Source organism: Gallaecimonas pentaromativorans, assembly GCF_003751625.1.
In the GTDB taxonomy this organism is placed as follows: Bacteria; Pseudomonadota; Gammaproteobacteria; order Enterobacterales; family Gallaecimonadaceae; genus Gallaecimonas; species Gallaecimonas pentaromativorans.
On record NZ_RJUL01000012.1, the window covers coordinates 115,344 to 156,088 of the forward strand.

The 40,745-nt window shown below is 59.7% G+C and carries 38 protein-coding genes (1 of these 38 only partly in view); 22 read left to right on the plus strand and 16 right to left on the minus strand.

Translation table 11 applies throughout. The features are described from left to right. On the plus strand, positions 1-241 hold the 3' portion of the coding sequence (locus EDC28_RS18510; protein WP_050659801.1) for a c-type cytochrome. It extends 161 nt beyond the left edge of the window; only the last 241 of its 402 coding nucleotides appear in the window; the start codon falls outside the window, past its left edge; it ends in the stop codon at positions 239-241. Positions 242-362: 121 nt separating this feature from the next. After that, positions 363-2,891, plus strand: coding sequence for an EAL domain-containing protein (locus EDC28_RS18515; RefSeq protein ID WP_123422593.1), 2,529 nt, complete (start codon positions 363-365; stop codon positions 2,889-2,891). Positions 2,892-2,909: 18 nt separating this feature from the next. Here EDC28_RS18515 and rep read toward each other — a convergent pair whose 3' ends face one another. Further along, positions 2,910-4,925, minus strand: a complete 2,016-nt coding sequence (gene rep, locus EDC28_RS18520; RefSeq protein ID WP_050659697.1) for a DNA helicase Rep — start codon at positions 4,923-4,925, stop codon at positions 2,910-2,912. A 105-nt stretch (positions 4,926-5,030) separates the two neighbouring features. Here rep and EDC28_RS18525 point away from each other — a divergent pair, with 105 nt between their 5' ends. The 4 genes from EDC28_RS18525 to EDC28_RS18540 all read left to right on the plus strand — a co-directional run bounded on the left by EDC28_RS18525 (position 5,031) and on the right by EDC28_RS18540 (position 7,516). Beyond that, positions 5,031-5,615: a TetR/AcrR family transcriptional regulator gene (locus tag EDC28_RS18525; protein ID WP_050659698.1), complete on the plus strand. Its 585-nt coding sequence runs from the start codon at positions 5,031-5,033 to the stop codon at positions 5,613-5,615. An 83-nt stretch (positions 5,616-5,698) separates the two neighbouring features. Continuing rightward, positions 5,699-5,956, plus strand: coding sequence for a ubiquinone biosynthesis accessory factor UbiK (gene ubiK / locus EDC28_RS18530; protein ID WP_050659699.1), 258 nt, complete (start codon positions 5,699-5,701; stop codon positions 5,954-5,956). 28 nt (positions 5,957-5,984) lie between these two features. Further along, positions 5,985-6,671 carry a hypothetical protein gene (locus EDC28_RS18535; protein WP_123422594.1) on the plus strand — a complete coding sequence of 229 codons (687 nt, stop codon included), beginning with the start codon at positions 5,985-5,987 and terminating at the stop codon, positions 6,669-6,671. After that, a complete protein-coding gene (locus tag EDC28_RS18540) occupies positions 6,668-7,516 on the plus strand; it encodes a 2Fe-2S iron-sulfur cluster-binding protein (protein ID WP_123422595.1) in 849 nt (282 codons plus the stop codon). Before EDC28_RS18535 ends, EDC28_RS18540 begins: the two co-directional genes overlap by 4 nt. Here the strand turns inward: EDC28_RS18540 and EDC28_RS18545 are convergent. Further along, complete coding sequence (locus EDC28_RS18545; RefSeq protein ID WP_123422596.1) at positions 7,513-11,820, minus strand: EAL domain-containing protein; 4,308 nt, start codon at positions 11,818-11,820, stop codon at positions 7,513-7,515. The two genes, EDC28_RS18540 and EDC28_RS18545, sit on opposite strands and share 4 nt — an antisense overlap. A 66-nt stretch (positions 11,821-11,886) precedes the next feature. Between EDC28_RS18545 and EDC28_RS18550 the strand changes: the two genes are divergently transcribed. Beyond that, a complete protein-coding gene (locus EDC28_RS18550; protein ID WP_123422597.1) occupies positions 11,887-13,407 on the plus strand; it encodes a YifB family Mg chelatase-like AAA ATPase in 1,521 nt (506 codons plus the stop codon). Between the two features lie 63 nt (positions 13,408-13,470). On the opposite strand, the gene EDC28_RS18555 is transcribed toward EDC28_RS18550, so the two are convergent. From EDC28_RS18555 to EDC28_RS18565, 3 genes are read right to left on the minus strand one after another with little or no spacing between them, the layout of a single operon-like run. After that, on the minus strand, positions 13,471-14,061 hold the full coding sequence (locus EDC28_RS18555) for a VOC family protein (RefSeq protein WP_123422598.1): 591 nt from the start codon (positions 14,059-14,061) through the stop codon (positions 13,471-13,473). 13 nt (positions 14,062-14,074) lie between these two features. Beyond that, complete coding sequence (locus tag EDC28_RS18560; RefSeq protein WP_244946615.1) at positions 14,075-14,524, minus strand: nuclear transport factor 2 family protein; 450 nt, start codon at positions 14,522-14,524, stop codon at positions 14,075-14,077. A gap of 48 nt (positions 14,525-14,572) precedes the next feature. Next, the gene (locus EDC28_RS18565; protein ID WP_123422599.1) at positions 14,573-15,322 is read right to left on the minus strand and encodes an SDR family oxidoreductase; all 750 of its coding nucleotides are present in this window, start codon (positions 15,320-15,322) and stop codon (positions 14,573-14,575) included. 163 nt (positions 15,323-15,485) lie between these two features. Here EDC28_RS18565 and EDC28_RS18570 point away from each other — a divergent pair, with 163 nt between their 5' ends. After that, entirely contained in the window at positions 15,486-16,388 is a 903-nt protein-coding gene (locus tag EDC28_RS18570) for a LysR family transcriptional regulator (RefSeq protein ID WP_123422600.1), read from the plus strand. Positions 16,389-16,428: 40 nt separating this feature from the next. Here EDC28_RS18570 and EDC28_RS18575 read toward each other — a convergent pair whose 3' ends face one another. Next, positions 16,429-17,931 carry a SulP family inorganic anion transporter gene (locus EDC28_RS18575; protein ID WP_123422601.1) on the minus strand — a complete coding sequence of 501 codons (1,503 nt, stop codon included), beginning with the start codon at positions 17,929-17,931 and terminating at the stop codon, positions 16,429-16,431. Positions 17,932-17,941: 10 nt separating this feature from the next. Further along, on the minus strand, positions 17,942-18,586 hold the full coding sequence (locus EDC28_RS18580; protein ID WP_123422602.1) for a carbonic anhydrase: 645 nt from the start codon (positions 18,584-18,586) through the stop codon (positions 17,942-17,944). Positions 18,587-19,124: 538 nt separating this feature from the next. Between EDC28_RS18580 and EDC28_RS18585 the strand changes: the two genes are divergently transcribed. Both EDC28_RS18585 and EDC28_RS18590 read left to right on the plus strand, forming a co-directional pair. Further along, a complete protein-coding gene (locus EDC28_RS18585) occupies positions 19,125-20,255 on the plus strand; it encodes a sterol desaturase family protein (protein ID WP_123422603.1) in 1,131 nt (376 codons plus the stop codon). Positions 20,256-20,263: 8 nt separating this feature from the next. After that, the gene (locus EDC28_RS18590) at positions 20,264-20,587 is read left to right on the plus strand and encodes a hypothetical protein (RefSeq protein ID WP_050659706.1); all 324 of its coding nucleotides are present in this window, start codon (positions 20,264-20,266) and stop codon (positions 20,585-20,587) included. Positions 20,588-20,611: 24 nt separating this feature from the next. Here EDC28_RS18590 and pncB read toward each other — a convergent pair whose 3' ends face one another. The 3 genes from pncB to speE form a co-directional block, all read right to left on the minus strand. Continuing rightward, entirely contained in the window at positions 20,612-21,844 is a 1,233-nt protein-coding gene (gene pncB, locus EDC28_RS18595) for a nicotinate phosphoribosyltransferase (protein ID WP_050659707.1), read from the minus strand. A 1-nt stretch (position 21,845) separates the two neighbouring features. Further along, on the minus strand, positions 21,846-22,481 hold the full coding sequence (locus EDC28_RS18600; RefSeq protein ID WP_123422604.1) for a nicotinamidase: 636 nt from the start codon (positions 22,479-22,481) through the stop codon (positions 21,846-21,848). A 94-nt stretch (positions 22,482-22,575) separates the two neighbouring features. Beyond that, entirely contained in the window at positions 22,576-23,436 is an 861-nt protein-coding gene (gene speE / locus EDC28_RS18605) for a polyamine aminopropyltransferase (protein WP_123422605.1), read from the minus strand. 161 nt (positions 23,437-23,597) lie between these two features. On the opposite strand from speE, the gene speA reads away from it, so the two are divergent. Genes speA through EDC28_RS18620 form a run of 3 tightly spaced genes read left to right on the plus strand, consistent with a single transcriptional unit; the run spans position 23,598 to position 27,306 of the window. Beyond that, positions 23,598-25,478 (plus strand): biosynthetic arginine decarboxylase, encoded by a 1,881-nt coding sequence (speA, locus tag EDC28_RS18610; RefSeq protein ID WP_050659710.1) that lies wholly within the window; start codon positions 23,598-23,600, stop codon positions 25,476-25,478. Further along, complete coding sequence (locus EDC28_RS18615) at positions 25,478-26,368, plus strand: acyltransferase (RefSeq protein ID WP_050659711.1); 891 nt, start codon at positions 25,478-25,480, stop codon at positions 26,366-26,368. Before speA ends, EDC28_RS18615 begins: the two co-directional genes overlap by 1 nt. An 8-nt stretch (positions 26,369-26,376) precedes the next feature. Then, on the plus strand, positions 26,377-27,306 hold the full coding sequence (locus EDC28_RS18620; RefSeq protein WP_050659712.1) for an acyltransferase: 930 nt from the start codon (positions 26,377-26,379) through the stop codon (positions 27,304-27,306). 38 nt (positions 27,307-27,344) lie between these two features. Here the strand turns inward: EDC28_RS18620 and EDC28_RS18625 are convergent, their stop codons facing one another. After that, positions 27,345-27,914, minus strand: coding sequence for a hypothetical protein (locus tag EDC28_RS18625; protein ID WP_123422606.1), 570 nt, complete (start codon positions 27,912-27,914; stop codon positions 27,345-27,347). A gap of 73 nt (positions 27,915-27,987) precedes the next feature. On the opposite strand from EDC28_RS18625, the gene EDC28_RS18630 reads away from it, so the two are divergent. After that, positions 27,988-29,376 carry a M17 family metallopeptidase gene (locus EDC28_RS18630; RefSeq protein WP_123422607.1) on the plus strand — a complete coding sequence of 463 codons (1,389 nt, stop codon included), beginning with the start codon at positions 27,988-27,990 and terminating at the stop codon, positions 29,374-29,376. A 35-nt stretch (positions 29,377-29,411) separates the two neighbouring features. Here EDC28_RS18630 and EDC28_RS18635 read toward each other — a convergent pair whose 3' ends face one another. The 4 genes from EDC28_RS18635 to EDC28_RS18650 all read right to left on the minus strand — a co-directional run bounded on the left by EDC28_RS18635 (position 29,412) and on the right by EDC28_RS18650 (position 31,524). Then, entirely contained in the window at positions 29,412-29,831 is a 420-nt protein-coding gene (locus EDC28_RS18635; protein WP_123422608.1) for a hypothetical protein, read from the minus strand. An 11-nt stretch (positions 29,832-29,842) separates the two neighbouring features. Then, on the minus strand, positions 29,843-30,205 hold the full coding sequence (locus EDC28_RS18640) for a hypothetical protein (RefSeq protein ID WP_123422609.1): 363 nt from the start codon (positions 30,203-30,205) through the stop codon (positions 29,843-29,845). An 80-nt stretch (positions 30,206-30,285) separates the two neighbouring features. Beyond that, positions 30,286-30,813 (minus strand): DUF2799 domain-containing protein, encoded by a 528-nt coding sequence (locus tag EDC28_RS18645; RefSeq protein WP_123422610.1) that lies wholly within the window; start codon positions 30,811-30,813, stop codon positions 30,286-30,288. A 66-nt stretch (positions 30,814-30,879) separates the two neighbouring features. Then, positions 30,880-31,524: a DUF2959 domain-containing protein gene (locus EDC28_RS18650; RefSeq protein WP_123422611.1), complete on the minus strand. Its 645-nt coding sequence runs from the start codon at positions 31,522-31,524 to the stop codon at positions 30,880-30,882. Between the two features lie 70 nt (positions 31,525-31,594). On the opposite strand from EDC28_RS18650, the gene EDC28_RS18655 reads away from it, so the two are divergent. Genes EDC28_RS18655 through dtd form a run of 3 tightly spaced genes read left to right on the plus strand, consistent with a single transcriptional unit; the run spans position 31,595 to position 33,820 of the window. Further along, complete coding sequence (locus tag EDC28_RS18655; RefSeq protein ID WP_123422612.1) at positions 31,595-32,452, plus strand: virulence factor BrkB family protein; 858 nt, start codon at positions 31,595-31,597, stop codon at positions 32,450-32,452. Next, the gene (pip, locus tag EDC28_RS18660) at positions 32,433-33,386 is read left to right on the plus strand and encodes a prolyl aminopeptidase (RefSeq protein WP_123422613.1); all 954 of its coding nucleotides are present in this window, start codon (positions 32,433-32,435) and stop codon (positions 33,384-33,386) included. The genes EDC28_RS18655 and pip overlap by 20 nt, the downstream gene beginning before the upstream one ends. Next, positions 33,383-33,820 (plus strand): D-aminoacyl-tRNA deacylase, encoded by a 438-nt coding sequence (dtd, locus tag EDC28_RS18665; protein WP_050659722.1) that lies wholly within the window; start codon positions 33,383-33,385, stop codon positions 33,818-33,820. The genes pip and dtd overlap by 4 nt, the downstream gene beginning before the upstream one ends. A 57-nt stretch (positions 33,821-33,877) precedes the next feature. Here the strand turns inward: dtd and EDC28_RS18670 are convergent, their stop codons facing one another. Beyond that, complete coding sequence (locus EDC28_RS18670) at positions 33,878-34,354, minus strand: Dps family protein (protein WP_050659723.1); 477 nt, start codon at positions 34,352-34,354, stop codon at positions 33,878-33,880. Between the two features lie 160 nt (positions 34,355-34,514). Between EDC28_RS18670 and EDC28_RS18675 the strand changes: the two genes are divergently transcribed. From EDC28_RS18675 to argS, 5 genes are all read left to right on the plus strand, one after another. Beyond that, the gene (locus EDC28_RS18675) at positions 34,515-35,393 is read left to right on the plus strand and encodes a bifunctional GNAT family N-acetyltransferase/hotdog fold thioesterase (protein WP_050659724.1); all 879 of its coding nucleotides are present in this window, start codon (positions 34,515-34,517) and stop codon (positions 35,391-35,393) included. A 63-nt stretch (positions 35,394-35,456) separates the two neighbouring features. Beyond that, the gene (locus EDC28_RS18680; protein WP_123422614.1) at positions 35,457-37,172 is read left to right on the plus strand and encodes a permease; all 1,716 of its coding nucleotides are present in this window, start codon (positions 35,457-35,459) and stop codon (positions 37,170-37,172) included. 53 nt (positions 37,173-37,225) lie between these two features. Further along, a complete protein-coding gene (locus EDC28_RS18685; RefSeq protein WP_050659726.1) occupies positions 37,226-37,783 on the plus strand; it encodes an SRPBCC family protein in 558 nt (185 codons plus the stop codon). Between the two features lie 325 nt (positions 37,784-38,108). Continuing rightward, on the plus strand, positions 38,109-38,843 hold the full coding sequence (locus EDC28_RS18690) for a Rossmann-fold NAD(P)-binding domain-containing protein (RefSeq protein ID WP_123422615.1): 735 nt from the start codon (positions 38,109-38,111) through the stop codon (positions 38,841-38,843). Between the two features lie 36 nt (positions 38,844-38,879). Further along, positions 38,880-40,616, plus strand: a complete 1,737-nt coding sequence (argS, locus tag EDC28_RS18695) for an arginine--tRNA ligase (RefSeq protein ID WP_123422616.1) — start codon at positions 38,880-38,882, stop codon at positions 40,614-40,616. The last annotated feature ends 129 nt before the right edge of the window (positions 40,617-40,745 follow it).

Consider the following 40,745-nt stretch of genomic DNA (forward strand, 5'->3'; position numbering starts at 1 on the left):
TGGCGGTGAACGCAGCGGCGAGGTTGTCTATCAGAAGGCCTGCTTTGCCTGCCATGCTACCGGCATGCTCAATGCGCCCAAACCCCACACTGACGACTGGCAGCCCCGTCTGGCCAAAGGCATGGATACCCTGGTGCAGCATGCCCTCAATGGCTTTAATGCCATGCCACCCAAGGGCGCCTGCCCCGATTGCAGCGAGGCGGAGCTGCGCGCCGCCATCGAATTCATGTCGGCAAAATAAAGGTTATCAATTCCTGTATAAGATTTAGCTTTTTCGTTAATTAATTATTGTGGTCTGCCTAATTTCCATGCTAAAAAGTCTGACCGCCTAATTTTCGGCCACCCAGCAGAATTTGAGCCTCATGGACGACCAAAAGCCGCTCATGGGCGCCAAAGATGTTTTATTGGACGCCCTGTTCGACATTGCTGAGCTGTCTAGCGAAGCGAACGATCTCGCCTCTTTCTTCCCCATGGTGCACCGCATCATTGGCAATCTGCTGCCTGCTGAAAACTTCTACGTTGCCCTCTACCACGAATTCGATGACACCATAGAGCTGGTTTATATGGTGGATTTGGCCGATCCCGACATGACCCCAGGCTCGGTCAGCTCCCAGGACCTGCACCGTGGTTTGACCGGCTATCTGCTGCGAAGTGGCGATGCCCTGCTGCTGTCGGGGGACGGCTTCAAGCAACTGGCGGAGAAAGGCGAAATTGCCCATATCGGCCCCGATTCCCTCGATTGGCTGGGTATCCCCCTCAAACTCGACCATAAAATCATCGGCGCCATGGTGGTGCAAAGCTACGACGCCAGCACCCGCTACAACGAAGACGACAAACAGCTGCTGACCTTCGTGGCCCGTCAGGTGGTCAACACCCTTGAGCGGATCCGCCACCGTGAGCTTTTAGAACAGCAAATTATGGAGCGCACCCAGGCCCTGCATGAAAGCAACCAGCTGCTGCGCCGGGAAGTGCAGGAGCGTAAAAGGGCCGAGACCTTCCAGTCGGTGATGCTGCATCTGTCTGAGCTTGCCCACAGCGACGGTGACCCCCAGGATTTTTATGTGCAGGTGCACGACCAGGTGTCCCGGCTTATCGACGCCCGCAACTTCTACATCGCCCTGCTGGATCGCAAGCAGCTGCTGACCTTCCCCTATTTTGTCGACCAGCACCAGCTACAGGCCAAGGCCCGCAAACCGGGCAAGGGCTTGACCGAGTACCTGATGCGTAACGGCCAGGCGGTGCTAGTGACCCGCAAGGTCCGCGACGAGCTTATCCAAAAGGGCATTCTCGATTCCGAAGGCACCGAGGCCTTCCATTGGCTGGGCGGGCCGCTGGTGGTGGATGGCCAGGTGGTGGGCGCCCTGGTGGTGCAAAGCTACGACGAGTCCAACCGTTACCGGCGCGAAGACTTGGAGCTGATTTCTTTTGTCTCGCGCTCGGTTTCCGAGGCCCTATCCCGGCGCCAGCACCGGGAAATGCTGGAAGCGGCTAAACGTGAGTTGGAAGCCAAGGTCACCGAGCGGACCCGCGAGCTGGAAGTGGCCAACGGCGCCCTGCGCCGGCAAATGCAGGAAAAGGCGGCCCTGGCCGAGCGCCACCGCTTCGATGCCATGCACGACGCCCTCACCGGCCTTGCCAACCGCGCTTTCTTTACCACCCAGCTCAACCGGGTGCTCAAGTCCTTAAGTCGCTACCCCAACCGCCGTTACGTGGTGGCCTTTATCGATTTGGACCGCTTTAAGATCATCAACGATTCCATGGGGCACCTGGCCGGCGATCAGCTACTTAAGCAAGTAGCCCAGCGCCTGCAGGCCTGCATCCGCGAGACCGACATGGTGGCACGCCTCGGCGGCGACGAGTTCGTGATTTTGTTCGATTGCGTGCAGCACGATGAAGACGTGGCCTTGGTAGGCCAGCGCATCATCAATGCCTTGCACCAGCCCTTTGAGATCCAAGAGCAGCAGGTATTCTCGGGGTGCTCTTTGGGGGTGGCGCACCTGTCGCGCCGCTACAAGGACGCCTCTGACGTACTGCGCGACGCTGATACTGCCATGTACCAGGCCAAATCCCGTGGCCGCGGGCAGATGGTGTTCTTTGACGACACCATGCGTGAGAATCTGATCAGCCGCTTCAGCCTGCAAAATGCGCTGCGCCTGGCGGTGGAGTCCGGGCAGATCTTCCCGGCCTTTCAACCCATTTTCAGCCTGCCGGGGCGCAAACTGCACGGCTTTGAACTGCTGGCCCGCTGGCCCCGCGCTGGTGGCGGTGAGTTGACGCCCGAGCTGTTTTTGGAAGCGGCAGAAGAGACCGGCATCATCGTCGATATCGACACCCTGATGGTGAGACAGGCCTGCCGGCAGCTCAGCCTCTGGGGCCATCAGCTGACCGATCAGCCGTTATTTGTGTCGGTCAACCTGTCGGCCCGCAGCCTGCAAAACAGCGCCTTTATGAAGCATCTGGTAGAGCAGGTCAGAGAGCATGAATTGACCCCTGGCCAGCTGATGGTGGAGATCCGCGAGAACGTGCTTATCCAGCCGTCGCCGGGCTTGGATGAGGCCCTCAACGCCCTCAAGGAAGTAGGGGTGGGTTTGATTCTGGACCACTTCGGCGCCGGTTCGGCCACCTTGTCGGTGCTGATGCAGCACCACTTCCAGGCGCTGAAGATGAGCCCGCATTTCCTGCGCCAAGTCACCGAGCATGAGCGGGGCCAGAGCCTTTTGCAGTCGGTGATTGCCGTGTCCCGTTACCTTAAAGTGCCGCTGATTGCCCACGGCATCGAAGAAGAAAACCAGCTGCAAGCCGTGCAAAGCATGGGCTGCGCTTACGGTCAGGGCGAGTACCTCTGCCAGCCTTTGGCCACCGCCCAGGCCGAGCTGATGCTCTGCGCCTGAGCCTTTTCATTATTCCGCTTATTCCTTGTTAAACATGGCCCGCAGGTTGGCGATATTGGCCTTGCCCTTGGCTTGGCGTTCTTCCGGTGTCGGCGGTGGCTGGCGGTGCTCCCACACCAAGTCGTCCTGAGGCAACTCGTCGAGAAAGCGTGACGGCTGGGGGCGAATGCTTTCGCCAAACTGGCGGCGCTCGCGGCACAGCATAAAGGTTAGCTCGCGCTGGGCGCGGGTGATGCCCACGTAAGCCAGGCGACGCTCTTCTTCAATGTTGTCCTCGTCGATGCTGCTCTGGTGCGGCAGCAGCCCTTCTTCCATGCCAATCAGATAGACGTAGGGGAATTCCAGGCCTTTGGATGCGTGCAGGGTCATTAGCTGCACCTGGTCGGCTTCTCCCTCTTCGCTCTGGCGCTCCATCATGTCGCGAAGGGTCAGGCGGGTGACTACGTCTTGCAGGCTCATGGGTTCGTCCAGATCGTCGCCCTTGAGCATGCCGCTAATCCAGCCAAAAAGGGTGGAGACGTTTTTCATGCGCATCTCGGCGGCCTTGGCCGAGGGCGAGCTTTCATAGAGCCAGTCTTCGTAGTGGCTGCCACGAATGAGCTCCCTGACTGCCTCGACCGGCTCGCCTCTTTTGGCTTCTTCTTGCAGATCGGTCAGCCAGCGGGTAAAGCCCTGCACCGCTTCCAGGGCGCGGCCGGTCAGATGCTGTTCAACACCCAGGTCAAAGCTGGCGGCAAAGAGGCTGGTTTTTCGCAAGCTGGCGTAATGGCCGAGCTTTTCCAGGGTTACCGGGCCGATTTCCCGGCGCGGCACGTTGATGATGCGCAGCAGCGAGGTGTCGTCGTCCGGGTTCACCAACAGGCGCAGGTAAGCCATGATGTCCTTGACCTCGGCCCGGGAGAAGAAGCTGGTGCCACCGGAGATGCGATAGGGGATGCGGTTTTGCATCAGCGCCTTTTCAAGGAGCCTGGACTGGTGGTTGCCGCGATACAGCACGGCATAGTCCTTGTAGTGGGTCTTGTTCAAAAACTTGTGGGAGAGGATCTCCGCCACCACCCGCTCCGCTTCGTGATCTTCGTTGTTGGCCATCATCACCTTGAGCCGCTCGCCCTGGCCCAGCTCCGAGAACAGCTCCTTCTCGTAGACGTGGGGATTGTTGGCGATAAGGATGTTGGCGCTGCGCAAGATGGTGGCGCTGGAGCGGTAGTTTTGCTCCAGCTTGACCAGTTTCAGGCCGGGAAAATCGTCCTTAAGCCGCACCAGGTTTTCCGGCCGGGCGCCGCGCCAGGAGTAGATGGACTGGTCGTCATCCCCCACCACGGTAAAGCGGGCCCGCTCGCCCACCAGCAATTTGACCAGTTCGTACTGGCTGGTGTTGGTGTCTTGGTATTCGTCTACCAGCAGGTAGCGGAGGCGGTCTTGCCAGCGTTCGCGCACCGTTTCGTTGCCGGCCAGCAGCAGGGTGGGCAGCAGGATGAGATCGTCAAAATCCAGGGCGTTTACGGCCCGCATGTACTGGGTGTAGCGGTCGTAAATTTCGGCAAAGGCCGCTTCCTTGCCGTCCACCGCCTGCACCTTGGCCCGGTCCGGCAGTATCAGGTCGTTCTTCCATTGGCCGATGCGCCACATCAGTTGGTTAAGCAGATCTTTGTCGTCCTGCAGCGCCTTGGCGCCGATTTCCTTGAGGGCCTGGCTCATGTCCGCTTCGTCAAAGAGGGTAAAGCCGGCACGCAGGCCCAGGTGGTGGCCGTCCTTTTTCAGGATGGTCAGCCCCAGGGTGTGGAAGGTAGACACGGTCAGGCCACGGGCCTCGGCCTTGCCCAGGGTCTGGGCGACCCGCTCTTTCATTTCCCTGGCGGCTTTGTTGGTAAAGGTAACGGCGGCAATGTGCTTGGCCTGCCAGCCGCATTGCTGCACCAGATAGGCAATCTTGTTGGTGATCACCCGGGTCTTGCCCGAACCGGCACCGGCCAGCACCAGCAGGGGGCCGGAGATATATTTGACGGCTTCGTCTTGGCTAGGGTTGAGTTTCATTGGCGGGCCCGGGATCACACAGAGCCTGACATTGTACCTTATGCAGCACTGGCCTTGTGTATCACCTCTGGTAGAATGCATGAACGTTCATTCACTCATCCGACCATGATCGATCACAGCAAACCGGCCGACAAACGGCAATTAATCCTCGATGCCACCGGGCGCTTGTTGGCCTTGTATGGCTTTCACGGATTATCCATGCAGTTGGTGGCCAAGGAAGCTGGGGTGGCGGCCGGGACCATCTATCGCTATTTCGATTCCAAAACCAGCATGATCAAAGCCCTGCATGGGCAGATCATCCACGATGTGGCCGCCGAGCTGTTCCGGGGCTACGACACCGCCGCCAGCCTGCGTGAGCGTTTTGACTACCTGTGGCAGTGTTCCTGGCAGCTTTTTTTGGATATGCCGGATGTGCTGGTCAGCAAATATCAGTTTGAGCGCCTGCCGCTGGAAGCCGACCGCCAGCAGATGCAAGACCTTGAAGACCGGGTTTTTGCCCCCATTACGGCTTTCTGGCAGGAAGGCCGGGAACAAGGGGTGTTCAAAGAGATGCACGACGAGATTTTTGCCACCCTTACCTTCGAAGTCTGTGCCGACTTGGCCTTCAAACAGCTGGCAGGAAAGCTGACCCTGACACAAGCTGAAATTGAGGTGGTCCGCGATGCCAGTTGGGCGGCCATCACCTTGTAAAACGCCGGGCCGTGATTTCAAGAAGCGGTAAGGAAACTTGAGGTAAACTGCCCCATGCCGTTGCTGGCGAAAAGGAGAGCATCATGATCAACACCCAGAAACTCGAAGAGCTGGCTAAGCAGATCACCGAGGCGCTGCCGCCTGGGGTCAAGGCCTTCAGTGGTGAAGTGGAAAGCCGTGTGAAGCAGGTACTGCAAGCCCAGTTGATGAAGCTGGACTTGGTCAGCCGCGACGAATTTGACGTACAAAGCCGGGTGCTGCTGAAAACCCGGGAAAAACTCGATGCTCTGGAAGCCCGTGTCGATGCGCTGGAAAAAGGTGCAGAGCTGGGCGACAGCTGATCGAAAATCGACTTTTTAAGGTGGAAAAATGGGTGTCATGAGGTGGCGGCGCTGGCACCTGTGGTTGGGGTGGGTAACCGGCATCCAGATGTTTATCTGGGGGGCTACCGGCCTTTACATGGTGTGGGTCAGCCTGGATTTTATTCACGGTAAGCCACTGGTTGACGCCCATCCCGATCCTCTGGCCTGGCAGCCCGGTTATGTTGCCCCTGTCGCGCTGAAATTGCCGCCGGACACCCGCCAGCTGACCCTCACTACCCGCATGGGTCACCCGGTATACGAAGTGCTCACCGAAACCACCGCCTTCTTGCTGGACGCCGTCAACGGCTTGCCGTTCCTGTTGGGGCCAGAAGATGTGGGCCAGTTGGCCAAAGGCTATTACCGGGGCAAGGGCGACGTGGCCCAAGTTACTCATATCGAACAAGACGCACCGCGTGAACTGGGCAACCGCCCGCTGCCGGTGTGGCAAGTACGTTTTGACGACGCCTTCGACACCACCCTGTACCTCTCCGACAAAACCGGTACCCTGCTGACCCAGCGCCATCGTTACTGGCGCTGGTTCGACGCTGCCTGGGCGCTGCATATCATGGATTACAGCCAGCGTAGCCGCATCAACCTGCCTTGGTTCCAGGCCATGTGCGGCTTGTCGCTGCTGCTGATGCTAAGCGGCAGCTTGCTGTGGCTGCGCACCCGTTTTACAAGGCCCGCCCCATGAGCCGCTGGCATCGCTGGTTGGCGCTGCTGGTGGGGACGCAGCTGCTGATTTGGGTGGTCACCGGGCTGGCTTTGGGCATGCTGCCCACACCGCCGCTGCCGGTGCCTCGGGTACCAGAACCCCTGGATGCCAAGGCGCTGGTACTGCCGCAACCGCCGGCTGGTGCTGGCTCGGTGGGCGCCATTACCCTGCTGGGTAAAACCCGCATCAAGGTTGACGGCCAGGTACTGACCCCTATGTCCCAGGGCGATGCCCAGGTGCTGTTTGCCCAATACTTCCCCGGTTTGGATATCGGCCCCATGGAGCGCCTCGACCATGGCTGGCAAAGCTCCCTGCCTGGTGGCTTTAAGGTAGAGCTGGGGGATGATGGCAACATTCAATCCAACCAATACTGGCTGGCGCCCTGGCTGCTGCGGCTGCATTTCATGGACTGGTGGGGTAACGGCAAGAACTTCAACCAATGGCTGGTGAAACTGACCAGCCTGGTGACCATGGCCTTGATCTTAAGCGGCTTGTGGATGGGGGTGCAGCGCTTGCTGCAGCGCCGTCGCCATCAGCCGGTGATGCTCGATGGCTTCCCGCTGCCGGCCCTTGCCGCCGGCCCCGGCACCCTGGCCCAGCGCCTTGAGCAAGTGGGGCTGCCGGTGACCGGGCCCTGCAACGGCGGCGGCCGCTGTGGCGGGTGTTTGGTGCGTACCAGCGGCGAACTGCCGTTGCCTATCTCCAGCAACGAAAAGCGCCTGCTCAGCAGCGAACAGCTGGCCCAGGGTATTCGCCTTGCCTGCCAGCAGGCGCCGCGCCACGGCTGTACCCTGACCGCCATGGCGCCCGCGCCAGAGCTTTAACCCAGCCAATGCCCTAACCAATGCTCCAGCTCCCCGGCCGTGAGTGGCCGGGCGAAGTGGTAGCCTTGGCCTTCGTCACAATCGAGGGCGCGCAGGCAGTTGAGCTGGGCATCGGTCTCTATCCCTTCTGCCACCACCTGCATGTTAAGGCTATGAGCCAGCTCCACCACCGCTTTGATGATGGCCACCGGCTCTTTTTCCTGTGGCAGTTTGGCTACAAAGCTGCGGTCGAGTTTGAGGATGTCAAAGCGCAGCTCGGTCAGGTACGAGAGCGCTGAATAGCCGGTACCGAAGTCGTCAAGGGCTACCCTGATGCCGCTGTGGCGCAGCCGGGCGATCTGCTTGGCGGCGTTGTCTTTGTTTGAGAGCAGCATGGATTCGGTCAGCTCCAGCTCCAGCGCATCCGGCGGCAGGTCCAAATCGCGCAGCAGCTGGGTGACCTGGCCTGGCAAGTCGTGGTCTTGAAACTGCCGGGCCGAGAGATTCACGGCCATCTGCAAGATGATACCTTGCTGGCGCCAGACCTTTTGCTGGGTTAAGGCCTCGCGTAGCACCCATTGCCCCAGGGCACTGATAAGGCCGGTTTCTTCAGCCAGGGGGATAAAGTCGCTGGGGGGGATCTCCCCAAGCTCGGGGTGATGCCAGCGGCACAGCGCCTCAACCCCGGCCACCAGATTATTGCCAAGGCGGATACGCGGCTGGTAGCGCAGGCTAAGGCCCCCTTCTTCCAGAGCCTGACGCAGGCCGTGTTCCAACGCCAAGCGGCGCTGGGCGGCGGCGTTCATGGTGTTGGTGTAGTACTGGAAGTTGCCCCGGCCCCGGGCTTTGGCGTGATACATGGCGGTATCGGCGTAGCGCAGCAGGGTGTTGGGGTCGGTACTGTCTTGAGGGTAAAGGGCAATGCCGATGCTCGGGGTGACCGACACCCGGTGCCCGGCCAGCACCACCGGCGGCTCCAGCGCCTGCATGACCTTTTCGGCCACCAGAGTGGTGGTGAGGGTTTCTTTGACGTCTTCCATGATGATGATGAACTCATCGCCCCCCAGGCGAGCCACGGTGTCGTAGCTACGCACGGCATGGAGCAGGCGCTGGGCCACTTCCTTGAGCAGCCGGTCGCCCAGCTCGTGGCCCAGGGAGTCGTTAACGTGCTTGAAGTGGTCGAGATCCAAAAACAGCAGCGCCACTTGCTGGGCGGTGCGGTTGGCACGGGTCATGGCATGGCCCAGGCGATCACGGAACAGGGTGCGGTTGGGCAGGCCGGTTAAGGGGTCAAAGTTGGCGAGATAACGCAGCTCCTCTTCGGCGGCTTTACGCTGGGTGATGTCACTGAACAAAACCACTAGGTTGGCGCCCTGGGCCTGGTCTTGTGCCCAGTGGATCTCGGTTTCCAACAGCTTGAGTTGGCCATGACCATCCTGAATGCGCAGCTCCCCGGCCCAACTGCCTTGGTCTTTGAGGGCGCCGCGAATTTTGCGCAGCAGGCCGAGGCGGGTGGTCTTTGGTAAAAACCGCCAAGGTTTGAGCGCCAGTAGCGTCTCGGTGGGGGTGGCCAAGTGCGTCTCCACGGCCGGGTTGGTGTTGATAATATCCAGCCGCTCATTGGTCACCACTACCCCTTCTGACATGGCGCGGGTGACCAGGTCTGACAGTTGCAACTGCCGCTCCTGAGCTCGCTCGGCACTGATGTCCCGGTGGGTACCGGCCATGCGCAGCACTTTGCCGTTGTCGTCTCTGGCCACCACCCGGCCCCGGTCCTGCACCCACAGCCAATGGCCTTTGGCATGGCGCAGCCGGTAAATGCAGTGGTAGTGGTCGTCCTGGCCCTTAAGGTGGCGCTTAATGGCGGCAATGATTTTGGGCTGGTCTTCGGGATTTACCAGCTGTGACAAGCCGCGCCGATTAGGGGCAATTTCACCGTCTTGATAGCCAAGAAAATCGAGGCCGGTGCGCACCACCGCCTGGGTTTGCCAGTCCCAATCCCATACCCCGTAGCCAGAGGCCACCATGGCCAGGCGCAGCCGCTGTTCGCTGTCGGCCAGTGCCCGGCGCAGGGCAATGCCTCGCTCACGGCGCAGCCACCAGCGGTACCAAAGCCAGGCGACCAGCAGTGCCAGCAGTAAGATCTCCCACAGCAGGTTGACCGGTTGCAGATACCACGGCTCCAGCACTTCCAGGTTCAGTAGCAGCGGCGGCTGAGGATCCCCAAGGCGGCGCAGTTTGAGCTGGTAATGGCCTGGGGTGAGGTGGGTAAACACCACTTCCTTGCCCATGCCCAGAGGCTGCCAGGGGCCATCTAACTGGTAGAGGTATTGGTTGTTGCCATGGCCAAAATCCAGGTCGGCAAAGGACAGGCTGAGCCGGCTGATATCGGGGGGCAGTACCAGCACTTCATCGCTGTTGAGGTTGTGGGGTTGGCCGTTGACCGAGGCGCCTACCCATTGCAACGCATAGTGGGCGCCGAGGTTGTTATTGGCGCCGAATTGGATCTCTGCCAGCCCATTAACGCCGCCAAAATACAGCAGGCCGTTGCCGTCCTTAAAAACGGCATTGCCGTTGTACTCAAGAATGAACTGGTCGATGGGCGGCGCCGAAAAGCGGCCCTGGCTTGGGTTGAACAACACCAGGCCACGGTTGGTACTGAGCCAAAGCTGGTTTTCACTGTCTTGTGCTACGGCGTAGATGGTGTCGTCTTCCAGGCCCGGCTGCTTTTGATACAGGGTGAGCTGATCCTGGGCTCCCAGATGCACCAGGCCTTTCTGAGTGCCAACCCACCAGCCATTATTGCCATCACTGAGCAGGCCGCGGCCGCGGCCGGTGATTTGCGGCTTGCCCCAGCAACGGGCTCTTGGCTCCAGCCGGCAAAAACCCTTGCCGGTGGCGGCCATCACTACCCCTTGATGCTCGGCCAGGGCATAGAACTGTGCCTGGCTATCACGGTGGGAGAAGGTCTCGCCGTTGAAGGCATCAAGACCTTTCTCCGTGCCCACCAGCAATTGCCCGTTATGCCACAGCAGTGACCAGATTAAGGGATCGCTCAGGCCTTGTTCGGTGCTAAACCACTGCCATTGCTGCTGGTTGTCGTAGCGTATCAGGCCTTGGTTGGTGCCAATCCACAGGTCTCCTTGCGAGTCTTTCGCCAGGGCCGTGACCACCAGTAAAAAACGCGTCGGCGACTGGCCGGTCAGGCGGGCCAGCTCGGCGTTGTAGTTGTGGTACTGGCCTTGGTTGTCGATGCGCCACAGGCCATTGCCCATGGTGCCAATCCAAAGGCCTTGGGCGTCTTTAAGCAGGCTGCGCACATTGTTCTGGTTGGCCTGTGGCTCACCGTGGCTAAAGTAGCGGATGGCGCCGTCATGGCCCGGCAGATGGATAACGCCTCGGGAAAAGGTCCCCACCCAGAGCTGGTTGTCGGCGTCGACATAAAGGGTCCGTGGCCAATCCACCAGGTTGTGCTGCGTGCCTTGCAGCAATTGCTCGGCTTTTTGGTGATAAGGGTCCAACCACATCAGGCCCCGGCGTTTGAGGGCCAGATAAAAATGGCCCTTGCCGTCGGCCATGAGTTTCAATGCCGGGTGCTCGGCAAAGGAGGCCCACTGCAATACCTGGATCAGGCCGCTATCGGTGTAGTGCCACAGCTGGCCGTCTCCTGCCAGCCACAGCATGCCCTTGGGGTCGAGGGTCAGGGCCTGCAAGTCGGGGCGGGTCAGTTTCAGGGTTAGTTGGCTGTCTTCAAGTTCGAACAAGCGGCCATCTGCGGTCAGCACCCACAGGGCGTTACCGGACGCGGCAAGATCTTTGACCTTACCGTCCAGCACCTTTTGCCATTGCTGACTACCCAGATCCAACAGCCACAATCCCAGGTCGTTGGCCACGGCTAACTGATGGCCAACGCTCGCCAGGTGGCTGATGTACTGGTGTTGCCAAGGGGTCTGGTAGCTGCGGAAGAGCTTGCCATCAAAGCGTTGCAAGTCGCCGTTGGCGGTACCTAGCCAGAGCTGGTTTTCGTTGTCGCCGGTAAGGGCCGTGAGGTGATTGCTGGCCAGGCCGTAGGGGTTGGCGCTGCTGTCGGCTTCGGCGTAAAAGCGCTTGATCTGAGTGCCGTCATAGCGGTTCAGGCCATCTTGGGTCGCAAACCACAAGAAGCCATTGTGGTCGCGATAGATGGCCTCAACGGTGTTCTGGCTCAGGCCGCTACGCACATCCAGTACCTGCGGTGGCAGGTAGGGCGGAGCCAGCAGTGGTGTTGCCCAGCTTGGCAAGGACAGTAGCCAGAGGAGAAAGAGGCGCAGCAGCAGTGTGATCACCCTTTTAAGCCCGTGTTGAGGCTATTATCAATTTGTTACAAGGACGAACGCAAGGTACGGATAACTATGGCACTTGCAACGCTTTATTGCCGTGCGCAGCTGGGTATGGATGCGCCGCTGGTCACCGTCGAGGTAGACATCGGCAACGGCCTGCCCGCCTTTGCCCTGGTGGGGCTGCCGGAGGCTTCGGTGCGCGAGGCCAGGGAGCGGGTCCGCGCCGCCATCCTCAACGCCGGCTTTGAGTTCCCCGCCCGGCGCATCACCGTCAACTTGGCCCCGGCCGAGCTGCCCAAAGAGGGTGGCCGTTTCGACTTGGCCATCGCCATCGGCATTTTGCAGGCCTCAAGCCAACTGCCCATGGAGAACAACGGCCGGCTGGAGCTGTACGGCGAACTGGCGCTGTCTGGTGAGCTTCGCCCCTGCACCGGTTTGTTGCCGGCGCTGTTGGCCTGCCAAAAGGCGGGCCGGGCGGCGCTCTTTCCCGAGGCGTGCCGTGAAGAGGCCAGCTTGCTGCCCAGTCTGAAAGCCTATGGCGCGCCCACCTTGCTGGCGGTGTGTGCCCATCTGGCCGGGCAGCAGGCGCTGGCATTGTTGGCGCCGCTGGCCGCTGCCCAGTCTGCGGCGCCAGACCCGCTTTCCCTGAACGATGTGGTCGGCCAGGCCCAGGCAAAAAGAGCGCTGATGGTGGCGGCGGCTGGCGGCCATCACCTGCTCTTTATCGGCCCGCCCGGCACCGGTAAGTCCATGCTGGCCCGGCGCCTGCCAGGTATTTTGCCGCCCCTTGGCGAAGACTGCGCCCAGCAGAGCGCCGCCATTTATTCCCTGGCCGGCAAGCCCCGCGATACCGGTAGCTGGCGCCAGCCCCCCTGGCGCACACCCCATCACACTGCCTCGGCGGTGGCGCTGGTGGGCGGCGGCTCGATGCCAAGGCCAGGGGAGATTTCCTTGGCCCATAACGGGGTTCTTTTTTTGGACGAAATCGCCGAGTACGACCGCAAAGTGCTCGATTGCCTGCGCGAACCCATGGAAACCGGTGAAGTGAGTATCAGCCGCGCTGCCCACCAGGCCCGGTTCCCAGCCCGGTTTCGCTTGGTGGCGGCTGCCAACCCTTGCCCCTGTGGCCATTTTGGCAATCCGCGCCGGGCCTGCCGCTGTAGCCCTGACCAAATACGCCGTTATCTGGCTAAGCTCTCCGGCCCCTTTTTGGACCGTATCGACCTGCAAGTGGAGGTGGCCATGCTGCCGCCGGGGAGCCTTGCTGGCCAGGCGCCCAGCGGCCCCGACAACGACGAGCTCAGGGCCAAAGTGGCGGCCTGCCAGCAGCGCCAGTTCTCGCGCCAGGGCTGCTTGAATGCCGACCTTGAAGGGGAGCCGATGCGTCATGCCTGCCAACTGCCACCAGAGCTGGCCCAGTGGTACGACGCCACCTTGCAGGCCCTGGGGCTTTCAGCGAGGGTGCATCACAAACTGCTGAAAGTGGCCCGCACCCTGGCCGATTGGCAAAAGGCCGAGGCCATCACCCAGGCGCACCTGAGTGAAGCCATGCAGTACCGAGCCATGGACCGGCTACTGGGCACCTTGCCTTAGGGCTTCGCCCTCTTTCCAAATAGAAAAACCGGGCATCAGCCCGGCTTTTTATGGTTGGTCGTTTTACTTGGCAGGATGCTTGGGGTTCCACAGTTTGATGTTGCTGTGCTTCTCATATCCCTTACCGTTGGGGTAGCCCACCAGCTCCATCTCCGAGCCCCAGGGGGACAGAAAATGCACCCAGGTTTCCCCTTGGGTATCGCCGCTGGGCATGGTGATGGGCTCACCAATGATGGTCAGGCCCTGCGCTTTGAGTTTGGCCACGCTGGCCTGGACATCGTCGGTGTAAAAGGCGATGTGGGACGCCCCCAGCGATTCGGCGTCAGGTATCACTTTGCTGGCGGTATCATCTTGATAAGCAAATAGTTCAACATTAGAGCCATGGCCACAGCGCATCATGGTGATAGAGATGCTTTGGGCGCGTGGTGCCACCTGTTTGCTGCGGTCAGGGGACAGGGAGTGGCTCATCTCAAAGGGGCCGATGTGGGTGACCGGTACACAGCCAAAGGTGTCTGTTAAGAAGGTCTCGGCCTGCTTGAGGTCAGGCACGGTAATGCCGACGTGGTCGATACCGGGGCTGTTGATGAGGGCCGCTTGGCTGCTGGCGCTCAGCAGTAGCGTCAGGGCGGCAAAGAAGGAAGCAACGATTTTCATGACAGGGCTCCGGTTATGGTTGATTGATAAAAACGTGCAAGCTGGCAAGGCGGCCATCGCGAAGGGTGAAGATATCTTCACCCGACATCAGCTTGGGCTTGTCTTTGGGGCCGAAATGCCAGGTGACGCGGCCAAGGTCGTGGTTCCAGGTAATGGGCTGCGGGGAGAAGGTAAAGCCAGGGTGTTCTTGCTGAACCCGCTTGAGCAGGGCTAACACAGCGTCATAGCCTCTGGCGGTGCCTTGGTAGTCAGCCAGGTAGAGGTCGGGGGTGTAGACCTCGGGCAGCTGCTTGGCCCAGTGGCTAGGGTTGCGGTCATTCCAGAGGGCAAAATGCTTGTCGATAAGCTGTTGGGCCTGGGTGCTTTGCTCGGTTGTGCGGGTCATGTTGGTCTCCTGGGCCTGGCTCAATGGCGCGGCCAGGGCGGCAGCCAGCACCAGGGCAGATGCAGTGAAAAAACGCATGGGAATTCTCCGACAAGGAACGCCCCCAGGTGGTGGGGGCGTGCAGGCTTAGATTTGGGCCATGCCGCCGTCAACGAACAGCTCGACACCGTTGATGAAGCTGGCGCCCTCGGAGGACAGGAAGGCCACCACTTTGCCAATTTCCTCCGGCTCGCCCAGGCGGCCCAGCGGCACTTGCCCGGCCAGGTAGTCGAAGAAGCCTTGGCGCGCCTCTTCCGGCACCACATCGGCCAGGCCAGGGGTGCGGATGGGGCCAGGGCTGACCACGTTGATGCGAATGCCACGGTCTTTCACATCCAGGGCCCAGGAGCGGGCGAAGTTGCGCACGGCGGCCTTACTGGCGCTGTAGACGCTGAAGTTGGCGGTGCCTTTGATGGAGGTGGTAGAGCCGGTCAGCACCACGGAAGCGCTGTTGGTCAGTAGCGGCAGCGCTTTTTGTACGGTAAAGAGCAGGCCGCGGACGTTGGTGCCGAAGATGCGGTCAAAGTGCTCTTCGGTGATGGCGCCCAGAGGCAGCATGTCACCGCCACCGGCGTTGGCAAAGAGGATGTCCAGCTTGCCAGCAGATTTGGCGATTTGGGCGTAAACCGCATCCAAGTCGGTAAGGACCGAGGCGTCGGCGCGGATACCGGTCACGCTGCTGCCAAGTTTAGCTACGGCGGCGTCCAGTTCGGCCTGGCGGCGGCCGGTGATAAAAACCTTGGCGCCCTGTTCGGCCAGGACCTTGGCGGTGCCAAAACCGATGCCAGTGGTGCCGCCGGTTACCAGTGCGATTTTACCGTTCAGTTGCTTGTTCATAATGTTCACCTTTATCTGTGTGGTTGGGTCAGAGTGCCCGCGCTGCCCGGTTTGGGCCCTGTGCTGCAAGGCATGGGTGAACTTTACCCAGTGGCTTATTGGTGATAAAACGTGCAAAATTGGAATGATTATCCATCGTCATGGATAATTTGGCGGAGGCGTGATGGACCAACTTCAGGCAATAAAGAGTTTTGCGCGGGTGGTGGAGGCGGGCAGTTTTACCCGGGCGGCCGATTCATTGGATGTGCCCAAGGCCACGCTGAGCAAGCAGGTGCAGGATTTAGAGGCTTACCTGGGGATCCGGCTGCTGCACCGGACCACGCGCCGGGTCACGGTCACCGCCGAGGGCCAGCAGTATTACGAAAAGACCTTGCGCATCCTGGCCGACCTTGACGATATCGACAGCTCCTTTAGCGCCGTGCGCAACTCGCCCCGGGGCAAGCTGCGGGTGGATGTGGGCGGCTCGACCGCCAGTGAAGTGCTGATCCCGGCGCTGCCGGCCTTTATCGCCAAGTATCCCGAGATAAAGCTAGAGCTGGGGGTGTCAGACCGGGCCGTGGATCTCATCAGTGACAACGTCGATTGCGTGATCCGGGGCGGCCCGTTAGACAGCTCGTCCTTAGTGGCTCGCGCCATAGGCCAGGCCAGTATGGTGACCTGCGCCACCCCGGGCTACCTCAAGCAATACGGGGTGCCGGCTTACCCCAATGAGCTTAGAAACGGCCACCGACTGGTGAGTTATGTCACTACCCAAAACGGTCGTGCTATGCCTTTTCGCTTTACCGAGAAGGGCGAGCTGCTGGACATCAAGGCCGAGCACCTGATTGGCGTTAACGAAAGTAACGCCCACTTTGCCGCTGGCCTTGCCGGCCTTGGCATCATTCAAACCTTCCGCTATTCGGCCAAGGCGGCGCTGGCCTCGGGAGCGCTGGTAGAAATTCTCTCGCCATGGCGGCCGCCCAGTTATCCCTTCCATGTGGTTTACCCCCAAAACCGCCATGTCACCCGGCGGCTGCGGGTCTTTATCGACTGGCTGGTCAGCGATTTCCCGAGCCGCTTGGACTGACGGTGGCCATAAAAAAGGGCAGCCAAAGCTGCCCTTTTTGCTAACTGGCCCTGTCGAAGTGGATGGTCTCCACCTCAATATTGCGGTGGCGGGCCTGGGCCATGTAGTCCTTCACCAGCTCCACCACGTCATGGGCCACCGATTTGGTGTTGGAAAAATCCAGTACCAGGTGCGAGCCCTTGGGGATCTCGTTGAGCTTTTTAAGGATGCTGGGCTTGTTGAAGAAGGACACTTCTTCAGCCAGCACAATATGGTGGCTCTCGCGATCGTCGCGGCGGCTGACCGTTTCCTTGAAGTGGTAGGAATTGCGGTAGCTGTGCTTGAGGGTAAAGAAAATGCTGACCGCCAGGCCTGTCATTACCCCGGTCAGCAGGTCGGTGGCGAGCATGCCGGCAATGGTGGTGATAAAGGGCAGAAACTGCTCCATACCGTTTTTAAACATCGTCTTGAACACCGCCGGTTTGGCCAGCTTGAAGCCCACCACCATCAGCACTGCCGCCAGGGAGGCCAGCGGAATGAGGTTCAGCATCTGCGACAGCGCCAGCACCGCCACCAGCAGGAACAAGCCGTGCAAAATGGCCGACAGCTTGGTCTTGGCGCCAAAGGCAACGTTGGCCGAGCTGCGCACAATCACTTGCGTTACCGGCAGGCCCCCTACCAGGCCGGAGACAATGTTGCCAAGGCCCTGGGCTTTGAGCTCACGGTTGGTGGGAGTGGTTTGCTTGTTGGGGTCCATCTTATCGGTGGCCTCAACACTGAGCAGGGTCTCGATGCTGGCAACCACCGCCATCACCAAGGCCACACTCAGCACCTCCAGGCTCAGCATCTGCGAGAAATCCGGAAAGGCCAGTTGCTCGGCAAAAGAGCCAATGCCTTCCATCACCGGCAATGACACCAACTGGCCCTCGCCAAGCGGCGCCCCTTGCAGGTCAAGGAGCAGCGCGCAGCCGATCCCGAGCAGCACCACGGCGATGGGCCCTTGTATCAGCCGGAACAGCTTATGGGCCGGGCTCAGGTATTTGTCCCAGACATACAGCAGCGCCAGCGACCCAAAGGCGATGGCCGTTGCCGCCGGAGAAAGGCTGGCAAAGAGGTCGCCATTGAGGCTAACGGCATCGGCGTCCAGGCCAAAAAGGTAGGGAAGCTGCTTTAGGATGATCAACAGGCCAATGCCGGTCAGCATGCCGGTGATCACTGCCGACGGGAAGAAATAGGCCACAAAACCGGCCTTGAGGTAGCCCAGCAGCAGCTGAAACACCCCGGCCAGCACCACGGCGCAGAGGAACACCTCCCAGCCGCCCAGGGTGTCGATGGCGTCAAAAACGATCACCGCCAGGCCGGCGGCCGGGCCACTCACCCCCAGCCGCGAACCGCTGGCCATGCCCACTACCACACCGCCGATAATGCCGGCGATCACCCCTGAGAGCAGCGGCGCCCCCGAGGCCAGGGCGATACCCAGGCACAACGGCAACGCCACAAAAAAGACGATGATGCTGGCCGGGAGGTCAGAGCGTATCTCCTTGAACGATAAGTCCTTTAACATGGCTGCCTCCTCAGCCCGCCGCCAATTTCTGCTCGGCGTAGGCTTCCTGCATTTCGATAAAGGTTTCGCTTACCGGGTCGTAGCAATGCACATTGCCCTTGGCGATGTCATACACCCAGCCGTGCAATTGCACCTGCTTGGTGGCCAGCTTGGCCGCCACCGCCGGGTGGGTGCGAAGGTGCTGGATTTGCTGGAGCACGTTCTCGCGGATGAGCTCGTCCAGGTGCTGCTCGCCAAGCTCGCCGTGTTTTTCGCGGAGCACTTCGGTGGCGCAGCGGCAATGGCCCAGCCATTCCCTGACATGGGGCAGGGCGCCAAGTTTTTCCGGGGCCAGAGCGCCCTTCATGGCACCACAATCGGTGTGGCCGCAAATCACGATATGCCGCACCCCAAGAGCCGCCACCGCATATTCGATAGAAGCGGTCATGCCACCGGTCTGGTTACTGTGGGGCGGGACGATATTGCCGGCATTGCGGCAAATAAACAGATCCCCAGGCTCGGTTTGGGTGACCAGGTTTGGGTCTATCCGAGAGTCGGCACAAGTAATAAACAACACCTCGGGATTTTGCCCGGTGGCCAGCTTTTTAAAGGTCGCTTTTTTTCCCGGAAAGACTTCTTTCTGGAATTTCGCTACACCGGAAATAACATGTTCCATAACCAGATATCCTTAACTGTCAGGGTTAAAACGTTGCCTTATCGCTGGGACGGATCTCGGCAATAGGGTCAATGTGGCGTTTTTATAAAACCTTTTTATTTACAAGGTTATAGAGGGCGTTAATTAGTGTGGTTGGCCCTTAAATACTGAATAGCAGAAAGTTTTGGCAGGAAGGATCTGGTTATTCCGTACTGTGATAGCAAGGAATGTTTAACTTTTATGACACTTGGCTTTTTTTAAATGAGCTGCTGCTTATTTTGAAAGTTAAACTGCGATCTTCATCAATTTTTATCCCAGGTTTGGTTTTAGTTTCCGTAAACGTCATGTTGATTTTGTTATCAATAGATAATTTTTTATACAGATCCTTTCCATGAGCTCCTTTTCATAAAATGGCCCGCCAATGGCGTTTCATTAATTTATCTTTCAGTTTGGCCACCAAAAAAGACGCCTCCGTCGCACGGGCGCAAAAAAGCCGCTGCCGGTGGCGGGGCAAGCTGGTAACCTGCCGCCAGAACCCCATGCTTATACAGGGACCGTGATGAGCAAAGCACTGCGCGATAAATACGAAGACGTCGACCTAAGCCCCGGCCAAGGCAAAGGCAGCGCCGCCCTGGCGCTGTTCCTGGGCAGCCTTTCCTTGCTAGGCGCCCTGTGTTTCTGGATGCCGGCGGTCTTTACCACCCCCGAGTTCCGGGGCTTTTACAACACAGGCATCCTCAAACCCCTGCTGCAACTGTGCATCGTGCTGGGGTTTGGCTGCGGGCTCTTTTCCATGATGCGCCATCAATCGGCTGGCTACGGCCTGACCGGCATGGTGCTGGCGGTGGCGGCGGCCCTGGTGGGCTCGGGCCATATCGAGGCGCCCAATATCGACGGCCGTAACCTCTATGTGGGGCTCGATTACTTCGTGCTGACCCTGGTGGTGCTGGCGCTGGTGTTTGTGCCCCTGGAGCGGGCCTTTCCCAAGGATCCGGCCCAGAACATCTTGCGCAAGGGCTGGATAACCGATCTCAAGTACTTCATGTTCAGCCACATGGGGGTGCAGCTCATCAGCTTTTTCACGGTGATCCCGGTGCAGGTGTTTTTGCATCAGGTGACCACCTGGGAGTTTCAGCTGTGGATAGCGGCCCAGCCCATCTGGTTGCAGTTTATCGAGATTTTGCTGGTGGTGGATTTTGGCACCTACTGGATACACCGGACCATGCATGAGATCCCGGCGCTGTGGAAAATCCACGCCGTGCACCACTCCACCGAGCAGATGAACTGGCTGGCCTCTTCGCGGCTGCATCTGATTGAAATTCTGGTCAACCGCCTGGCCGGCTACCTGCCGATCTTCGTGCTGGGTTTTGCCCCTTCGGCGGTTTACGCCTACCTAGTGTTTATCTCCTTCCACGCCATCTTTATCCACGCCAACGTGCGCTTTCGCTTCCCGGTGCTGCGCTGGCTGCTGGCAACCCCCGAGTATCACCACTGGCACCATTCTTCCGAGGACGAGGCCATCGACAAAAACTACGCCGGTTTCCTGCCCATTTACGACGTGCTGTTCGGCACCGTCTTTATGCCAAAACACCTGGCCAGCCGCTACGGCACCGTCAGTGACAACATCCCCGACGGCATAGTTGGCCAGTTCCTCTATCCTTTCAGAAGCTGGTTTAAAAGGTCCGAATAGGAGGTGGTGTGGAGTCGTGGATCCGGTTTGATAAGCCCTACCAAAGAACAAATCCGCAGCTCGAACAGGCGCTGCGCGAGGAGCTGTTGAAGCTGGGGTTTACCGACCAGGCCGTGGCCGAGGCGCTTAAGGTGGCGCTGCCGCTTTTTAACGAGTCCAAAGATGTGGTGTCGGTGCGGATGAAGGCCGACATCACCGTGCCCTTGGAAGAAAGCCAGCTAAAAGCCCTGAACGCCGACTTGAGCGCCAAGCTGGCCGATTACCAGAAATCGGTGTCGGATTTCATCTCGAAGATAATAGTGCTGCTGGCCATCGCCCACGCCAGCCGATGAAAAAGCCGCCCTCGGGCGGCTTTTTCAGTGGTGGGGGTTGAACTGCTCCAGCACCTGCTGCTGCACCGAGCCTTGCACCTGGAACACCTGCATCAGGTAGCGCAGGAAGTTCTCGTCGTCGCACATGGTCTTGCCGGGGCTGTCGGAGATCTTGGCCACCGGCTGGCCGTTGAGGCGGGTCAGCTTCATGACGATGTTCATGGGCTCGTTGACGCCAAAATCCCCCATCAGCCAGGTGCCGATGCCAAAGGCGGTGTTGATGCGGCCACGGAAATGGCTGTAAATCTGCACCGCCTTTTCGAAGTTGAGGCCGTCGGAGAACACCAGGCGTTTGCGGGTCGGGTCCACGTCCAGTTCTTCAAGGCGCTTGATGATTTTCTCGCCCCAGATGATGGGGTCGCCGCTGTCGTGGCGAAAACCGTCATAGAGCTTGGCCAGATAACGGTCCAGATCCCGGCAGAAGGCGTCCACGCCGATGACATCGGTCAATGCCACCCCAAGGTCGCCCCGAAATTCCTTCACCCAGTTTTCCAGGGCCATTTTCTGGCTGTCTACCAAACGGTAGTTGAGAGCCTGGTGGCTTTGCAGCCATTCGTGGCCCATGGTGCCCTGGCAGCGCAGCTGCAGCTCGCGGGCCAGGTGCGGGTTGGAGGTGCCGGCAAAATGCTGGGGCAGGGCACTTTTGATTTGCTCCAGCACCATGCGCTGGGCGGCAAAGCTGAAGCGCCGCCGGGTGCCGAAATCGGTAAACAGGAAGTCCGACAGGTCCACCTTGTCGCCAAAGGCTTCGAGCTGGCGAATTTTGCCCTGGGTGCTTTTGTGGATGGTGTCGGCATCCACTTCGGGGTAGCGGTGGCGGTTGCGCACCTCGGAGATGGCGGCCAGCACCGGGATCTCCAGGGGCGACACATGCAGCAGCGGGCCGTTGGCCTCGATCACCAGTTGGCCGTCCAGGGCACTTACTTTCAGGAAGTTGGGGTTAAAGCGGAACAGCCGCAAAAACTCCAGGTAGTCGGGTTTTAAAAAAGGGTAATGCTGGCGCAGGTGGGCTAGCTGATCCTCGGTGGCATAAAGCTGCGACAGCGCCTCAAATTCTTCGCGAAGCGGCGCCACATAGGAGCTTAAATCTTCGTTGCTGCGGCAGCGGAAGGTCCAGCGGGCTTGGGTGTTGGGCTGCTGATGCAGGTAGGCCTGCTGCATGGTGAGCTTGTAGAAGTCGGTGTCCAGCAGGCTCTGCACCGAGGTCTTTCCGAACATATCATGAGTCCTTTTTGACAAGCTGGGCCAGGGTACGGGCGTTGTCCACCAAGTGGATACCGGCCCTGACCATTTCCTGGCAGGCGGCCTTGGCCCCTTGGGGGCTGATGGCACGGCAGGCGGCCTGATTCAGATAGACGGTAAAGCCGGCGTTGGCCAGCTGTATGGCAGTGGTTTTAACACAAAAATCCAGGGCCAGGCCCCCCACCAACACAGTGTTGACCTCATTGCACCTGAGCCACTCGATAACGCCGGTGGAGATGCGGTCTTTAAGGTCGTGATAGCAGGCGCCGTAGGGGTGCATGTCGTTCTCCACCCCCTTGTAGACCAGGAAATCGTAAGCCTGGGGCCGTGGCAGGCCGGGGATCAGCTCAAAGCCCGGGGTGCCGGTTTCGGCGTGGCGTACCCAGGTGAGGTCGGTATCGGGGTAGTCCAGGGGCTGGAGCATGTCGTCGTGGCTGGCGACCACCCATTTGGCATTGGGGTTGTGGGCGTCTTTGGAGGCGATGCGAAAATGGGCCAGCGCCGCCTGGGCATTGAGCTCCTCGGCTATCTGGTCACCGCCGGGCACCGGCAGCTCGCCGGGACAAAGCGGGGTAAAGGTGCGCTGGGCATCGACATCGAACGAGGCGATCATCATAGCCTCCGCTGTTGTGCAAGTTTGAGCACTATACCAAATGAAAAAGCGCACCGAAGTGCGCTTTTTACGATTCTGTTTTCCAAAACCCGGCTTAGCCTTCCAGGGCCTTCTTCAGGAAGTTGGGCAGGGCCATGGCGCCTTGGTGTACGCCGCTGTTGTAGTAGTGGGTCTCGAACAGCTGGGCGTCGGCGGCGTCGCGGCGGAATTCGCCGAAGGCGTCGCCTTTGCGGGCCAGGGTGCAGCTCCACCAGCCGGAGGGGTACAGCGGCTGCGGGAACGGCAGGGTCTGGAAGGCGTCGAAACCGGCCTTGGCCATCTCGGAGCGCATTTCCTGGATGAGTTTGGTGTGCAGCAGCGGGCTTTCGGATTGCTGCACCAGAATGCCGCCGGGGCGCAGGGCGCGCAGGCACTCTTCGTAAAAGGCGCGGTTAAAGAGGCCTTCGGCCGGGCCGACTGGGTCGGTGGAATCAACGATGATGATGTCCACGGAGGCGCTGTCGCGGTCTTTCATCCACTGGATACCGTCGATGAATTTTAGCTCGGCGCGCGGGTCGTTGTTGGACTCGCACAGTTCCGGGAAGTAAATCTCGGACAGGCGGGTGACGTTCTCGTCGATGTCGATTTGCACGGCGTTTTCAACGCCGGGGTGCTTGAGCACTTCGCGCAGGGTGCCGCAGTCGCCGCCACCGATGATCACCACCACTTTCGGGTCGGTGTGGGTGTAGAGCGCCGGGTGGCTCATCATCTCGTGATAGAGGAAGTTGTCGCGGCTGGACACCATGGTGCAGCCGTCGATGATCATCAGCTTGCCCCAGTCGGTGGTGTCATACATTTCAGTGGTTTGCCACTGAGACTGGCGGGTTTCCAGGTGCTTTGTGATACGCAGGGAAAAGCCGCTGCCGTCACGGTCGCTGATTTCGGTGAACCAGTGCTTGGGGTCCAATTGGGACATGCTTGTCTGTCTCCATCGACGAGGGCGAAAAAAGAGCGCGCATTGTGCCTCTGTGGTTAGGCAGGCACAATGAATTTTGCGCACATTTTAGCTGCATAGGGTGTGGGGGATCATTACAATACGCCCCCTAAAATTCTTTGCGGCCACAGGAGCTGCTACCCATGCCAAACTGGACCCTCGACAAGGCACGACATCTTTACGGCGTTGCTCACTGGAGTGACGGCTATTTCGACATTGATGACCAGGGTGAACTGGTCGCGTTTCCCGATAGAAACCGTGAAAGAGCCGGTGTCCGATTGTCTGACCTGGTCAAGGATCTCAAGGACCAGGGCTTGTCCCTGCCGGTATTGGTGCGCTTTAACGACATCCTCACCGACCGCGTAAAACGGCTGACCAGCGGCTTTGCCAAGGCGGTGGAGAACCTCGACTACAGCGGCCGCTACCACGCCGTGTACCCCATCAAGGTCAACCAGCAGAAATCGGTGGTGGAAGGGCTGCTCAATGCCAGCCCCCACGTGGGCCTGGAAGCCGGCTCCAAGCCCGAGCTGATGGCGGTGCTGGGTGTGGCCACCCGCCCCATTACCATCGTCTGTAACGGCTACAAAGACTCCGAGTTCCTGCGCCTGGCCCTGATTGGCCGCCGCCTGGGCCACAAGGTCTATGTGGTGGTAGAAAAGCTCTCCGAGCTGAAAAAGCTGCTGGGCGAGAGCAAGGAAATGGGCATCGACCCCCTGGTTGGGGTGCGAGTGCGCCTGAACTCCGTGGGTAAAGGCAACTGGCAGAACACCGGTGGCGAGAAGGGCAAGTTTGGCTTGGCCGCCCACCAAGTGCTGGAAGCGGTAGACATGATGCGCGAAGCGGGCAAGCTCGATTGCCTGAAACTGGTGCATTTTCACATCGGCTCCCAGGTGGCCAACATCCGCGACATCCAGGGCGCCCTCAAAGAATGTGCCCGTTACTATGCCGAGCTGCGTGAATTGGGTGTGCCGCTGGACGTGGTAGACGTGGGCGGCGGCCTGGGGGTGGACTACGAAGGTTCACGCTCCCGTGGCAACTGCTCCATGAACTACACCGTGGACGAATACGCCGCCAAGGTGGTGTATGCCCTTAAAGAAATCTGTAGCGCCCGTGACTTGCCCGAGCCTGACATCATCACCGAGTCTGGCCGCGCCATGACTGCCCACCACGCGGTGATGATCACCAACGTGATTGACGTGGAGCGCGCCCCCACCCAGGTGCAATTTGACGAGCCGGACGACGAGGCGCCGTCGGTGCTCAAGGATCTGTGGCGTACCCTCGAATACGTTAACGAAGAGCCGCCGCTGGAAAGCTATCACGACGCCGTGTACTTCCTCTCCGAAGCCCACGCCATGTACACCCATGGCCTGCTGCGTATCGGTGAGTGGGCCCAGGCCGAGAAGATGTACTTTGCGGTGTGCCGCGCCGTGCGCGAGCAGCTCAACCCCCGCAGCCGTGCCCATCGCCCGGTGCTGGACGAGCTCAATGAAAAGCTGGCCGACAAGCTGTTCTGTAACTTCAGTCTGTTCCAGAGCACCCCGGATGTGTGGGGCATCGACCAGCTGTTCCCGATCATGCCGGTCAGCCACCTGAGCGAAGCGCCCAGCGCCCGTGCCATCATCCAGGACATCACCTGTGACTCCGACGGCCAAATTCGCCAGTACGTGGATGCCGAAGGCATCGAGTCCAGCCTGCCACTGACCGGCTACCATCCGGGCAACGACTACTGCATCGGTTTCTTCATGGTGGGGGCTTATCAGGAGATCCTCGGCGACCTGCACAACCTGTTCGGCGACACCGACTCGGTGCATGTGCAGCTCACCAAGGACGGCTACCGCTTTGACGCCGCCCTCAAAGGCGACACCGTGGCCGATGTGCTGCGCTACGTGAGTTTCGATCCCAAGAGCCTTATTCAGGGGTATCGCCGCCAACTGGCCGCCGCCAAGCTCAGCGACAGCGAGCGCCAGCAATTCAGTGCCGAGCTGGAAGCCGGCATTCACGGCTACACCTACCTGGAGGATTGATGTTCGCGTTTCTGCCCAGCTTCATCAAAGGGCCGTTGGCGGTCTTGGGTTACGTGATAAACACCCTGTTCTGGTTCCCCCTGGCCGTTGGCCTAGGGGTTATCAAGCTGCTGTTGCCCCTTAAAGCGGTGCGCGTTCTGTGTAACTGGGTGCTGGACCGCATTGCCACCTTGTGGATCGCCATCAACAACGCCAACAGCCGGCTTTTTGCCCGCACCCGCTGGGTGGTTGAGGGCCTGGAAGGCATCAAGCGCAAGGATTGGTATCTGGTGGTGGCCAACCATCAGTCCTGGGTGGACATCCTGGTGCTGCAACGCATCTTTAACGGCCGCATTCCCTTCATCAAGTTCTTCTTGAAAAAGGAACTGCTGTACGTGCCCTTCCTGGGCTTGTGCTGGTGGGCGCTGGATTTCCCTTTCATGCGCCGCCACACCAAGGCCCAGATAGCCAAGGACCCGTCCCTGGCCCAGAAGGACATCGACACCACCCGCCAGGCCTGCGAGAAATTTCGCCACCTGCCGGTAACGGTGATGAACTTCGTCGAAGGCACCCGCTTTACCCAGTCCAAGCACGACCATCAGCAGTCGCCTTTTACCCATCTGCTCAAACCCAAGGCCGGCGGTATCGGTTTTGTGCTGAGCGCCATGGGTGACAAACTGCATAAGCTGCTGGACGTGACCATCTGCTACGGCAAGGAGATCCCCAGTTTTTGGGATTTCATCAGTGGCCGGGTAAAAGAGATCAAAGTTAGCATTCGGGTGTTACCGATTGACGACAAATTGCTCGGTGACTATGTTGGTGACGCCGAGTACAAAGCCCGTTTCCAGGAGTGGGTTAATCAATTGTGGGCCCAGAAGGATGCTGAACTGGCCCGCCTCAAAGCGAAGTAAAGGAACCCATGCTGCGTTTTCTTCCCGGCGTTATTCTGGCGCCACTGCTGATTGCCCTGTTGTGCCTGAACGTGGCGCTCTGTGGTGGGCTGGTGTTTGTGTTGTCGCTGCCCAAGCTGCTGATACCGGTGCCTATCTGGCGCCGGGCTATGACCCGGCTGATGGAGCAGGTGGTGCGGGCATGGAGCCTGCTCAACCTCGGGATTTTGCGCCTTGGCAACCGCGTCCAATGGGACGTGCGCGGCCTGGATGGGCTGGATAAACACAGCTGGTACCTGATGATGGCCAACCACTTGTCGTGGCTGGATATCGTGGTGCTGTTTGGTATTGCCGGTGGCAACCTGCCGCTGCCGAGGTTCTTCCTCAAGCACGAGCTGCTGTATGTGCCCTTTCTGGGGCTAGGTTGCTGGGCCATGGACATGCCCTTTATGCGCCGCTATTCCACCGGTTACCTGAAAAAGCACCCCCATAAAAAGGGCAAGGACATCGAGGCCACCGCCAAGGCCTGCGCCAAGCTCAAGCACCACCCTTCCACCATGATCAACTTCGTCGAGGGCACCCGTTTTACCGCCCAAAAGCGGGTCAAGCGCAACTCGCCGTTTCAGCACCTGTTGCCGCCCAAGGCGGCCGGTATTGCCTTTACCCTGTCGGCCATGGGCCAGCAGTTTGACAAGGTGCTGGACGTAACCCTGGCCTACCCCGGCTCCGAAGGCCGCATCGGCCGCGATATCCTGACCGGCAAGCTCAAACATATCGTGGTGGATGTGGAAGCCCTGGCAGTAACTCCCGAGATCATCGGCGACTACTTTGGCGACGTGGAGTTTAAGCGCCAGTTCCAGGGCTGGCTCAACAGCCGCTGGCAGCACAAGGACGCCAAACTGGCCGGTATCGGCGAGCAGGCCGAGCTGGTGGTGAACCTGGCCGAGCAGCGCTCCTGACCATCACCAACGAAAAGGCGACCTTGCGGTCGCCTTTTTTACAGCTGCTTGATGGCGCCCATATCCAGCGCCTTGGCGTAGTCTTCCAGGTCGCTGCTTTGGCATTCGCTGCATTCCATCTGCACCAGCACGGTGCCGTCCATCATGGTCAGGCTCATTTCGTCATCGGTTTTGAGCATGGCGCTGACACCGTTGATTTTCTTGATTTTGTAACCAGCCATGGCGGCCATGTTGGGGTTGGTAAAGAGCCCGGCCATGGCCTGGACCAGGGGCGAGTCCTTGATGATTTTCAGCTCCAGGCTGATGTCATCGCCCTTGTGGTAGAGGCGGCTGCCGGTAACGCCGCCGCCGAGCATGGCAGCCCCTGCGCTTTCTGACTCGGCGTCGTCGGCCTGCCAGCCTTTTAACGGCGCGGGGAACAGTTTGACCATCTTGTCGCCCTGCTGCTGGCGGATAAGGGTGGCGGCGTAGGAAAACTGGTTGGCCGCCTCTGAGAGCTGACCCTGCTGGTAGGCGTCCTGCCCTGCCTTGATGGCCTCTTCCACATCACCGGCCACGGCCATAAAGCTGGCCAGGGCCAGGCAGCAAACTAACGGTGTCTTACCCATGTTCTCTCCTTTGATTAGGGTTCGTCCTAGTGGACCTTTATAATGCGCCATGACGCGAATAAAGGAAGTCATGATGCAAACTTACGCTTTTCCCAACATTGAACTGGTGACCGGCCAGACGGACAGCGATCTGACTATCTGCCTTAATCCGGCTTCTGCTCCCCAAGGCCTGGCCGCCAGTAAAACCCTGGCTCCCAAGGCCAAAGCCTGGCTGCTCACCCAAGACCAACCGACCCTGGTCATCGAAACCGGCGAGGCCAAATCCACCTTCGATTGCCAGACCCAGGCCCGCAAATGGCTGGCCAAGCTCGATGGCTTCCAGCCCAAACGCATCCATGTGCAAGGCAGCGACCCTGCCTGGGTTAAAGCGGTGGTAGAGGTGCTGCTGGCCCGCCAGGTGCAACTGCCCAGTTTTAAAAAAGACACCCAGGCACCGGTGGCCTTGGAGCGGCTCAGCACCGATATCGCCCTGGATGCCCCAAGGCTGTTGGCCGAAGCCCGGGCCAATGGCCTGGTGCGCTGGTTAAGCGCCCTGCCCGCCTCTGAGCTGACCCCGGCCCATTACCGGGTGATCCTCGAAGCTCTGGCCCGCGACCATGGCTGGCAAGTGGAGCTCTTTGACCAGACCAAGCTCGACGGCCTGGGTGCCGGCGCCTTCCTGGCGGTGAGCAAAGGCTCCGACAACGACGAGGCGGCCATCATGCGGCTGCGCTACCGCCCGGCGAGCCCCAAGCGCAAGGTCGCTTTTGTGGGTAAGGGGTTGTGCTTTGACACCGGTGGCTACAACCTCAAGACCAGCCACATGTTCGGCATGAACGGCGACATGGGCGGCAGCGCCGTGGCGCTTGCCAACCTGCTGGCCCTGACCGAGCTGGGCAGTGACCTGGAAGTGGACTGCTGGCTGGCGCTGGCGGAAAACCATATCGGCCCCAAGGCCTACAAGCCCAACGATTTGGTGCGCGCCCTGAATGGCACCACCATCGAGGTGGTAGATACCGACGCCGAAGGGCGGATGGTGCTGGCCGATACCCTGACCCTGGCCTCCCGGGAAGCGCCGGACCTGCTGTTTGACTACGCCACCCTGACCGGCGCCTGTATCCGCGCCATCGGCACTGCCCAAAGCGGCGTCTTCACCAGCCGCGATGACTGGCGCGAAGCCCTGGTGCAGGCTGGCCGCCAAAGCGGCGAACGGGTCTGGCCCTTCCCGCTGGATGAAGACTACGACAGCAACATCGAGTCTGATGTGGCCGACGTCAAACAGTGCCATCCCGGTTCCAGCTGCGACCATATCGACGCCGCCCGCTTCTTGTCCCGCTTTGTGGAAAAAGGGGTCAACTGGGTGCATGTGGATTTGAGCGCCTGTGAAAACAAAGGCGGCCTGGGGCCGGTAGCCACTGAGGTGACCGGTTTTGGGGTGCGCTTTACCCTAAGGGCGCTGCTGGACAGCCCGGCTCTGCAATAAAAAAGGCGCCTAAGGGCGCCTTTTTTATTGGCCAATCATGGCGTGATGTTCTTGTTGTCAGTTTGCTTATCGTCTTCGTCGATGTGCCTGACGCTTGGCTTGATAAAGCTGATGGCCCGCATGGCATCACCCTGCGCCAGGCGTTCGCCGCTGGAGCGCCTGTTGTAGGAAGACGACCACACCACGTTATCGCGCTGGGCGGCGATTTGGGCATTCAGGACGGCGCTGTACATGGCATCGGTCTGTTTGGCGTAATAGCGGTTTCGGCCCTTGATAAAAGCGGCCTGCACTATGGGGGCCACGGCCTTGTCGCACTGGGCCAGGTACTCCTTACCCAAGCGCCCGGCCATATAGGCCAAGTGCCGGTCGCAATCTTGATAGGCTGGGGCGTTGTTGGCCTGGGCCAGAGGTGACAAGGTCGCCAGGACCAAGGCACTGATTGTCATCCATTTCATGCAATCACTCCTTATTTTGCCGATGCTTTTAACTGTTCCAAACGCTGGTATTCGCCGCCTTTCACGTCCCGCTGGGTGCTGCGGACAAAGGCGGGAATGCGGTCATTATCCTTGGCACGAAAGTGGCTGTTCAGGCTGATGGCCAAGTTGCTGACTGCCACCGAAGACGAGCCGATGAAGTGTTTTTGGCGGTTCTGCAGGCCTTTGAGGTAGGCGGAGCGCCCATCCTTCCCTGCCTTTTGACAGGTGACCGGGAAGTCATGGCCTTTGCGGCCTTCCAAGTAGAGGCGTTTGCTGTCGCAGCCGCTGTCGGCGTGAACAATCGACGGCAGAGCGGCGGCAAACAGGGAGAGAGCAAGAATGACGTGGCGCATGACTTTGTCCTTAAAATCAGAAGCGTACCGATAAAGCTGAACCTTTTTTGCACAATTGGCAAGTGCAACGCTGTGTTGCGTTACATCATCCGCAGCAGCAGGCTGTCGATGTGCATGGACTCCTGGATCAGCTGGTCGCGCTCCCATTTCAGGTGGTCACGGGTCTTGTGGGAGAGCTTGTCGTCACCGAGCCGGTCATCGATTTCGCTGATACGCCAGCGGATATCTCGCTGCCGATCGTAGAGGGATTCGCGGTACTGGTTACGCTCGTACACCTTCCAGCCGCGCTCGTAGCTGCGCATGAAATCGTCTTTGGCGCCGCCCTGGCAAACCCCTTGGTAGTGGTTGCCCAGGCTGCCGTTGCGGTAGCCCTGCTCGGGGGTGCAGTACTGGCGATTACCCTCGGCCCAGCCTTTTGAATAGGCGCTGTTATCCACCTTATAGCCATGTTGCTGGCACTGGGCCTGCCAATAACCGCTGCGGGCCACTAGGCCTTTAAAGCCGTCTTCCAGGCCTTGCTGTTGCCAGTTCAGGCTGGCGCAGTCTTCCTTGGTGATGGCGCAGCCAGCCAACAAGCTAAGGGATAAAACAGTGATGAGCAGCCGCATAACCTTTTCCTCTTCAGTTGCTTAAGGATAGGCAGCTCGGTCTAAACCTGCCGTGATAAGGCCGCTTCAGCCGTTGCTGTTGAGCTGCTGGATAAAGCGCTCGGATTCGCTGATGGCTTTTTGCATCTCTCTGACCAGGTTACCGACCTGCTGCTCGATGCTGCCCAGCTCGCCTTTAAGGGAGCCGATGGCGCGGGCGTTGAGGTTGTGTTTGAGAAACAAGACTTGGTCATGGAACTTGGCCAGAACCGGCGGCATTTTCGCCTCGGCCTTGCGCATGGCTTTGATAAGCCTTTGGTAACGCGCTTTGGTATCGCTCAGGGTCTTGGCAGAAGCGGCCCGCAAGGTGGGGGAGCTGTACTGGTCTAATTCATCCTGCCATTCGTCAAACAGGGCCTCGGCTACGTCTTGCACGGCGTTGATGCGTTCGGTGACGTTCTTGGCCGATTGCTCGGCGGCGTCATATTGGGCCGAGAGATCGTCGTAACGGTCCTCAAGGTCGCCGCCGTCCACTTTCACCACGGCGCGAAAGTGCTCGAGGGCATCCTTGAACTGCTGCTGGGCCTCTTCTTGGGCTTCGCCGGCCGCTTCAACGCGGTCGGAGAGGATATCGCGCTTATGAATGCCCACCTTTTCCATGGTGGCGTAATAGGCGCTTTGGCAACCGGTCAGTAGCAGCAGGGTGGCAAAAGCCAGGGGAAGGGCGCGCATGCAGTGGTCCTTTGCGGCAAGTATTTGGTGTTAGAGTAAAAGACAGCATTTCAATGAGCAAATATCGCCTATGCCGCTGCTGACAAGGACAGACCTTTTTGCGCACCTCAAGGGCTTTTGGAATCGCATCGCCGAAGACCGCCTGACCCTGCACGCCGGCGCCATGGCCTACGTGACCTTACTGTCGCTGGTGCCCTTTATCGCCGTGCTGTTCAGCCTGTTTTCGGCCTTTCCCGGTTTTGAGAACGTCAAAGGGGAATTGCAGCATTTTATCTTCAACAACTTCGTGCCGGCCGCTTCGGATGTCATTGCCGACCAAGTGCAGGGATTTGCCGCCAATGCCTCCAAGATGACCGCCGTTGGCATACTTTTTCTGGTAGTAACGGCGCTGACCCTCATTCGCTCGGTGGACAGCACCATCAACCGCATTTTTCGTATTCACCGGCCAAGGCGCTGGTCGGTGGCCTTTGCCATTTACTGGTCGGTACTGACCCTGGGACCGTTATTAATGGGGGTTTCCCTGGCCATCACCTCCTATGTGGTGGGTATGGATGTCTTTCAACAAGGGGCGTTGTCTGGCGTGCGCACCTTTTTGATTAGCCTGGCGCCCTTTTTTGCCTCTTGGGCCGCCTTTATGGTGCTGTACCTGCTGGTGCCCAACAAGAGAGTGCGAGTGCGCCATGCGATGGGCGGCGCCATTTTGGCGGCGGTATTGTTCGAGTTTTCCAAGCGGGCTTTTGCCCTTTACGTGGCCCAGGTGCCGTCTTATCAGCTGATTTACGGCGCCCTGGCGGCGATACCGATTTTGTTTTTCTGGATTTACCTGTGCTGGCTGATCGTGCTGCTGGGGGCGGAGCTAACCGCCTATCTCACCGATCTGGACCAGGAACAGCAAGAGGATGATTGTAATGCGGGAACTGTTGCCTGAGATCCAGGCTAACTGGCAGCAATGGCTGCCGGTAGGTGATGGCCACGAGCTGTACGTGGAAGAAGTGGGTAACCCTGACGGTATGCCGGTGGTGGTGCTGCACGGCGGCCCCGGCGCTGGCTGTAACGAGAACATGCGCCGCTTCTTCGACCCGGAGCGTTACCGGGTGATTTTGTTCGACCAGCGCGGCGCCGGCCAATCAAGGCCTCACGCTTCGCTGCACCAGAACCACACTCAGGCGCTCATAGCCGATATCGAGCTTATCCGCCAAAAAGTAGGGGTTGAAAGCTGGCTGGTGTTTGGCGGCTCCTGGGGCTCGACCCTGGCTCTGGCCTATGCCCAGGCGCACCCCAAGCGGGTTACCGGCCTGGTGCTGCGTGGAATATTCCTGGCGCGGGAAGAAGACTTTGCCTGGATGACTGCCCCTGGCCAGGGCTGTTCGCAGGTCTATCCCGACCACTACCAGGATTTTATCGCGCCGCTTAAGGGCAACACCGATGATTTGCTGGCCCGCTACTACCAATTGCTTACTGCCGACAACGAACTCAAGCGGATGCAGGCGGCCAAGGCCTGGACCCTCTGGGAAGGGCGTATGGTCAACCTTATTCCTCCCAGCAAGGTCGACGAGCTTTACACCGACCCCAGCCTGGCGCTGGCGGTGGGGCGCATGGAGTGCCACTACTTCGTCAACCACTGCTTTATCGAAGAAGGCCAATTGCTGCGCGATGCCCACAAGATAGCCGACATCCCCACGGTAATTGTCCATGGCCGCTACGACATGGTGTGCAAGCTGGAAAACGCCACCTCCTTGGCCAAGGTACTGCCCGGTGCGCAGCTTTGGATAGTGCCGGCAGCGGGGCACAGCGCCATGGAGCCCGGCATCACCGATGGCCTGATTCGCGCCATGGACTGGATGTGGGAGCGCCTTAAGTGATCGCCCTCATTCAAAGGGTGAGCCAGGCGCGGGTGGACATTGCCGGTAGCACCGTCGGTGCCATAGACCAAGGGCTGCTGGTGCTGCTGGGGGTAGAGAAGGGCGATGACGAGGCCAAAGCCCAGCGGCTGGCGCAGAAAGTCGCCAAATACCGGGTGTTTAGCGACGATGAGGGCAAGATGAACCTGAATGTTGGCCAAGCGGGGGGCAGTTTGCTCATCGTCAGCCAGTTCACCCTAGCCGCCGACACCCAAAGTGGCAACAGGCCCAGTTTTTCGAGCGCCGCGCCACCTGCCGAGGGTGAGCGGCTTTATCAGGTGTTTTGCGAGGCCTGCAAGGGGCTAGGCTTGCCGGTCGCCACCGGCCATTTTGGGGCCGACATGCAGGTCAGCCTCTGTAACGATGGCCCGGTGACCTTCTGGCTGACCGCCTGACCAACATTGCCAGTAATAAAAAAGGCGCGTTACGCGCCTTTTTTGATGCCGCAGTGCTTAACGGTTGAGGTAAGCACCCAGCATCCATACGGTTTTTTCCTGCTCTTTGATGTAATCGCTCATCAAAGAAGAGGTACCTTCGTCGCCGACTTCACCGGCCAGCTCCAAAATCTCGCGCTGCTCCTTGATCAGTTGCTGATAGGAATCGAGCAGATGAGAGATACCTTTCTTGCCGTCGGTGATGTCCCGCTCTTCATTGATGCTGGCGCGCTCAATATAGGAGCTGAAGCTGTGCAGTGGGCGTTCGCTCAGGGTCAGGATACGCTCGGCGATCTCGTCAACCTTGAGCAGCAGTTCGTTGTAGGTTTCCTCGAACTTGGCGTGCAGTTCGAAGAAGTTGTCGCCGCGGACGTTCCAGTGGAAGCCCCGCACGTTCATGTACAGAATTTGGTAGTTGGCCAGCAGCTTGTTCAGCAAACCGGTCAGCTTGCTTACACCGTCCTGGTTCAAACCAATCAGATTGTGGTTGCTCATAAGACCTCCGTCGTCATTTGGAATACCAGTCTATTCTAGTCTTCCTAGTTGAATAAGCGCTTAAATCAATTGATGTTAATCGTTAAATATAATCAATTGCCTGCATCCTACCCCATGATATCTAATGGTGCGACAGGTAAATGACAAGGGTATTGACCCAATGCAACTTTGTGCGCCCCTTTCGGAACAAGACCTTATCGCGATCTATGCCTTACGTTGGCAGGTATTGAGGGCGCCATGGCACCAGCCGGTGGGCTCCGAGCTGGATGAGCTGGAAGCCGGCAGCTGGAACCTGATGGTCAAAGACGGTGAGGCGGTGCTGGCCACCGGTCGGTTGCATATTGGCGCCCCCGGTGTTGGCCACATTCGCTATATGGCGGTGGCGCCCGGCCAGCAGGGCAAAGGCCTTGGCAAACTCATCCTAAACGGGTTGATGACCCTGGCCGACAGCCTGGGGCTGGCCGAGGTGGAACTGAACGCCAGGGACAACGCCCTGCGTTTTTACCAGCAAGCCGGTTTTGAGCTGCTGGGGCCTAGCCATACCCTCTATGGCACTATCCCTCATTTCAAGATGCGAAAAAGCTTGGCTGGCAGCCAGGCGGCGCTGGCGCGTGCTCTCACCGGCACCTGGCATAGCACCATTCCCCTGGCCCAGTTCATGGGACTTGAGGCCCTGGCCTTTAACGGCGAGCAGCTGGTGTGCCAGGCGCCCTTTGAGGCCAACAGCAACCTGCACGGCACCCTGTTTGCCGGCAGCCACTATGCGCTGGCAACCCTCACCGCCTGGGGGCGCATTTGGTGGCAGCTTCAGCTTCAAGGCTTGGAAGGGGATATTGTGCTGGCCAAAGGCGACATCCGTTACGCCCGGCCAGCCAAAAGTGCGCCACGCATGTTCAGTCTGCCGGTGGCCAGTTGGGCCAATCTCGACAAGCTGCGAAGTGGCAACAAGGCCCGCATCGAGGTAGGCGCCGTGGTCACCGAGGAGAAACAGTGCGTCTCCGAGTTTCAAGGCACCTTTGTGGTGTTGCCGCGCCATTGAACCGTAGCCAGCCTCGGATTGGTGTTGTTATAATGTCACAGCGCTTTTCCCTTTGAGAACTCCATGCTGTTGCTACTGAGTTTGCTGGCCCTTTTTGCTGGCCCCCTACTTTATCGCTACCTCGCTCGCCAGCAAGACTGGCTGGTGCTGCTGGATAATTTCATCTTCGTGGTGATAGGTGGCCTGCTGCTGTTTCATGTGATGCCAGAGGCCTTGCGGGCCGGTGGCTGGCCGGTGCTTATCTTGCTGCTGGCCGGTGCTGTCGGCCCCGGTAAACTGGAACACCTGTTCAGCGGCGCCGCCAAGGCGACCCACAACCTGACCCTGTTGGTGGGGGTGGCAGGTCTTTGCCTGCATGCCATCACTGACGGCGCAGCGTTGGTGGATGCCAGCCACACCCAGGCTGGCGCCCTGCTGGCCTTGGGGGTAGTGCTGCATCGCTTGCCGGTAGGCCTGACTCTGTGGTGGCTGCTGCGGCCGCAGTTTGGCACCTTCGCGGCGGTATTGGCCCTGGCGCTGGTGGTTATCGGTACCTTGGTAGGTTATTTCGTCGGCTTCCACTGGTTGCCGGATGTCAGCCCCCGCCAGTTGGGCTGGTTGCAGGGCTTGGTGGCTGGCACCTTGTTGCACGTGGTGCTGCACCGACCCTTTAGCCGCCATCACCATGGCAGCCAGTGGATGGCGGGTCTTGGCGGCCTGGCCGGCGCAGCGGTGCTGGTGGCGATCTCCATGCCGGCCCTTTACCAGGCGCAGGCCCACGGCCATGCCCATGACGCCGATGCCGGTGCGGCGTTGCTGCGTTTTTGGCTGGCCCTCTCTCCTTGGTTGCTGGCGGCCTATGGCCTGGCTATGGTGATGAACTGGCTCCAGCCCCTTCGCCACCGAGGTGACGAGCAGGGCCAAGGCCTGCTGCGGGGCATGGCTTGGGGGTTGATGCTGCCGGTGTGCCTGCCCGATGCCGCCCGGGTTTACCCCAAATTGCTGCAACACGGCGCCAAGCCGCTGATGGCGCTGGCTTTCTTGCTGGCTGCGCCTATTTTCGGTATCGACGCCCTGCTGGCCAGCTTTGCGCTGCTGGGCGGGGAGCTGACCCTCTGGCGCTTTTTGGCGGTATTGGTGTTGGCCTTGGTGTGCGCTGGCTTGCTGGTGCGGTTTTTGCCCCAGGTGCCGGGGCGCAGCTGCTACCAGCATGACGCCGAAGCGCCGCTGCGCTCAGCTTTTGAAATGGGTTACGGCCACCTGATAGACCACACCGCGCCGTGGGTGATCACCGGCCTAGTGGTGGCTTCCACCCTGGCCCCCCATCCGCTGTGGGCCACCTTGGCGGCGCAGCCGGTGTTGCAGCTGCTGCTGGTGTTGGCGCTGGCCTTTCCCTTGCATCTTTGTGCCACCGGTTTGACGCCGGTGGTGGCGGTGTTGCTGGCCTTTGGCCTCGATTGGGGCGCCGCCCTTGCCTTGTTGCTGGTGGGGCCGGCCTTGAACCTGGGCTTGCTGCGGTATCTGGCGGCGCAGCATTCGCGCCAATTCGCCCTGGCGTATGGCCTGGCGGTGGTGGCTATCGCTGCGGTGCTGGCACTGGTGATCAGCCAGTGGCTCGGCATTGGCGCCAGCTCTTTGCCAGAACTCAGTGCCGAGCAGCTAGACAGCCCCTGGCGGGTACTGTGCGCGCTGGTGCTGATTGCGGTGTTTTCCACCGCGCTACTGAGGCGAGGTGCCAGGGGCTTTGTGGCCGAGCTCTGGCCCAAGGGGTTGGAGATAAAACCTCACCATCATCATTGACTTATGGCCATTGGGCGCCACTCTTAAGGCAATCTGGATATTCGGGAGCAACCATGGTCTGGTTGAAAAGAGTGGTGACAGCACTGGTGCTGTTGGTGGTGATATTGCTGATTGTCGGCCTGTTCCTGCCGCGAGACGTGCAGGTGGAGCGCACCGTCACCATCATCGCGCCGCCTCAGCAGGTCTATGCCGAGGTGGTGGACCTTAAACATTTCAACCATTGGTCACCCTGGTTCGGTATCGATCCGGCCACCCGCTATGTACTGGCTGGCAAGCCCGGTCAACCGGGGCAGCAGCTCAGTTGGCAGTCCGACAACCCCAGTGTCGGTAAAGGCTCCATGACTCTGGTTGAGTCCAACGCGCCCGGTTACGTGGCCTTCAAACTCGATTTTGGCCCCCAGGGCCAGGCTGATAGCTACTTTCGGATCCGCAAAGACGGCAAGCAAAGCGAAGTCACCTGGGGCTTTCGTACCAACTTTGGCAACGACATTGCCGGCCGCTATTTTGGGCTGATGATGGACAGCGTGCTGGGTAAGGATTTCGAGAAGGGCCTTGCCAGTCTGAAAAAGACGGTAGAAGAGGGTGAAAATAAACCCGACGACAACGGCTAGAGGAGGGAAGAGGGGATTCTGCCTGTTTCTATTGTCGTCGGGCCAGTCCGAAAACAACGTTACCAACCGAAGCCGGTAACTAGCGGACCTGATAAGGAACTGCGCAGCCGGGACGTCGTCTGCACAGCTGTGAACCGCCGCAATGACCCCGCTTGCAAAAGGGCATCCGCTGAACACCCGTTCACTCTACAACATCACTTAGGCAGTTGGATAGATTAAATTTATGGTTGTGCCTAAAATGCCTGAAATTTCAACAGCAATTATCGGTGCCGGGTGGCTGGGAAAGCCGCTGGCTGCAAGGCTTTTGGCTCAAGGTGGGTCGATTTTGACCACGCGCCGGAGCGCCGTAGGATGCGACGAACTGAAAGCCGCCGGGCTGCCTTGTGTGGCACTCGACCTCGCGGCTGATGACGCCAACCTCACCCCCCTTGCCGGTTTTTCGCGGCTGGTTTTGGCCTTTCCCCCCGGCATTCGCCGCGGCAAAGGGGAGCAATACCTCGACATGTTGGCGCGGTTGCGCGACGGCCTAGCAGGCACCAAAGTGCGGCAAATACTGCTGGTATCTTCCACTGGCGCCCTGGCCGATGTAGAAGCCGAAGTGGATGAGCAAACCCCGGCCGACCCACACTCGCCCCTGGCCCAGGCAGAGCAGGCTTTGCTGCAAGACAGCCGCTACCAGAGCAGCGTTATCCGCATGGCTGGCCTCTTTGGCCCTGGGCGTTATCCTGGCCGCTTCCTGGCCGGTAAAAGTGAGCTGCCCCGGGGCGCGGCCCCGGTCAATCTTATTCACCAGAGCGACGCCGTGGGCCTGTGTCTGGCCATTCTTAACCAGCAGCGCGTGGGGGAAATCTTCCACGGCGTGGCGCCGGTGGCCTACCGGCGCGACCATTTCTACACCGAAGCGGCCAAGCTGCTTGGGCTGGCGTCGCCGCACTTTGCCGACCAGCAGGGCGGCAAGCGAGTGCTTGGCGATTGGACCGCCCAGAGCCTCGGCTACCAATACCAGGTGCCAGACCCCCTGGCGTGGTGCCAAGGGGCGGCGTCTGGGGTAGAATGCTGACCCTTTGCTCAATTTCTTTTTCGACGGGATGGTGTTGTGAACATTCAAGCGCTGCTTAATGACAAGGTTGGGGCTGCCATGGTGGCCGCGGGTGCGCCAGTTGGGACCCCAGCGGCGGTGCGCCAATCGGCCAGGCCGGAGTTCGGCGATTATCAGGCCAACGGTGTCATGGGCGCTGCCAAGCGAATGGGCCAAAACCCCCGCGAATTCGCGCAAAAGCTGCTGGATAACCTGGATTTGGCTGATATTGCCGACAAGCTGGAAATCGCCGGCCCTGGCTTTATCAACATCTTCTTAAAGCCCCAATGGCTGGCCGAGCAGGCCGAAAAAGCCGTGGCAGATGCCGATCTCGCCGTCACCAAACCGGCCAGCCAAACCGTGGTGGTGGACTACTCCAGCCCCAACCTTGCCAAGGAAATGCACGTTGGCCACCTGCGCTCCACCATCATCGGTGACGCCGTGGCCCGTACCCTGGAGTTTTTGGGCCACAAGGTGGTGCGCCAGAACCACGTAGGCGACTGGGGTACCCAGTTCGGCATGCTGCTGGCCTACCTTGAGAAACAAAAGGCCGAAGGCAAGAGCCAGGCCGAGATGGGTCTGTCAGACCTCGAAGTCTTCTACCGTGCCGCCAAGGGCTGCTTCGACGAAGACGAAGCCTTTGCCAACCGCGCCCGCGAGCTGGTGGTGCTGCTGCAAGGCGGTGACCAGGCCTGCCTGAAAATGTGGCGTGAGTTCAACGACATCTCCCTGGCGCACTGCCTGGAAGTGTATGAAAAGCTGAACGTATCCATGACCCGGGCCGACGTGATGGGCGAGTCTGCCTACAACGACGACCTGGCTCAGGTCGTGGCCGATCTCGACGCCACAGGCCTCTTGGTAGAAGACCAGGGCGCCAAGTGCGTGTTCCTCGACGAGTTCAAGAACAAAGACGGCTCCATCACCCCCATCATCATTCAAAAGGCCGGTGGCGGTTACCTCTATGCCACCACCGACCTGGCGGCGATGCGCTATCGCAATAACGTGCTCAAGGCTGACCGCGCCCTCTACTTTGTGGACCAGCGCCAGGCCCTGCACTTCAAGCAGGTCTTTACCCTGGCCCACAAGGCCGGTTTCGTGCGTGACGCGCTGAGCCTCGAGCACATGGGCTTTGGCACCATGAACGGTGAAGACGGCCGCCCCTTCAAGACCCGCAGCGGCGGCACCGTCAAGCTTATCGATCTGTTGAACGAGGCCGAAGAGAAGGCCTATCAGCTGGTTAAAGAGCGCGGCGGCGACTTTAGCGAAGACGAGCTAAAAGAAGTGGCCCACGCCGTGGGTATCGGCGCCGTGAAATACGCGGACTTGTCCAAGCACCGCAGCTCCGACTACATCTTCAGCTTCGACGCCATGCTGAGCTTTGAGGGCAACACCGCGCCTTACATGCTCTACGCCTACACCCGGGTGGCCTCCATCTTCCGTAAGGCCGGCATTGAGCCGCAAAGCCTCACCGCGCCGCTGGTACTGGGCGAGCCCCAGGAAAAGGCCCTGGCCCAGAAGCTGGTGCAGTTCGAAGAAACCATCGAGTCGGTGGTGCGTGAAGGTGCGCCGCACTATCTGTGCCTGTATCTCTTTGAGCTGGCTGGGCTTTTCTCCGGCTTCTACGAAGCCTGCCCGATCCTCTCCAGCGAAGACGAGTCCGTCAAAGGTTCGCGCCTGAAACTGGCTCACCTCACCGCCCGCACCCTCAAGCAGGGCCTGGATCTGCTGGGCATCAAAACCCTCGAGCGGATGTAAGCGCGCCGCGATGAAAAAAGGCAGCCGCTTGGCTTAATGCTGATCAGTTAAGACCGATCGCTTGACTGATCCTCTAGTGATGGAAAAATCCGACATCTCCTTGGTGTCGGATTTTTTTATGCGTCTTCA

Excerpts from the sequence above, each read along its gene's own strand:
- EDC28_RS18515 (WP_123422593.1), top strand. The coding sequence starts at position 363 with ATGGACGACCAAAAGCCGCTCATGGGCGCCAAAGATGTTTTATTGGAC.
- rep (WP_050659697.1), bottom strand. The coding sequence starts at position 4,925 with ATGAAACTCAACCCTAGCCAAGACGAAGCCGTCAAATATATCTCCGGC.
- EDC28_RS18525 (WP_050659698.1), top strand. The coding sequence starts at position 5,031 with ATGATCGATCACAGCAAACCGGCCGACAAACGGCAATTAATCCTCGAT.
- ubiK (WP_050659699.1), top strand. The coding sequence starts at position 5,699 with ATGATCAACACCCAGAAACTCGAAGAGCTGGCTAAGCAGATCACCGAG.
- EDC28_RS18535 (WP_123422594.1), top strand. The coding sequence starts at position 5,985 with ATGGGTGTCATGAGGTGGCGGCGCTGGCACCTGTGGTTGGGGTGGGTA.
- EDC28_RS18540 (WP_123422595.1), top strand. The coding sequence starts at position 6,668 with ATGAGCCGCTGGCATCGCTGGTTGGCGCTGCTGGTGGGGACGCAGCTG.
- EDC28_RS18550 (WP_123422597.1), top strand. The coding sequence starts at position 11,887 with ATGGCACTTGCAACGCTTTATTGCCGTGCGCAGCTGGGTATGGATGCG.
- EDC28_RS18555 (WP_123422598.1), bottom strand. The coding sequence starts at position 14,061 with ATGAAAATCGTTGCTTCCTTCTTTGCCGCCCTGACGCTACTGCTGAGC.
- EDC28_RS18560 (WP_244946615.1), bottom strand. The coding sequence starts at position 14,524 with ATGCGTTTTTTCACTGCATCTGCCCTGGTGCTGGCTGCCGCCCTGGCC.
- EDC28_RS18565 (WP_123422599.1), bottom strand. The coding sequence starts at position 15,322 with ATGAACAAGCAACTGAACGGTAAAATCGCACTGGTAACCGGCGGCACC.
- EDC28_RS18570 (WP_123422600.1), top strand. The coding sequence starts at position 15,486 with ATGGACCAACTTCAGGCAATAAAGAGTTTTGCGCGGGTGGTGGAGGCG.
- EDC28_RS18575 (WP_123422601.1), bottom strand. The coding sequence starts at position 17,931 with ATGTTAAAGGACTTATCGTTCAAGGAGATACGCTCTGACCTCCCGGCC.
- EDC28_RS18580 (WP_123422602.1), bottom strand. The coding sequence starts at position 18,586 with ATGGAACATGTTATTTCCGGTGTAGCGAAATTCCAGAAAGAAGTCTTT.
- EDC28_RS18585 (WP_123422603.1), top strand. The coding sequence starts at position 19,125 with ATGAGCAAAGCACTGCGCGATAAATACGAAGACGTCGACCTAAGCCCC.
- pncB (WP_050659707.1), bottom strand. The coding sequence starts at position 21,844 with ATGTTCGGAAAGACCTCGGTGCAGAGCCTGCTGGACACCGACTTCTAC.
- EDC28_RS18600 (WP_123422604.1), bottom strand. The coding sequence starts at position 22,481 with ATGATCGCCTCGTTCGATGTCGATGCCCAGCGCACCTTTACCCCGCTT.
- speE (WP_123422605.1), bottom strand. The coding sequence starts at position 23,436 with ATGTCCCAATTGGACCCCAAGCACTGGTTCACCGAAATCAGCGACCGT.
- speA (WP_050659710.1), top strand. The coding sequence starts at position 23,598 with ATGCCAAACTGGACCCTCGACAAGGCACGACATCTTTACGGCGTTGCT.
- EDC28_RS18615 (WP_050659711.1), top strand. The coding sequence starts at position 25,478 with ATGTTCGCGTTTCTGCCCAGCTTCATCAAAGGGCCGTTGGCGGTCTTG.
- EDC28_RS18620 (WP_050659712.1), top strand. The coding sequence starts at position 26,377 with ATGCTGCGTTTTCTTCCCGGCGTTATTCTGGCGCCACTGCTGATTGCC.
- EDC28_RS18625 (WP_123422606.1), bottom strand. The coding sequence starts at position 27,914 with ATGGGTAAGACACCGTTAGTTTGCTGCCTGGCCCTGGCCAGCTTTATG.
- EDC28_RS18630 (WP_123422607.1), top strand. The coding sequence starts at position 27,988 with ATGCAAACTTACGCTTTTCCCAACATTGAACTGGTGACCGGCCAGACG.
- EDC28_RS18635 (WP_123422608.1), bottom strand. The coding sequence starts at position 29,831 with ATGAAATGGATGACAATCAGTGCCTTGGTCCTGGCGACCTTGTCACCT.
- EDC28_RS18640 (WP_123422609.1), bottom strand. The coding sequence starts at position 30,205 with ATGCGCCACGTCATTCTTGCTCTCTCCCTGTTTGCCGCCGCTCTGCCG.
- EDC28_RS18645 (WP_123422610.1), bottom strand. The coding sequence starts at position 30,813 with ATGCGGCTGCTCATCACTGTTTTATCCCTTAGCTTGTTGGCTGGCTGC.
- EDC28_RS18650 (WP_123422611.1), bottom strand. The coding sequence starts at position 31,524 with ATGCGCGCCCTTCCCCTGGCTTTTGCCACCCTGCTGCTACTGACCGGT.
- EDC28_RS18655 (WP_123422612.1), top strand. The coding sequence starts at position 31,595 with ATGCCGCTGCTGACAAGGACAGACCTTTTTGCGCACCTCAAGGGCTTT.
- pip (WP_123422613.1), top strand. The coding sequence starts at position 32,433 with ATGCGGGAACTGTTGCCTGAGATCCAGGCTAACTGGCAGCAATGGCTG.
- EDC28_RS18670 (WP_050659723.1), bottom strand. The coding sequence starts at position 34,354 with ATGAGCAACCACAATCTGATTGGTTTGAACCAGGACGGTGTAAGCAAG.
- EDC28_RS18675 (WP_050659724.1), top strand. The coding sequence starts at position 34,515 with ATGCAACTTTGTGCGCCCCTTTCGGAACAAGACCTTATCGCGATCTAT.
- EDC28_RS18680 (WP_123422614.1), top strand. The coding sequence starts at position 35,457 with ATGCTGTTGCTACTGAGTTTGCTGGCCCTTTTTGCTGGCCCCCTACTT.
- EDC28_RS18685 (WP_050659726.1), top strand. The coding sequence starts at position 37,226 with ATGGTCTGGTTGAAAAGAGTGGTGACAGCACTGGTGCTGTTGGTGGTG.